This is a genomic window from Roseateles sp., assembly GCF_965262435.1.
Lineage (GTDB): Bacteria > Pseudomonadota > Gammaproteobacteria > Burkholderiales > Burkholderiaceae_C > Paucibacter_A.
On sequence record NZ_OZ253537.1, the window covers coordinates 5,009,028 to 5,066,698 of the forward strand.

41 protein-coding genes and 1 pseudogene (2 of these 42 cut by a window edge) are annotated in these 57,671 nt (G+C 65.7%); 17 read left to right on the forward strand and 25 right to left on the reverse strand.

The genetic code is table 11. The features are described from left to right. Positions 1–984, reverse strand: the beginning of a protein-coding gene (locus ACQY39_RS21565; protein ID WP_428509742.1) for a prolyl oligopeptidase family serine peptidase. 1,062 nt of this gene lie to the left of the window's left edge; the window shows 984 of its 2,046 coding nt (coding positions 1–984); its start codon is at positions 982–984; the stop codon falls past the left edge of the window. A 100-nt stretch (positions 985–1,084) separates the two neighbouring features. Here ACQY39_RS21565 and ACQY39_RS21570 point away from each other — a divergent pair, with 100 nt between their 5' ends. Next, a complete protein-coding gene (locus ACQY39_RS21570; protein ID WP_428509744.1) occupies positions 1,085–1,993 on the forward strand; it encodes a class I SAM-dependent methyltransferase in 909 nt (302 codons plus the stop codon). 39 nt (positions 1,994–2,032) lie between these two features. Here ACQY39_RS21570 and ACQY39_RS21575 read toward each other — a convergent pair whose 3' ends face one another. Beyond that, positions 2,033–3,094: a M35 family metallo-endopeptidase gene (locus ACQY39_RS21575; RefSeq protein ID WP_428509746.1), complete on the reverse strand. Its 1,062-nt coding sequence runs from the start codon at positions 3,092–3,094 to the stop codon at positions 2,033–2,035. Between the two features lie 233 nt (positions 3,095–3,327). On the opposite strand from ACQY39_RS21575, the gene ACQY39_RS21580 reads away from it, so the two are divergent. Continuing rightward, on the forward strand, positions 3,328–4,236 hold the full coding sequence (locus ACQY39_RS21580) for an alpha/beta fold hydrolase (RefSeq protein ID WP_428509748.1): 909 nt from the start codon (positions 3,328–3,330) through the stop codon (positions 4,234–4,236). Here the strand turns inward: ACQY39_RS21580 and chrA are convergent. The 3 genes from chrA to ACQY39_RS21595 all read right to left on the reverse strand — a co-directional run bounded on the left by chrA (position 4,229) and on the right by ACQY39_RS21595 (position 7,032). Beyond that, a complete protein-coding gene (gene chrA, locus ACQY39_RS21585; protein ID WP_428509750.1) occupies positions 4,229–5,575 on the reverse strand; it encodes a chromate efflux transporter in 1,347 nt (448 codons plus the stop codon). The two genes, ACQY39_RS21580 and chrA, sit on opposite strands and share 8 nt — an antisense overlap. Then, positions 5,572–6,102: a GNAT family N-acetyltransferase gene (locus tag ACQY39_RS21590; protein WP_428509752.1), complete on the reverse strand. Its 531-nt coding sequence runs from the start codon at positions 6,100–6,102 to the stop codon at positions 5,572–5,574. The genes chrA and ACQY39_RS21590 overlap by 4 nt, the downstream gene beginning before the upstream one ends. 84 nt (positions 6,103–6,186) lie before the next feature. Then, on the reverse strand, positions 6,187–7,032 hold the full coding sequence (locus tag ACQY39_RS21595; RefSeq protein WP_428509754.1) for an isocitrate lyase/PEP mutase family protein: 846 nt from the start codon (positions 7,030–7,032) through the stop codon (positions 6,187–6,189). A gap of 152 nt (positions 7,033–7,184) precedes the next feature. Here ACQY39_RS21595 and ACQY39_RS21600 point away from each other — a divergent pair, with 152 nt between their 5' ends. Then, entirely contained in the window at positions 7,185–8,696 is a 1,512-nt protein-coding gene (locus ACQY39_RS21600; protein ID WP_428509756.1) for an AlkA N-terminal domain-containing protein, read from the forward strand. A 191-nt stretch (positions 8,697–8,887) separates the two neighbouring features. Next, complete coding sequence (locus ACQY39_RS21605; protein ID WP_428509758.1) at positions 8,888–10,441, forward strand: FAD-binding oxidoreductase; 1,554 nt, start codon at positions 8,888–8,890, stop codon at positions 10,439–10,441. A gap of 163 nt (positions 10,442–10,604) precedes the next feature. Here the strand turns inward: ACQY39_RS21605 and ACQY39_RS21610 are convergent, their stop codons facing one another. The 5 genes from ACQY39_RS21610 to ACQY39_RS21630 all read right to left on the reverse strand — a co-directional run bounded on the left by ACQY39_RS21610 (position 10,605) and on the right by ACQY39_RS21630 (position 16,212). Beyond that, positions 10,605–11,159: a PEP-CTERM sorting domain-containing protein gene (locus ACQY39_RS21610; RefSeq protein WP_428509760.1), complete on the reverse strand. Its 555-nt coding sequence runs from the start codon at positions 11,157–11,159 to the stop codon at positions 10,605–10,607. A 322-nt stretch (positions 11,160–11,481) separates the two neighbouring features. Further along, positions 11,482–12,693 (reverse strand): toxic anion resistance protein, encoded by a 1,212-nt coding sequence (locus ACQY39_RS21615; protein ID WP_428509762.1) that lies wholly within the window; start codon positions 12,691–12,693, stop codon positions 11,482–11,484. Then, positions 12,690–13,373, reverse strand: a complete 684-nt coding sequence (locus ACQY39_RS21620; RefSeq protein WP_428509764.1) for a hypothetical protein — start codon at positions 13,371–13,373, stop codon at positions 12,690–12,692. Before ACQY39_RS21620 ends, ACQY39_RS21615 begins: the two co-directional genes overlap by 4 nt. 11 nt (positions 13,374–13,384) lie before the next feature. Further along, positions 13,385–15,070 carry a VWA domain-containing protein gene (locus tag ACQY39_RS21625; protein WP_428509766.1) on the reverse strand — a complete coding sequence of 562 codons (1,686 nt, stop codon included), beginning with the start codon at positions 15,068–15,070 and terminating at the stop codon, positions 13,385–13,387. Further along, complete coding sequence (locus tag ACQY39_RS21630) at positions 15,067–16,212, reverse strand: hypothetical protein (RefSeq protein ID WP_428509768.1); 1,146 nt, start codon at positions 16,210–16,212, stop codon at positions 15,067–15,069. The genes ACQY39_RS21625 and ACQY39_RS21630 overlap by 4 nt, the downstream gene beginning before the upstream one ends. 126 nt (positions 16,213–16,338) lie before the next feature. Here ACQY39_RS21630 and ACQY39_RS21635 point away from each other — a divergent pair, with 126 nt between their 5' ends. Beyond that, entirely contained in the window at positions 16,339–16,980 is a 642-nt protein-coding gene (locus ACQY39_RS21635; protein WP_428509770.1) for a hypothetical protein, read from the forward strand. A gap of 280 nt (positions 16,981–17,260) precedes the next feature. Here the strand turns inward: ACQY39_RS21635 and ACQY39_RS21640 are convergent, their stop codons facing one another. Beyond that, positions 17,261–21,109: a kelch repeat-containing protein gene (locus ACQY39_RS21640; RefSeq protein ID WP_428509772.1), complete on the reverse strand. Its 3,849-nt coding sequence runs from the start codon at positions 21,107–21,109 to the stop codon at positions 17,261–17,263. A gap of 968 nt (positions 21,110–22,077) precedes the next feature. Between ACQY39_RS21640 and ACQY39_RS21645 the strand changes: the two genes are divergently transcribed. Continuing rightward, the gene (locus ACQY39_RS21645) at positions 22,078–22,605 is read left to right on the forward strand and encodes a YidB family protein (protein WP_428510903.1); all 528 of its coding nucleotides are present in this window, start codon (positions 22,078–22,080) and stop codon (positions 22,603–22,605) included. Between the two features lie 39 nt (positions 22,606–22,644). Beyond that, positions 22,645–23,043, forward strand: a complete 399-nt coding sequence (locus tag ACQY39_RS21650; RefSeq protein WP_428509774.1) for a DUF3597 domain-containing protein — start codon at positions 22,645–22,647, stop codon at positions 23,041–23,043. 58 nt (positions 23,044–23,101) lie between these two features. Here ACQY39_RS21650 and ACQY39_RS21655 read toward each other — a convergent pair. Next, a pseudogene (locus ACQY39_RS21655) lies at positions 23,102–23,422 on the reverse strand (hypothetical protein); the annotation flags it as partial. A 580-nt stretch (positions 23,423–24,002) separates the two neighbouring features. On the opposite strand from ACQY39_RS21655, the gene ACQY39_RS21660 reads away from it, so the two are divergent. The 5 genes from ACQY39_RS21660 to ACQY39_RS21680 all read left to right on the forward strand — a co-directional run bounded on the left by ACQY39_RS21660 (position 24,003) and on the right by ACQY39_RS21680 (position 31,774). Then, positions 24,003–25,439, forward strand: coding sequence for a bifunctional enoyl-CoA hydratase/phosphate acetyltransferase (locus ACQY39_RS21660; RefSeq protein ID WP_428509776.1), 1,437 nt, complete (start codon positions 24,003–24,005; stop codon positions 25,437–25,439). 168 nt (positions 25,440–25,607) lie between these two features. After that, the gene (gene gpmI, locus ACQY39_RS21665) at positions 25,608–27,257 is read left to right on the forward strand and encodes a 2,3-bisphosphoglycerate-independent phosphoglycerate mutase (RefSeq protein ID WP_428509778.1); all 1,650 of its coding nucleotides are present in this window, start codon (positions 25,608–25,610) and stop codon (positions 27,255–27,257) included. Between the two features lie 120 nt (positions 27,258–27,377). Beyond that, entirely contained in the window at positions 27,378–27,851 is a 474-nt protein-coding gene (locus tag ACQY39_RS21670; protein WP_428509780.1) for a c-type cytochrome, read from the forward strand. Between the two features lie 315 nt (positions 27,852–28,166). Further along, the gene (locus ACQY39_RS21675; RefSeq protein WP_428509782.1) at positions 28,167–30,122 is read left to right on the forward strand and encodes a DUF47 domain-containing protein; all 1,956 of its coding nucleotides are present in this window, start codon (positions 28,167–28,169) and stop codon (positions 30,120–30,122) included. Next, positions 30,119–31,774 carry a PEP/pyruvate-binding domain-containing protein gene (locus tag ACQY39_RS21680; protein WP_428509784.1) on the forward strand — a complete coding sequence of 552 codons (1,656 nt, stop codon included), beginning with the start codon at positions 30,119–30,121 and terminating at the stop codon, positions 31,772–31,774. The genes ACQY39_RS21675 and ACQY39_RS21680 overlap by 4 nt, the downstream gene beginning before the upstream one ends. A gap of 262 nt (positions 31,775–32,036) precedes the next feature. Here ACQY39_RS21680 and ACQY39_RS21685 read toward each other — a convergent pair whose 3' ends face one another. Beyond that, positions 32,037–33,218: a PQQ-dependent sugar dehydrogenase gene (locus tag ACQY39_RS21685; RefSeq protein WP_428509786.1), complete on the reverse strand. Its 1,182-nt coding sequence runs from the start codon at positions 33,216–33,218 to the stop codon at positions 32,037–32,039. A gap of 229 nt (positions 33,219–33,447) precedes the next feature. Between ACQY39_RS21685 and ACQY39_RS21690 the strand changes: the two genes are divergently transcribed. The 3 genes from ACQY39_RS21690 to ACQY39_RS21700 all read left to right on the forward strand — a co-directional run bounded on the left by ACQY39_RS21690 (position 33,448) and on the right by ACQY39_RS21700 (position 36,133). Beyond that, positions 33,448–33,801 (forward strand): PadR family transcriptional regulator, encoded by a 354-nt coding sequence (locus ACQY39_RS21690; protein WP_428509788.1) that lies wholly within the window; start codon positions 33,448–33,450, stop codon positions 33,799–33,801. Beyond that, the gene (locus tag ACQY39_RS21695; RefSeq protein WP_428509790.1) at positions 33,798–35,030 is read left to right on the forward strand and encodes a hypothetical protein; all 1,233 of its coding nucleotides are present in this window, start codon (positions 33,798–33,800) and stop codon (positions 35,028–35,030) included. The genes ACQY39_RS21690 and ACQY39_RS21695 overlap by 4 nt, the downstream gene beginning before the upstream one ends. A 194-nt stretch (positions 35,031–35,224) precedes the next feature. Continuing rightward, a complete protein-coding gene (locus ACQY39_RS21700) occupies positions 35,225–36,133 on the forward strand; it encodes an alpha/beta hydrolase-fold protein (protein ID WP_428509792.1) in 909 nt (302 codons plus the stop codon). A 184-nt stretch (positions 36,134–36,317) separates the two neighbouring features. Here ACQY39_RS21700 and ACQY39_RS21705 read toward each other — a convergent pair whose 3' ends face one another. The 12 genes from ACQY39_RS21705 to aceE form a co-directional block, all read right to left on the reverse strand. Beyond that, positions 36,318–37,535 carry an RNA polymerase sigma factor gene (locus ACQY39_RS21705; protein ID WP_428509794.1) on the reverse strand — a complete coding sequence of 406 codons (1,218 nt, stop codon included), beginning with the start codon at positions 37,533–37,535 and terminating at the stop codon, positions 36,318–36,320. Between the two features lie 14 nt (positions 37,536–37,549). After that, entirely contained in the window at positions 37,550–37,912 is a 363-nt protein-coding gene (locus ACQY39_RS21710; protein WP_428509796.1) for a YciI family protein, read from the reverse strand. A 545-nt stretch (positions 37,913–38,457) separates the two neighbouring features. Next, entirely contained in the window at positions 38,458–40,425 is a 1,968-nt protein-coding gene (locus tag ACQY39_RS21715) for an alpha/beta hydrolase family protein (protein ID WP_428509798.1), read from the reverse strand. Positions 40,426–40,550: 125 nt separating this feature from the next. Continuing rightward, positions 40,551–42,431, reverse strand: coding sequence for a hypothetical protein (locus ACQY39_RS21720; protein ID WP_428509800.1), 1,881 nt, complete (start codon positions 42,429–42,431; stop codon positions 40,551–40,553). Next, entirely contained in the window at positions 42,412–43,425 is a 1,014-nt protein-coding gene (locus ACQY39_RS21725) for an ABC transporter ATP-binding protein (protein ID WP_428509802.1), read from the reverse strand. The genes ACQY39_RS21720 and ACQY39_RS21725 overlap by 20 nt, the downstream gene beginning before the upstream one ends. An 85-nt stretch (positions 43,426–43,510) precedes the next feature. Beyond that, positions 43,511–43,921 (reverse strand): GntR family transcriptional regulator, encoded by a 411-nt coding sequence (locus ACQY39_RS21730; RefSeq protein ID WP_102766371.1) that lies wholly within the window; start codon positions 43,919–43,921, stop codon positions 43,511–43,513. 431 nt (positions 43,922–44,352) lie between these two features. Beyond that, entirely contained in the window at positions 44,353–46,815 is a 2,463-nt protein-coding gene (locus ACQY39_RS21735) for an ABC transporter permease (protein ID WP_428509805.1), read from the reverse strand. 11 nt (positions 46,816–46,826) lie between these two features. Beyond that, complete coding sequence (locus ACQY39_RS21740) at positions 46,827–47,486, reverse strand: ABC transporter ATP-binding protein (RefSeq protein ID WP_428509807.1); 660 nt, start codon at positions 47,484–47,486, stop codon at positions 46,827–46,829. Further along, positions 47,483–48,256, reverse strand: a complete 774-nt coding sequence (locus ACQY39_RS21745; protein WP_428509809.1) for a serine hydrolase domain-containing protein — start codon at positions 48,254–48,256, stop codon at positions 47,483–47,485. The genes ACQY39_RS21740 and ACQY39_RS21745 overlap by 4 nt, the downstream gene beginning before the upstream one ends. Positions 48,257–48,525: 269 nt before the next feature. After that, entirely contained in the window at positions 48,526–50,343 is a 1,818-nt protein-coding gene (gene lpdA / locus ACQY39_RS21750) for a dihydrolipoyl dehydrogenase (protein ID WP_428509811.1), read from the reverse strand. 15 nt (positions 50,344–50,358) lie between these two features. Beyond that, positions 50,359–52,053: a dihydrolipoyllysine-residue acetyltransferase gene (aceF, locus tag ACQY39_RS21755; protein WP_428509813.1), complete on the reverse strand. Its 1,695-nt coding sequence runs from the start codon at positions 52,051–52,053 to the stop codon at positions 50,359–50,361. A 20-nt stretch (positions 52,054–52,073) separates the two neighbouring features. Then, on the reverse strand, positions 52,074–54,797 hold the full coding sequence (gene aceE, locus ACQY39_RS21760) for a pyruvate dehydrogenase (acetyl-transferring), homodimeric type (protein WP_428509815.1): 2,724 nt from the start codon (positions 54,795–54,797) through the stop codon (positions 52,074–52,076). 259 nt (positions 54,798–55,056) lie between these two features. On the opposite strand from aceE, the gene ACQY39_RS21765 reads away from it, so the two are divergent. Together ACQY39_RS21765 and ACQY39_RS21770 are read left to right on the forward strand one after the other, a co-directional pair. Further along, on the forward strand, positions 55,057–57,645 hold the full coding sequence (locus ACQY39_RS21765) for a PAS domain S-box protein (protein ID WP_428509817.1): 2,589 nt from the start codon (positions 55,057–55,059) through the stop codon (positions 57,643–57,645). After that, a protein-coding gene (locus ACQY39_RS21770) for a response regulator transcription factor (RefSeq protein ID WP_263518486.1) crosses the window boundary here: on the forward strand, positions 57,642–57,671 show its beginning. It continues 594 nt past the right edge of the window; 30 of the gene's 624 nt are visible here — the first part of the coding sequence; the start codon lies at positions 57,642–57,644; the stop codon falls past the right edge of the window. Before ACQY39_RS21765 ends, ACQY39_RS21770 begins: the two co-directional genes overlap by 4 nt.

The following is a 57,671-nucleotide window of genomic DNA, read 5'->3' on the forward strand; positions in this document are numbered from 1 at the left end:
GCCATCGGGCGCCCAGCGCAGCGGCGCGCTGGGCTCGATATCGCAGTCCGGCGCCTGCTCGGCTGGCAGCAGCTGCCAGGCCGGAGCGGCGCTGTCCATGGCATCGGCGGCAATCAGGGCCAGGCGAGCGAGTTCGGTGTGTGTGGGTTGGCGCGGGGTCGCCAGCAAGGCCAGACCGCCGCCCTGCGGGGCAAAGCGCGGCGCGCGAAAGCTCCAGGCCGGGTCGTCGAGCAAGGGGCGAATGCGTCGCTCGGCCAGATTCAGCTCGGCCAGGGCATGGCGCTGGCCTGCCTGCTGGACCGCGGCCGGGTCATGTTCGAAGACGATGCGGCGGCCGTCCGGGCTGATGTCGAAACTGTCGGCGTCGCTGCCAGCGCGCGGCAGCTCCAGGCCGCTGCCCTCCATCAGCAGGCGGATCCGGCCGCTGGCCACGTTCAGGCGCAGCAGCTGCAGCACCCGCCCAACCGGCAGGTTTTCATCGAAATGGCGGTACTGGGCCTCACTGGTGGCCAGGCCGCTTTCCAAGCGCGAGGCGAACTCGCGCTGGCGCCGGTTCTGTGCCGCCAAGCCGCGCAGCTCGGGCCAGACCCAGGCCATGAAGACGATGTGGCGGCCGTCAGGCATCCACTTGAAGGCCTCGATGCCGGCAGCGACTTCGCTGATGCGGCGGGCCTCGCCGCCGTCGGCAGCGATCAGATACAGCTGCCGGCTTTCGTCGCGCCGGCCTTGCTGCTCGCGCCGGGCCAGAAAGGCAATCTGGCGGCCATCGGGCGACCAGGCGGGCTGGCTGTCCTTGTCGCCGCACTGCGTCAGCGCGCGTGCGGCCGCAGGGCCCGCGGTGGGCAGCAGCCACAGCTGGCTGAGCCGGCCCCGTCCATCCGGTGAAGGGTCCGGGCGACTCAGGCTGCAGACCACCTGGCTGCCATCGGGTGAAAGGGCCAAGCCGGCCAGCCTGTGCAGCTGGTTCAGCGTTTCGAAATCCATGGGGCGAGCAGAAACCATGGCCTGCAGTCTAGCGAGCAAGCCGGGCTGCTACCCTGCCGCACCAAAGAACTCGCGCCGAGCTGCCGCACGACCGCCCTCCATGCCCAACTCATCTGCCTCCACCGGCTCCGGCGCTGCACGGCTGAGCGCGCCGCTGACCAGCCCGGCCGCCGCACGCCTGCACGACCAGGTGGCCGCCGGCTATCGCTCGGACAGCGGCATCATCGCGCGCAAGAACCGCCAGGTGCTGGAATCGCTGGCCGGGCGATGGCCTGCACAGGCCGCAGCTTCTGATGACCGGCCGCTGCGCATCGCCGACCTCGGCGTCGGCGACGGCGCCTTGCTGGGCCTGTTGCATGAGGGTTTGCGGCGGCCGCTGCAGCTGAGCGGCCTGGACATATCGCCGGCGATGTTGCGCCTGGCCGGCGCACGCGTGCCGATGACGACCGTGCTGGGCCCCGCCGAACAGGCCGCTGCGCTGCTGCCCCAGCACAGCTTCGACCTGCTGCTGAGCCACTACATCCTGGCCTATGTGCCCTTGCCTGCCTTGCTCGAACAGGCCAAGCAGCTGCTGGCACCAGGCGGTGTGCTGTCCCTGGTGAGCTCCACCCATGAGGGTGCCGAGCCCTTGCGCGAACAATACGAGCAGCGCCTGCGAGGCAGCTGGCATCCGCTGAGGCGCTGGCTGGCGCGCGCCATCGAGCAAGCCTTGGCCAGCTCCAGCGTGCCCGAGCGCTTCGAGCTGCTGCAGGCCGAGCTGGAGGCCGCCGGCCTGTGCTTGCTCGAACGCCAGACCTTGCGCGACCCTCTGGTCTTCCGCAGCCGCCAGGAGGCCTTCGACTTCATCGTCACCGAGGGCTGGGGCGCCTCGGTGCTCGGGCATTTCCCGCGCCTGCCCCTGCGCTGCAACCGCGCCTTGGTGGCCGCGGCCCTGGCGCAATGCCAGTACCCCATGAGCTGGGTGCACAGCACCGAGCTGCTGCTGATCGGCCGGGCCCCGGCCGCCTAAGGCGACACCGGGGCCCCTACTTCAACTCAAGCCCCCTGCTCAGGGCAGCGGCGGGCTGTTTTCCACGAAGTACTCGTGGCTGTCGGCGTTGTCCAGGGCCTTGGTCGGGTTGGAAATGGCCAAAGACTTGGCCGCGCTCTGGCCGTAAGCCCAGTCATCGGTGCCCGCCACCACATTGAAGTGCGTCATCTCGTGCACCAGGGTGCCGGCCTTGGAATCGGTGCCGGTCAGTGGCGCGCCCCAGAAGGCATTGCAGACGTAGATCTTGTAGGGCTGGGTCGGGTAGACGTAGGCGTAGTAACTCTGCTTGCAGCTGCAATCCAGGGTCACGGCCTTGTTCTTGAAGGCATCGTTGGTCGCCACGAAGTGCGCCTTGGCGGTGTTCCAGCGCGCCGCGGTGTAGGAACCGAACCAGGTCTTGTAGCGCTGCGTGCCCGAGCCGGCGCCACTTAGATAAGTCTGGGCGGCCTGGGAATAGTTGCTCGCTGCGGCAAATGCGCTGGCCAGGGTGGTCTTTTGCGATGCCGTGCAGTTGCCGGTGTAGCTGATGCTGCTGGCTAGGGACGGGCTCTGCTCCTGCACCGCCTGCGGCGCTTGCGGGCTGCGGCCTTCCAGCCAGAAGTAGCTGGGCGCCGCTTCGCCCAGAGCCGTCAGGCCGCCGGTCTGCTTGCCCAGGCCGATGTACTCGATCGCGTAGCGGCCGTTCTGGCTCAGGTCATAGGTACCGGTCAGCTCGACCTCGAAGTTCTGGGTCTCGCCGGCGGCGATCAAGACATAGTCGGCCTCGGTCAGCGGGCCACGCTTGACGAGGGGGCCGGTGTAGTCGACCGGCACGCCGTCGCGGGTGATGCGAAACAATGCGGCCAGCGGCAGCGGGCCGGGCAGCTGCGAACGCAGGATCTGGCGCGCCTGACGCGAGTTGTTGGTGATGCTGACGGTGACATGCACATCGACATCGCCCTTGAGCACGGGCTGGGCAAAGGACAGGCGCACGTCCAGGCCGCTGCTGGCAGGGGCGGCTTGCGCGCCGCTGGCGACGCTGCAGACCAGGGCGGCCACAGCCCAGGCACTCAAACTCGGGCTGACATTGATTCGCTTCATGTGTTGGTACTCCATGGGGTGGAAAGCTCGCCGCGCCACAGGCGGCAAGGCGTGGGCCACTCTAGGCAGAGCCGGGCTCGGCTCCCAGCTGTCAGCTCTTACAGCTGGGAGCCCTTCATCCGGGAGGCTAGCCATTCGTCGCGTGTCAGCGCCAGTCGTCGCAGGGCCACCGACCCGGCGCGGCAGATTCGACAAGATCCGCCCATCGACACCGCAAACCCAGGGAGACCCCCATGTTCAGAACCGCCAAGACCGCCCTCGCCACCATCACAGCCCTGCTGGCCATGCAGGTCCACGCCGCCGCAACTCCGGCAACTGCGGCCACGCAACAGCGGCAGGACCTGCAGCTGAGCGTACGCGGCGAGGGCCGGCCGGTGCTGATGATCCCGGGCCTGAACAGCGCCGCCAGCGTCTGGGATGAAACCTGCACCCGGCTGCAACCCGGGGTTCGCTGCCTGATGGTGCAGCTGCCCGGCTTTGCCGGCCAGGCGCCGCTGGCCACGCCCGAGGGCTTTCTGGAGCAGATCAAGGGCCAGCTGCAAGCTTTGCTCAAGCAAGAAGCGCCGCAGGGCGCGACCGTGGTCGGCCACAGCCTGGGCGGCGTGCTCGGCCTGATGTTGGCGGCCGACAACGCCGGCGCATCGGTTCGGCAGCTGGTGGTGGTGGACTCCCTGCCTTTTCTGCCCGGCATCCAAAACCCCGCGGCCACGGTCGAGCAGGTCAAGCCCATGGCCGAAGGCATGCGCACCGGCATGCGCAATGCGCCCGCCGAGGGCTTGCGCGCCCAGCTGACGCCCATGATGGCCGGCATGACGCGCGCACCCGAACGCGTCGAAACCCTGGTCCAGTGGGGCCTGGCCAGCGACCGCCCCACCACCGCCCAAGCCATGTACGAGCTCTGGACCACCGACCTGCGCCCGCTCTTGCCACGCATCCAGGTGCCGACCACCGTGCTCGGCTCCTGGGCAGCCTACGAGCGCATGGGCAGCACCCAAGCCAGCACGCGTGCCATCTTCGAGCGCCAGTACGCCGGTCTGCCTGGTCTGGACCTGCAGATGAGCGCGCAGGGCTACCACTTTCTGATGTGGGACGACGCGAGCCTGGTGCTCGGCGCCGTCAAGAAAGCCCTGGCCGCTAACTGAGTGCCTGCGCGGCCAGGCCCAAGAGGGCGCTGGCCGCCAGCACCCGGGGCACACTCCAGCGCCAGCGGAACAAGGCCCAGGCCGCGGCCAGCATCAGCGCCGCCGACAGCGCATCGAAGCGCCCTCCCCAGCCCTGGGGCCAGAGCAGATGCAGGGCAAAGAACAGGGCCAGATTGAGGATGACGCCGACCACGGCCGCCGAGATGGCCGTCAGCGGCGCGGTGAAGCCAAGCCGCCCATGGCTGGCTTCGACCAGGGGGCCGCCCGCCAGGATGAAAACAAAAGAGGGCATAAAGGTGAACCAGGTCACCACGCCGGCCGCCAGGGCAGCGCCGGCGAACAAGGCATCGGGCCCCAGCACCTGGGCACCCCAGCCGCCGACAAAGCCGACAAAAGCCACCACCATGATCAGCGGCCCCGGCGTGGTTTCACCCAGGGCCAGGCCGTCCATCATCTGGGCCGCACTGAGCCATTGCTGCTGCTCGACCGCCCCCTGGTAGACGTAAGGCAGCACCGCATAGGCGCCACCAAACGTCAGCAGCGCTGCCTTGCTGAAGAACCAGCCCATCTGGGTCAGCACCCCCTGTGTGCCGCCCCAGAGCCAGAGCGCCGCCATGCTGAGCAACCACAGGCCCATGCCCAGGCCCAGCACCCGGGCCAGGCCGGCGCGCGAAAAGCGCGCATGGGCCGGCGTGGGCGTGTGGTCGTCAATCACCGCCGGCCCGGCCTGTGCCAGCTGCGCGCCGCCATGGCTGCCGCCCGTGGCAAAAGCCTGCGGCTGCCAACGTCCGCCCAGCCAGCCGGCCAGGGCCGCCGCGGCGATGATCAAGGGGAACGGCAGCTTCAGCGCAAAGATGGCCACAAAGGCCGCCACCGCAATCGCCCACAGCCAGCGATTGCGCAGCACCCGCCCGCCGATGCGATGGGCCGCATGCAGCACCAGGGCGGTGACGGCCGGCTTGATGCCGAAGAACAGCCCGGCCACCAAAGGCTGCTGGCCGTGCACCAGATACAGCCAGGACAAGCCGATCAGCAGCAGCAACGACGGCAGCACGAACAGCGCCCCGGCCATCAAGCCGCCCCAGCTGCGGTGCATCAACCAGCCGATGTAGGTGGCCAGCTGCTGGGCCTCGGGCCCGGGCAGCAGCATGCAGTAGTTGAGCGCATGCAGAAAGCGCCGCTCGCTGATCCAACGCCGGCGCTCGACCAGCTCCTGGTGCATCAGCGCGATCTGGCCGGCCGGCCCGCCAAAGCTCAGGCAGCCCAGCCAGAGCCAGAACTTGAAAGCCGTCCAGCGGCTCGGAGCTGCCGGTGCCGGTGGCAGCGCTTCGCCGCTCATGGCGCCGAGCGCGCCAGCCAGGCCGCCCGGTCCATGTCGTAGACCGAGGTGTCCATGTCGTACCAATGTTCCAGGCCGCGGTAGCTCATGCCCAGCTTTTTCATCACGTGGGCCGAGGCCTGGTTGTCGGGGTGGCAGACGGCGCACAGCAGCGGCGTCTGCAGCTCGTCAAAAGCAAAGCTGGCCATGCGCTGCGCAGCCTCGGAACCCAGGCCCTGGCCCCAACGGTCCTGGCGCAGGCGCCAGCCGATCTCCAGAGGCTGGGCCCGGTCGCGGCCTAGATGCTGGATGCAGCCCGCGCCCACGACCTGACCTGTCGCCAGGTCCAGAAAGCTCCACCAGGAATAGCCCAGCTCGGCCCAGCGCGCCTGCACCCGCTCGATCATGTCCTCGGTCTCTTGGAGAGTCTCGCCGCGCCCGGTGATGTAGCGCATCACCGCCGGGTCGCGGTTCATGTCATGCAAGCCCTCCAGGTGTTCGGGGCTGCAGGGTTCCAGGCGCAGGCGGGCGGTATGAAGAACAGTCATGGTGCGGACAGGAAGCGATGAAGAACGTGGTCCGCAGTCTAGCCAGCCGGGCATGACAGTCCGAGGACACGAGGCTCGATGGGCTCAGGCCGCACTGAACAAGGCCTCGGCCTCGCCGAAACCATAGAAGCGCTCGCCCATGGCCTGCCAACTGCCCGTCTGCAAAGCCTCACGGCCCATATCGCGCAGCAAGCCCATGACGCTGAGCATGGGGCAGACGCCCAGACTGACGCGCTGCGCGCCGGCCGCAAACAAGTCAGCCGCGCCAGGCGCCCCGGGCATGGCCATCAGGCTGAGCGGACCGCCGAGCGCACCGGCGAGTTGGCGAACCAGCTCCAAGTCCAGCAGACCGGGCACGAACACCATGTCCGCGCCGGCCGCCAGATAGGCGCGGCCGCGCGCCAAAGTCAGTGCCAGGCGCTGCTCGATGTCCGCGCCTTCGGCCAGCAAAAAGCTGTCGCAGCGCGCATTGATCCACAGCGGCAAGCCGCTGCGATCGGCCGCCGCCCTGGCGGCCGCCAGGCGCTGGCCTTGCTCGGATGGCGAGTACAGGCCGCTGCCGGCCGGTCCGTGCCGGCGGTCCTCCAAATTGACACCGACCGCACCGGCGGCAATGGCCGCCTCGACCGACAAGGCCACCGCCTCTGGGGCGGCACCGTAGCCGGCCTCGATATCGGCCGTCAGCGGCAGGTGCACGGCGGCGGCGATGGCGCCGACCTGGGCCAGCATGGCTTCGCGGCCCATCAGCTCGGCATCGCCGAGGCCATGGGCATAGGCGATGGCGCCGCTGCTCGTGCCCAGCGCAGCAAAGCCTTCCTGCTCGAACACGCGGGCGCTGGCAATGTCCCAGGCATTGGCGAGCAGCAGGCCGCCCTGGCGGTTCAAGGCGGCAAAGCGCTGGGCGCGTTGAGTTTGTTCTTGGTGATTCATGGCAACTCGATTCATCAGAGCGAAGACAAAGAAGTCGCCATGGTGTCGAGATCAGCGGAGTCCGGCTCGCGCTTTTCGGCCATGAACGTCGGCCGACGTTGTTGTCCGAAAACCGCCAGCCGCGGGCACTGCCCACGCCCGAGAATGGCCCAATGGACCTGCCCCTGGACCCCGACAGCTGCTACCGCGCACTCGCCAGCCGTGATGCGCGCTTTGACGGCCGCTTCTTCATCGCGGTGCGCAGCACCCGCATTTATTGCCGGCCGATCTGCCCGGCGCCCACGGCCAAGCGCGAGAACGTCAGCTTCTACGCCACGGCGGCTGCCGCTCAGGAAACCGGCTACCGCCCTTGCCTGCGCTGCCGGCCCGAGGCCGCGCCCGACTCCGGCGCCTGGCTGGGCGTGGCCAACAGCGGACATTCCCATGCGGTGAGCCGCGCCCTGGGCCTGATCGAGATGGGCGCGCTCGATGAGGCCGGCGTCGAGGCGTTGGCTGGGCGCCTGGGCCTGGGCGAGCGCCAACTGCGCCGCCTGTTCGCCGAGCATGTCGGCGCCTCGCCGCTGGCCGTGGCGCAGACGCGGCGCGTGCTGCTGGCCCAGCAGCTGCTGCGCGAAAGCGCCCTGCCCTTGACCGAGATCGCCTTCGCCTCCGGCTTCGGCAGCATCCGCCGCTTCAACGAGGTTTTCCAGACCCTGTTCAAACGCCCGCCCAGCGAGCTGCGCCACGGGCCCGGTGCCCGGCTGGCGCCGAGCCGCGCCGGCGAGGTCAGCCTGCTGCTGCGCTACCGGCCGCCCTTCGACTGGCCGGCCATGCTGGGCTTTCTGCGGGCGCGCGCCATCCCGGGCATGGAGCAGGTCGATGACGAAGAGGGTGGTCGTTATGCACGCAGCTTTTCCCTGGCTGGCCGGCAGGGGACTTTGAGCGTCAGCCATGCGCCGCAGCAGCAAGCGCTGCAGGTCAGCGTGCGCTGCGAACACCTGGCCGTGCTGCCCCTGGTGATCGCGCGCCTGCGCCGTCAATTCGATCTGGCCGCCGACCCCGAGCTGATCGCCGCCCAGCTGGGCGCCCACGATGGGCTGATGGCGAGCCTGGTGCAGCGCCGCCCGGGTCTGCGCGTGCCCGGCTGCTGGGACGGCTTCGAGCTGGCCCTGCGCGCCGTGCTGGGCCAGCAGATCACGGTCGGCGCCGCCATCCAGCTGGCGACCAAACTGCTGGCCCGCTACGGCGAGCCCCTGCAGAACGTAGCCCCCGAACAGCCGTCTTTGCAGCGCCTGTTCCCTCGGGCTGAGGCCCTGGCCGGCCAGGACCTCAGCCATCTGGGCATGCCACGCAGCCGCGCCGCCACCTTGTCCGGCGTGGCCGCCGCCAGCCTGGCCGACCCGGGCCTGTTCGAACGCCAGGCCAGCCTGGAAGACGCCTTGGCTCGCTGGCGCGCCCTGCCCGGCATCGGCGATTGGACGGCCCAGTACATCGCCCTGCGCCAGCTGCGCGAGCCCGATGCCTTTCCGGCGGCCGATGTCGGCTTGATGCAGGCGATTGAACGGCTGGAGGGGATCCGCCCAGATGGCAAGCAACTGGCCAGCCGGGCGCAGGCCTGGCGACCCTGGCGTGCCTATGCGGCCCAGCATCTGTGGACCGAGCTGGCCGAGCAAATGCCGCGCTGAAAAGCGATTGAATCCTTCGTCAGGCCGGTTCGGACCACCCGAGCTAACCCGCTGTCAAGATTGACAGCTACAAGTCGTTTCCAAGCCATTCAAGAATGCGCCCAGCCACCGGAACCTGGGTGGCGCTCACACCCCGGCAGCCACAAGCCCGACCGGGGCTGGATCGCGATTCGAACAAGGCAAGGGACACGATGCTGTTGCGACAGGGATGGAAGGCCAGGCCGCTGGCCCGACGTTGGCGGGCGCCCATGGCGCAGGCGGCCGGGCAGGACGCCGGCCGGGCCGCCGCGCTGGACTGGGGCCCGCTGCGGCAACGTTGGCAGGGGCGCATCTTCACGGCCGAAGAGATGGCCGAGGCCGGCCTGGGCAAGGCGCTGGCGGCTGGAGGGCGGCCGTTGCCCCTGCCCGCGGTCTGCCTGCGCGCACGCAGCGAATGCGATGTACGGCGCGCGCTTGAGTTCCTGCAGCGCCACGAGCTGCCCTTCGCCCTGCGCAGCGGCGGCCACTGTCTGGCCGACCTGTCCAGCCACGCGGAGCTGGTGCTGGACTTGAGCGAGCTGCGCCGTCTGGCCTGGGACGCACGCGGCCTGCAGGCGGGGCCGGGCGTCAGCACCGCCGAACTGAGTGGCTTCCTGACCTCACGCGGCCAGCTCTTGCCCAGCGGCAACTGCCCCGCCGTCAGCCTCGGCGGCCAGGCGCTGAGTGGCGGGTTCGGCCTGCTCGGGCGCCGCGACGGCTTGGTCTGCGACCAGGTCCAGGCCATGCGCATGGTCACGGCCGGCGGCGAGCTGCTGGAGGTGAATGCCGAGCAGAACCGCGACCTGTTCTGGGCCCTGCGCGGCGCGGGCGCGGGCCAGTTCGGGGTCGTCACCGAGCTGCATTTGCGAACGCAGGCGGCCCAGGCCATGAATGTGGTTCACGGCTGCTGGCCCTTGGCCGAGGCGGCCGCGCTGATCGCCCTGTGGCAGGAGCTGGCACCGGGCGCCGACCCGCGCGTCAATCTGCAACTGGCCCTTCTTGCCGGCCGAGCTGCTGGGCATGGCAGCGACCAGCCCCAGATTGAGCTCTTCGGTGCGGTGCTGGCCGAGGCGGCCGAGGTGCCCGCCTTGCTGGCCCCTTGGCAGCGCGCCCTGGGCCGGCTGGCCGAGACGCTGTGCGAATGGCGCCTGCCTGCCGCAGCGGCGGCCAGTTATCTTTGCGGCCGCCTGGACCGGCGCTGTGAACCGGCCTGGCAAGCGGACCCGCCCTTCCCGGCCCATGGCTACCAGTTCACCCGTTCAGGCTTTTTCGAACAGGCCTTGTCGCGCGCCGCCATCGCCGGCTTGATCGAGCAATTCGCCGCCGGGCGCCCGGCGGCACAACAAAGCGAGTTGTCTTTCATCCCCTGGGCCGGCGCCTATGCCCAGGACCTGGGCACTCCGGGCAGCTCCTTTGCTCACCGGCAGGCTCACTTCATGGTCCGCCACACCGCGGTGCTGGGCCCGAGCGCACAGGCCGCCGACTGCGAGCGGGCCAGGGCCTGGGCCGACGAATCTCGGGCCTGTCTCGCACCGTTCGGCAACGGCCATGTCTACCAGGGCTTCGCCGAAGCCGACTTGGAGGACTGGGGCCGTGCCTATTACGGAGCCGCCCTGCCCCGGCTGCGCGCTATCAAGGCCCGCCACGATCCGGGCCTCTTATTCCGGCACGCGCAAAGCATCGAGCCCGCTGCGGGGCCAAACGAAGTGGTGGCTCAGCCTTGGTGAGCGGGGGCTGAGGCCGATCGGCTTCAGCGGCCCGTCGGCCGGGAAGAAGTGCCAGGAGCGCAAGGACGAGTAGCCGCACTACAGCCCCGCCCGAGTGCCTCGCACCTGAAAAAAAGGGCAGCCCGCAGGCTGCCCATGGCCAAAAAGTCCCGGAAGGGCTGGCTCAGCCCATGCGGCGACGGCGTGCGGCCGCGCCCACGGCCAGCAGGCCCAGGGCCATCAAGGCATAGCTGGCGGGTTCGGGCACTGCTGCGGTGATGACACTGCCCGGGCCGCTGATGCTGAGGCTGTAGGCGCCGAACTCGCTCGGGTCGAAGCCGGTGGCGACATAGAAGTAGCTGGTGCCTGCGGTCAGGCTGCTGGTGAAGCCCGACAGGCCGATGCTGGGGTTGTCATCATTGCCGATCACACCGTTCACCAGCGGAGTGGCGGGGTTGAAGGCGTTCTTGTAGAGAAAGCTGAAGTTGTCCCATGTGCCGACCGCGGTGTTCTGAAACACATAGGAGCCCGAGGCCGACACCGTGAAGGGCAGCACTTCATACTTCACGCCAGCGCCGGCCACCGACAGGCCGGAGAAGCTGGCGAAGGGGCGGTTCCAGGTGGCGCCGGCCGTGGTGTCGCCGGCAAAGACTTCCGCCTGGGCGGACGCTGCAAACAGCAAAGCCGCAGCCAGCGCGAGCGGGCGGAACACGGAAAAACTAGAAACGTTCGCTTGCATGAGGGAACTCCTGGTCAGTCTTGCATGAGGGCAACCGGCCACGCCGGCAGCACAAGGACAGCCATCCCGGGGTTTCAGGATGCTGACTTCATGCTAAAGCGGCATGCCAGCAGCACGCGCCCGCACAAAACCTCAGCTCCGGCGCCGGCGTCACACGAAACAGGGACTGGCAAACCCTAGGCTCAGACGCCGCGGTGGGCGCGCAGCCTGGGGTTGACCTCGTGAGTCGTGAGGCGCGTAAAGCGCTCTGCCGCTCCGCCGTCAACCCGCTTCACCATTCACCATTCACCATTCACCATTCACCATTCACCTGCTCACCCGTTCACCCATTCACTTCCCCACCGCCCCCCGCCGCCTCCCGCGCCCTTTGCTGCCGCACCCGGTCCACATAGGTCTCGGCACGCGCCAGCTCGGCTTTCAAGATGGCGTTGTTCTGGCCCATGACGTCGATGGCCTTGGCGCGGAAGTTGTCCATCGCGTCCATGGCCTGGAAGGTCTGGCTGAACATCTCTTTCATCTTGTCGATGCCGAGCATGGGGTTCTGCGCGAACTGGGTGGTTTGCTCGACATGCTGGTTCAGCGCGCGGCCGGTCTCGCTGATCAGATTGCCGATGGTGGCGTTCACACCTTGCAGCATCTCCATCACCTGAATCTGATTGCCGGTGGCGCGCGCCACGGTCTGAGCCACGGCCAGGGCGCTCATGCCGGTGGTGGCGACACGGGTGCAGCCGTTGATCATTTCCCGGCCGGTCTTCTTCAGCACATCGAGGGCCAGATAACCGTTCACGCAGACGGCTTGCTGGGTCTGGATGTCCTGCAGGTTCTGGCGCGCATAGAACAGCACCTCCTGGCGCAAAGCATGGGCACGGGTCGGGTCGCTGAGCTCCAGGGCCTGGACCTTGTCGGCCAGCTGGCTGTCCAGGGCGCCGGCGAAACGGGCGGCGGCGGCGAGCTTTTGCATCGCGTCCCAGAGCTTGGCGCGGGTGGCCTCGATGTCGACCACATCTTTTTGCATGTCGTCGCGGGCCGCGTAAAGCTGGCCCATCGAGGTCTTGAGCTGCTCGGCCGCGCTCTGGTACTTGCGGAAGTAAGCCTCCAGCTTGTTGCCGAAGGGAATGATGCCGAGCAGCTTGCGCGGCTGCAGCAAGTCGCCGTCGGCGCCGGGATTCAGTTCATCGAGCTGGGCGCGGATGTCGGCAATCGCCTTGTAGGCCGGCGTATCCTCGATGCCGGCGAAATTGCGATTCATGAAGCGGCCCTGCATCAGCGAGGACGCATTGGAGATTTCCTCCTTGCCCAGGGCGAAAGCGCTGTCCAGGCGCTGCTTGAAGGCGTCGGAATGCAGGTCTTCGCTGGCCAGGGCGTCGATGAAGCGCAGCACCTGGGCGTCGACCTGCTGGGCCAGCTCGGGCTTCAAGGGGACGGCCTCGCGCGTAGCCTCGGCGGCCACCGGGTGGATGACCTCGGGCGGCTGCAGCTGGAAGGCCGGAGTGGCTGTTGTGGTGCTGGTGCTCGTGTTGGACGGCATGTTCATGGCTTGCGCTCCTCGGCGGCGATATTGAGTGCGGGGGCGTCCAGCCCTTGCGGGCCGAACTTCTGGCTCAGGAATTTGGAATGGACGAGAAAGGCGTGCGCGTCCTGCGCCGCCAGGTCCTCGCCGAGCTGGCCGACCTTGGTCTCGAGTTCAGCCAGGGTGTCGGCAAAAGTGGCCTGGGCGGTCTTGCCGTTGTCCAGGATCTTGCCGCTGGCGAAGGCCGCCGGAATGGACAGGTAGGTGTTGAGCGCCTCGGGCAGATAGCTGATGGCGATGTGGCGGGCATGGAAGCTGTCCTGCAGCGAGAGGCTGCCCTTGCTGCGCTCCCACTGCTGCAGCAGGCCATCGAGCGCGACGCACAGGGCCAGCACACGCGCCTGCAAGGCCGGCGGAATGCGGCGCTCGGGGTTGTGCTCGGTCAGCTGGCGCACGCCGTGCAGGGCGCGCTCCATGGCCTCGCGGGCATCGCCCTCGTCGCTGAACTGCAAGGCCTCCCAGGCCGGCTCCTGCGTCGAGGGGAAACCCAACCAGAGCCCGCCGATGACGAAACCGGCGGCGTAGCCAAGCGCGGCCACACCCAGACCCAGGCCGCCCAGCAGGCCCGCGGCCTTGAGCAGCAGCACCGCACTGGCCAGCCCGAGGCCGCACCAGTTGGCCGGCGAAGCCAGCAGTCGAAACACTCGGCCCATCATCACTGGTAGGCCCGGATGTCCTTGAACACGCTGTACAGCGGCGTGCGGCGGGCATCGAAGACGCGGCCGCCGGTGGTCTTGACCAGCTCTTTCAGTTCCGCCTCATTGGCCTCGCCGAAGACGACCACAAACACCGGAATCGCGCGCACATCCTCGGGCAGGGCCTGGTAGTCGCGCTGGAACTGCGCCAGCGAGCGGCCCTTGTTGACCTCGCCATCGGTGAAGGCCACGACCGAGTACTGGTAGTTGGGGCTCTTGCCGCGCTGCTCCAGCATGTGGGCGAGTGCTTCATAGACCGCGTCGTAGAGGGCAGTGCCGCCCTTCATGCGCAGTTCGTCGGCGGTCTGGCGCACCTGGGCCAGCACCTGCTGCTTGGCCTCGCTGTCGGCCAGCTCGGCCACGCCCCGCTGCGCCTTCACGGCGGCCGGCACTTCGAAAGCCTGCAAGCCATAGGGCTGGTCAGAGAATGGCTGCAACCACAGCCGCTCGCGGTTGCTCAGGCGGGCGATGCGGCCGGTCAGCGAGGCGTCGGCACCGGCGATGTAATGCATCGCGTCGATCAGCTGCTGGCGCCGGCCACCACCGGCCATGCTGCCGCTGGTGTCGAGTACAAAGGTCGAGGCGATCGGCGTGCGGAACTCGTTGAGGTAGGCGGCGATCAGGCCATCGGCCAGGGCCCGGTCGGGCGAGAAAGGCAGTTCCACCTGCAGGCCCTGGCGTGGCAGCACATCGGCCACGCGCTCGTTCAGCTCGGGCTTGATGGGGCGGCGCAGGGTCTGGCGCGCCAGCCAGAGCTGGGCCGGCTCGCTCTTCAGGTACTCGGCCACCTTGAGGTAATCGGCCCGCTTGGCCTCGTTGAGCAGCATGAAGGGATAGTCGGCCGTACTGACGCCCTCATGCGGGTAGATCAGCGTCAGCTTCTCGCGCAACTTGCCCGAGGCATTGAGGCTCAGCAGCCAACTCTCGTAATTGATGAAGGCATTGACCTTGGGGCCGTGCTGCAGGATGAACTGCTCAGACAGATAACTCGAGTTGTCACCGGGCAGCTTGTAACCCTTGAGGAAATCAGCAATCGCGCCGCGGTCGACATCGGCCGCGCTGAGGGCTTCGGACTTCTGACTGGCCGCGGCCACCACCCCCATCAAGGCCATGAAGCCCTGGTTGGAGGTGGCCGGGTTGGACAGCGCGTACTTCAGCTGACCGGCCTTGGCTGCGTTGGCGATGTCCTTCCAGGTCAATTTGAGATCGGGCCGATCCCAGCCGTATTTGCGGGCCTCGGATTCGCTGACGCCGATGGAGATCGGCGAGAGCATGATTTTTTCCTGCAGCTTGACCCGGCCCTGGCCCTGCGGGCTGGACAGCAGGTATTTGGCATTGGCGAACCAGGCGGCGTCACTCTTGGCCTCGCCGCTGAGCACGGCCTCGGTGCTCTCCATGGTGCCGCCGAACTTGAGCTTCAGGCGCACGCCGGTGGCCTTGCGCACCATTTCCTGCAAGGGCTCCACGTCCTTGAGGTCGCTGGTGGCGAGCACGGTGAAGTCCTCCTGTGCGGACTCCAGCTTGGGCGTGTCGGCGGCCGGCGCTTGCTCGGCCTTGCGTCCACAGCCGGCCGTGGCCATCAAGAGCGCGCTCAAGGACGCCAGGCCCAGCCCTCGAAGCAAACGGATCTTGTTCAAGCGAATCATTGCGCCATCTCCTGGGCCACGACATCGATCATCTCGGCCATCAGCTCGAACGAGGGCGGGTCCACCACCTGGGTCAGGCGCGGCTCCACGCCCAAGCCGGTGGCCTGCACGGTCTTGACGAAGCGGGCCGTGTCGGCGATGCGGAAGCCGTACTCGACCGCAATGCCCTGCAGCTCTGCATCACTGGCCAGCAGCTCGCCCAGGGCCTTGGCCCGCTCATTCAGCGACACAAACACCACCTTGTTGACGATGGTGGGCTGCGGGTAGAGCAGCACCATGTCAGCGCTGACGCCTTTTTTGGCCAAGGCATGGCTGACGAGTTGGTTCTCGTAGATGAAGGCCAGCGGCGTCTTGCCCATGCCGATGGCCACGTAGTCGTCGAAGTTGCCGTTGACGTAGTTTTCCTGGTAGCCCTGGCGCTTGAACAGCTCGGCCAGCTTGAGGGCGGTGGCGCGGGCGGTTGGCCGATCCGTCACCACATCGCCGTTCAAGGCCTGGCTGGTCAGGGCCAGATACATGGCGCCCGAGTTGCTGCGCCGCAGATCGGTGGTGGAGACCAGCACGCTGCGGCTGACCTCGTAGGCGCCGGCGTCCTTGAGCTCTTTCCACTTCTTCTTGGCCAGCATCAGCTGGGTCAGCGCCGCCATGTCCAGGCCGTAGACCTTGGGCGAAAGCGGTTTGGCCAGGCCGTTGGCGACCAGGATGCGCGCCACCGGCTCCCATGAGGCGATCACCATCGGCGTGTGGAAAGGTGCGACCTGGGCCACCGGCAGATTGGCCTTGCGGGCGGCGTCGACCACCTGGTTGGCGGCCACCACGCCGGAGGGGAAGAAGAAATCGGGCGCACTGTCACGGCTCGCGCCGTCGAGTTTGGCCGCCATGTCACGGCTGCCGACCCGGGAGACGCTGACCGGCAGGCGCGCAGCGGCCAGACGCTGGATCACGCGCGGGTCCTTGAAGAAGGTCTCCACATCGAGCGCGATCAGGCCCTTGAGCTGCACCACGGCGGCCTGCTCGGCGGCCTCCAGCTGGGCTTGCGCCTCCTGCTTCTGCCCTCGCAGCGCCACGAACAGGCTGCCGCCAAAGGCTGCCGCCACCGCCACCGTGATCAATGCGCGCTTGCTCTTTGAGATCGCAGCCACAGGCCTCCTTCGCTGTTTGGATTGCGCGCAAATATAGACGCAAAGCAGGCGAGTGGACTGCAGTCATGCCGGCCGCTTGAGCCGCCGACACCACAGCGGGCTTCCGGCCTGGCCGACAATCTGGCCATGAGCGACACCGGCACCGCCCCCAACTCAGTCCGCAGCCCGGCACAGCAGCGCGCCAGGAAGCACTGGCTGGCCGCCGCTCTCGCTTCGGGCCCGGTGCTGGCCCTGGCCGTCTGGGTGTTCGGGCCCCATGGATTGAAGGTGGAACAGGTCGCCAAGACCTGGCGGCTCGAGATCGAGGTGGAGCGCCGGGTCTTGGAGACCGGCAGCGGCTGGTGCGATGAATTGCCGGAGGGTGCGCTGGTGCTGAGCCGCCGCACCCTGGACAAGGACCCCAGCGGCCAACGCCAGGGCCCGGCCGAACATTGCCACTACCGGTCCCCGCAGTGGCGCACCAGCTATGTGGCACAGAGCCAGGGCCAAGCACCCGACCTGCCGCAATGGCCACGACCGGTCTTGCGGCTTGCCGAGGGCGACCATCAGGGTCTGGGCGCGGAGCGCTTGGGCAAGCGTCAGGCCTTCTACGAACTCCAGCTGGAAGCCAGCGATGGCCGCCAATGGCGCTGCCGACAGAGTCGGGCAGATTGGCAGGCCAGACCGGCCCGCACCCGCTGGCGCGTGCAGGTGGACCGTTACGGTGTGGCCGATTGCGGAAGCTTACCGGCGCTGGCCTCACCTCGAGGCGAGAACAGCGGCGATTGAGTCGCCAGGGATGCAAAGAAGATCGACCTGCCTCATTTCAAGGCAGGGCAAGATTTCTGCTTTGACATCAAGCACTTGAACGGCCAGCCCGCAGCTTGCCCACGCACTTGTCCACAGGACGCGGGGACAAAGTCTGGGTGCGGCCGCCGGAGGCCGGCCAAGATACGCATGGCCAAACGCGGCCCTGGTCAGCTCAGTTTCAAACACGCATGAAAAAGGCCCGGTTCCTTTCAGAACCGAGCCCGATGAAAACCGCTGAACCTCAGCGGAGCCGCGCAACTCAGGGTGCGCGCGTGGTCGCCTTGAAAGGCACCAGATAGCCACCGATGTTCAGCGTGGCCGTGGTCGTGGTCAGCGGCGAGGCGCTGCTGCGCACGCGCACGCGAATCGACTGACCCTTGGTCACCGTGCCGGGCGCGCTGGTGAAGGCCGCGCCAGCAATGCTGTATTCGCCGTTTTCAACGCTGACCGGGGCGGCGGTGTTGATGCCCCAGACCCCAGCGGAAGACGAACTCACCAAGGTATTCAGGGTGACATTGGTCGCTTCCGTGAAGGCAAACGCATCAGGCACTGCGTCTTCCGCGACGGTGGTGACATCGAAATTGCCACTGACGCCACCGACGGTGACCACAGCGCGCTTGCTGGTCAAGAAACCTGTGCTGCTGATGACCCGGACACGAATGCCCTGGCCGTTCAGCACCGTTCCAGGGGCGCTGGTGAAGGCCGCACCGCTGATGCTGTACTCACCACCTTCAATGCTGATCGGGGTGGGTGCATTGATGCCATTGACCGTGCGGGTCGACGAAGTCACGGCGGTGTTGACCAAGGCGCCCGAGATTGGGTCAAAGACGAACGCCGAGGGCACGCGGTCGGCCACGGCCGTGGTGACATCGAAGCGGGCACTGAAGGAACCCACGGTCAGGGTCGCGCTCTGGCTGGCCTGGTAGTCCGGGCCTGTGCTCAGGCGCACGCGCACGGACTGACCGTTGGTGATGGTGCCCGGGACCGAGGTAAAGGCAGCGCCTGCAATGCTGTATTCACCACCCACGACACTGATCGGCGTGGCCGTGTTGATACCACCGACGACCTTGCTCTCAGACACCACCACCGTGTTCGGCAAGGCCGTGGTGTTGGCCAGGAAGGCGAAAGCGGTCGGCGTGGTGTCCGGCGCGGCCGTGACAGCGGTGAAGCTGCCTGTGACACCGCCCACATTCAGGGTGACGCTGCTGGACGTGGAGTGTTGGCTGCTGCTGCTCACCCGCACACGCACCGACTGGGCGTTGTTGACCGTGCCCGGAGCGCTGGTGAACGCAGCGCCGTTGATGCTGTATTCACCGCCGACCACAGAGATTGGGGTCGGTGCATTGACGCCCGAGACCACGACCACCGGCGAGGTGATCCAGACCCCCAGGTCCACATTGCTGAGTCCTGCGAAGCTGAAGGCCGCCGGCGTGGTGTCCACACCGGAGGTGGTGACAGCAAAACCGGCCGTCACGCCACCAATGTTCAACACGGTCGTGTTGGTGGCGCCGTAGCTGGCACTGCTGAGTTGACGCACACGCACAGTCTGGCCCGACAGGACGGTGCCCGCCGCGCTGGTGAACGCGCCACCGTTGATGTTGTACTCGCCGCCGGTGACGTTGATCGGCGCTGCGCCATTGATACCGCGGACGATCACTCCGGCCGAAGCCGTCTGGGTCGACAAAGCTGCACCGCTGACCGCAGGGAATGCGAAGGCATCCGGGGTGGTGTCCAGATTGGCCGTGGTGACGTTGAACACGGCGTTGACCGTACCGATGGTCAGCGTGGCGCTGGTCGTTTCACCATAGCCCGCCGCGCTGTTGACACGCACGCGCAGGGTCTGACCCTTGGCAACCGTTCCGGGAGCCGAGGTGTAAGGCGCGCCCGCGATGCTGTACTCACCACCCACGATGCTGATCGGCGTTGCGGTATTGACACCCCAGACACCGATGCTGTTCGAGATGATTTGCGTGTTCAGCGCCGCGCTGGCCACCGGCGTGAAGGCGAAGGCGTCAGGGGTGACGTCTTCGGCCATGGTGGTCACGTTGAAGGGGACGCTGAGCGTGCCCACCGTTACCACGGCCGTCTTGGTGCTGCCGAAGCTGGTGCTGGACAGCAGGCGCACACGCACACCCTGACCGTTGGTCACAGTGCCGGCTGCGCTGGTGAAGGCGCCACCGCTGATGCTGTACTCACCGCCCACCACCGAGATCGGCGTCGGGCCGGTGACGGTGATGGTGGCCGTGCCCGATGACACCAGGGTGTTCAGGGCTGCATTCGCCTCCGGATTGAAGACGAAAGGCTTGACATCGCCGCTGGCGGCCACGGTCGTGGTGTTGAAGCTGGCCGAGAAGCCGCCCACCACCACGGTGACACCGCGGGTGGTCGAGTTGGCATTGGCGCTCATGACCCGAACGCGCAGCACCTGACCGGCCAGCACCGTGCCGGGGGCATTGGTGAAAGCGCCGCCGTCGAGGCTGTACTCGCCGCCAGTGACCTGGATCGGGGCTGCGCCATCGATACCGGCAATCGTCACCGGGGTGGAAACCACCCAGGTATTCAGAGCCACGTTGGCGGCGCTGGCGAAGCTGAAAGCATCCGGCGTGACATCCTTGTCGGTCACCACCACATTGATCGACTTCTGCGCGCTTTCGCCGCGGTCATCGGTCACGGTCAGGACCACGGTGTAGGTGCCGGCCGCGGCATAGCGGTGACTGGCCGTGGCGCCCTCGGCGCCGGTGCCATCTCCGAAACTCCAGGCGTAGGAGGCGATCGACCCATCGGTGTCACGACTGGCCGAAGCATCGAAGCCAAAGGTCGTGCTCAGGGAACCGGTCGCCGGCGACACCGTGAAGGCTGCCAAAGGGGGCTGGTTGACCGTGCTGTCGGAATCCGCCAGGCTCAGGTGCCAGACGCTGCCCTGGATGGACTGACCTGGTTCGCGCCCGCCGTACAACACCGACACTTTGGCGATCGGGTCATAGGCCATCATCGCGATATAGCGTGCCGGTGGCGAAGCGACCGGGGTCACCTCCGTCCATACGTTCTTGGCGAAGTCGTAAACCCAGGTGTCGCTGAGCAGCTCGGCGGTGGTCGGCACGGTCGCGTAGAAATCGCGCACCGAGGTGCCGCCGTGCATCACCACCACACCGCGTTCCTGGTCGAAGGACATCTGGTGTCCCATGCGAGCAGGCGGGCTGACCGGGGTGATCATTTGCGTCCAGGTATTGGTGGACAGCTTGTAGGCCCAGGTATCACCCAGCGGACCCTTGCCACCAGGGCAGCGGGTGTCGGAACCGTCGCAGCGGCCACCATAGATGATGAACACATCATTGACCGAGTCGTAGACCATGCCTGCGCTGATCTCGTTGCGCTTGAAAGGCCCGACTTCGGCGTTGGGTTTCTTCAGGGTCCAGGTCTTGGTGCGGGCATCCAGAACCCAGGTTTCGTTCAGTGAGACACCGTTGATCGAGCCACCGAACATGACAATGGCCTTGTCCGCAGTCGAATAGGCAGCGGCCGGCGTGTTCGAGCCATAGCCCACGTGAGGCGTCGGGCCGTTGTAACCGTAATGCGCCTTCTGCAAGGCGGCCCACTGACGGCTGACCGGCGAGTAATACCAGGAGCCACCGTCCGTCCAGACCTTGACCTGGTAGGTCGACCCAGGCCCCAGACCGTACACCGGGCTGGCGAGCGTCAAGGTCTTGGTGATGGAGTCGTAGGACGAGACATAGGCCTTGCCATAACCGGTCGCGACCGTCCAATCCTTGAAGTAATCGGAGGTCACGTCGCTGGGCAAAGACGGATCCACAACCGTCGTGGTGTTGGATCCGGCTTGAGCGGTGCGTACCGTCGCGCGAACACCCGTGCATTTGTAGCCCCCGCCTGACAGGGACCAATACAAATGGTTGTAATCGTCATAGATCACGGTCTGCGTGTCACGGCCATCCGGGCCGGAGAAACCGACCGTACCCGGGCAGTGATCGGCCGGGTACTCGATGGCAGTCCATTGATCGGCCACGGTGTCGTAATGCCAGATGTCGGCCACAAAACCCGAGGCGCTGCCGCCGAACAACATCAGCTTGCCATTCAGGGAATCGAATGACATGGTGGTCCATGCGCGCGGGCCGGGACTGGTCGCCGAGCGGAAGGGCTCCAACGGCGCCTTCTTCGTCCAAGTGGCAACCAAATTGCCGGCCCAGCTGCCGCTGGCGGCCAGTCCAAGCGCCAACAGCGTGATCGTGGACCTTGATCGTGTGTACATGTGCAGTCCCTTGAGATGTAGCAAAGCCCGGAAAACCGGGCAACTTGAGAAGCGTACGTCATCCGCCATTTCTTGAACGCCCCCTTAATCAGGGGGAACCCGTGAGAAAAGCCACTCCTGACACCAGCCGCCCCCTGCTTGGATGGCCCGCAATGCGGGATGGCATCAACTTGAGGGCCATTGCTGCGGAGCCACGCGGTCTTTGGGGATCTGCATGACCTGGTCGGACGCGGTGGTGCACGCTTTCTACTCATGGGGAGAGACTTCCAAGCGGCACGACGGGGTATTCGGGTCCGTAAGATCAGTGGATTCACAAGTGCGGACCGGGAGCATGAACGGCTCAAAGTCCAACGCATGGGCATCCCATGTCTGCTACTTCCCTGCATCTGCGACGTATCTCAACCCCTCGCACGGACAGATCTCGAAGGCGCCAGGGCCCTTCCTGGGCGCCTGAGGCTTCCAGGGCAGATTCCTCCCTGCTGTCTGGAGGGCGCGCCAAGCAGGCCGCCATGCAAGACCCTGGAATACAGCCAGGGCAGGACGCGGAGCGGCCGATTCATCCCATAGGCACGCTGTCAACACCCCGAACCGGGCGGACTGCCTGTTTTCGCAGCAGACCAAGTTTTCGCCTTTTCAATCAAGCACTTGGCAGGCTCGCTCGCAGCTTGCTCACGGACTTGCCCACAGGCGCTGGGGATAGAAACAAACGCCCTCGCTGCGCCATCGGGTAGATTCATGAAAGTGGTTCGATCCCCTTTTACAAACGGCCCCTCGATGAAGCTTCGGAACGTGAACCGAGCGGACCTTGCAGGCTGTCACACAAACGCGCCACACTCGGCGCGACTTCGCACTGCCAACTTGGCACTTCTCAACTGAAGGGAAATTTCATGAGCTTGCTGGATTCACTGCTGGGCGCCGTCAGCAACAACGGGGCGCAAGACGGCGGCGGACTTGCCGCGCTGATCGGCATGGTCAGCGCCAGACCCGAGCTGCTGCAGATGGCGGCCAGCCTGCTGGGCAATGACGGCAGCGCGGGCGGGCTCGACGGCCTGTCGGACAAGTTCCGCGCGGCGGGCCTGGGCGATGTCATTGCCTCCTGGATAGGCAGCGGCCAGAACCAGCCCATCAGCGCCGATCAACTGAAGCAAGTACTGGGCAGCGATGCAATCGCCGGCATGGCGGGCAAGCTGGGGCTGGAACCGGCGGACATGGCCGGCCAGTTGTCCAGCATCCTGCCGGGCCTGGTGGACCGGCTCACTCCGGGCGGCCAACAGCCCTCGGGCGGCCTCGGCAATGCCGGCGATCTGATGGGCGCATTCGGGTCACTGCTGCAACGCTAAGCAAGCAGTCAATCAACCACCAAACAAGAAAGAAACACCATGGGCATGTTCAGCACGATTCTGGCCAAACTCGGTTTTGGCAGCGACAAGGTAGAAGCTGCAAAACCCGCGGCGGAGGCAGTAGCACAAGCAGCCGCGCCGGCGCAGGAAGCCGCGGCCCCGGCCGTGCAAGCCATCAGCGAGGTCGATGTGGTGGCCAAGCTGGCGGCCCTGGCCTCGGCCCATGCCGAGAAGCTCAACTGGAAAGTGTCCATCGTGGACCTGATGAAGCTTCTCGGTCTGGACAGCAGCCTTGCCGCTCGCAAGGAACTGGCCAAGGAGCTGGGCTGCCCGGCGGAGAAGATGGAGGAGTCGGCGCAGATGAATATGTGGCTGCACAAGACCGTGCTGCAAAAGCTGGCCCAGAACGGTGGCAACATCCCGGCCGAGCTGCTCTGAGTTCGGCACAAGGCGCCGCCTTGTAAGCGCCAACGCAAGCCAGCCAAAAGCCCGAGCCTCACGGCCCGGGCTTTTTGCCTTTCAGGCTCTGCCCTCTTGCACGAGCCCGGGCGCCTGACTTGCTCGCCGGCGGCAAAACCGTGCAAGGGCCATGCGCCACTTCAGCGGCCAATCCGATGCCATCAATCAGCGTCGGGCGCGGGTGAATCGTCCTGCCGATGTCGCCCGCGTCCGCGCCCATCTCGATGGCCAGGGCGATCTCGCGGATCATGTCGCCGGTATGGATGCCGACGATGCGGTGGGTTACCTCATCGAGGAGCAGCTTGATGAAGCCTCCGTCGCGGCCATTGGCAATCGCCCGACCCGAGGCGGACCAGGCGACCCCGCCCGCCCGTCCCGCAGCGACCCTTGCTCGACGGTGTCACGCGCTCTGCCCTGTTTGAACTACCCACAGCTGAACTTCAAGCTCAGCTTCCTCGACCACCCATCCACTGTGGATGCAAGGCCTGAGCGGACAAGGCCATTTCCGGAACGCCAAGGCCGTTCGTTCATCTCGCGCACATGCTTCGGGGCCACCGGGATTTGATCCAGCGCAAGCTCGCATCGCGGCACGCCGCAGCTTCACGCCACTGTCATCCGTAGCGACGAAGGTCTAGCCCGGATGTTTCACGAGGGACGAGGGAGTTGCGGGAATCCAGGCCGCAGCCAAGGGCGCTGAGACGGCCGCAGCCGATGCCCTGAGGCATCGACGAGGAGTTGAAGCCAGGGGCAAGGTCTGGGCCGCGCAAGCCCGCGTAGGCCCTGTATCCAAAATGGATAGGACGTCGAAGCGAGAGAACGTCGTGCTCATCGCTGCTGCGGACCAGCCGGGGCCGACCTCGTGAAATATCCGGGCTAGGGCTACGCCTTGCGCTGAACGGCCCGGCCGCGCAGCACTTCAAAGCAATACAGGAGTCTCCATGAGCACCCCAGGTGAATTGATCACAAACCGCGTCTTCGACGAACTCCAGCCCGGGCTGCGCGCCAGCTTGCGGCGCGTCATCCGCATGGAAGACATCCAGGCCTTCGCGCTGGTGTCTGGCGACGTCAACCCCGCGCATGTGGACACGGCCTACGCGGACGCCAGCCGTTTCCGCGGTGTGATCGCCCACGGCATGTTCGCCGGCGCGCTGATTTCCAGCTTGCTGGGCACCGAGTTTCCCGGCCCCGGCACCATCTACATCGGCCAGAGCCTGCACTTCCACCGGCCGGTTCGGCTTGGCGATGCGCTGGACGTGGAAGTCGTGGTGATGGACTGCGACGCCGAGACCCACAACGTTCGCCTGGACTGCACGGTCAAGAACCAGCATGGCGAGCTGGTGGTCAGCGGCGAGGCCCTGGTGCGCGCGCCCACCAGCAAGCTGGCCCTGCCCCGCGTGAGCTTGCCGGAACTGCACCTGTTCGACCCCCAGGCCCGCCTGCTGCACTGGCTGGCCAGTCTGCAGTTGCGCCAAGCCCTGCGCTGCGCCGTCGTTCACCCCTGCGATGAAGAGTCGCTGAAAGGCGCTCTCGATGCCGGCAAGCACGGTCTGATCGTCCCGGTGCTGGTCGGCCCGGCCGGGCGCATTCGCGCCACGGCAGCGCAGGCAGGCCTGTCGCTGGAGGGCCTGGAGCTGCACGACTGCGCCCACAGCCATGCGGCTGCAGAAGTCGCCACCGCCATGGCTGCGGCGGGGGACGTCGCCATGCTGATGAAGGGCAGCCTGCACACCGACGAGCTGATCTCTGCCGTGCTGGCCGAGCCGCGCTTGCGCACCGGCCGGCGGCTCTCCCATGTCTTCCGCTTCGAGGTGCCCAGCTATGCCAAGCCCTTGCTGGTGACCGATGCGGCCATCAACATCCGCCCCAGCCTGGAAGACAAGGCCGACATCGCCCGCAATGCCATTGAGCTGGCCCATGCACTGGGCGTGGCCCAGCCGCGCGTGGCCTTGCTCGCCGCCGTCGAAACGGTCACGCCTCGGCTCAGTTCCACCCTGGACGCGGCCGCCTTGTGCAAGATGGCCGACCGCGGCCAGATCCGGGGCGCCGTGCTCGACGGCCCATTGGCCTTCGACAACGCCATCTCCAGCGAAGCGGCCGAGATCAAGGGCATCCAATCGAAGGTCGCCGGCCAGGCCGACATCCTGCTCGTGCCCGACCTGGAGTCCGGCAATATGCTGGCCAAGCAGCTGGAATATCTGGCCGGCGCATCGAGCTGCGGCGTGGTCCTCGGCGCCAAGGTGCCGATCGCGCTGACCAGCAGGGCGGACAAGGCCTTGTCACGCGTCGCCTCGGCCGCCCTCGCTTGGCTGATGGCCGAGGCAGGGTCTCAGCCAGCAGCCGGCAGCGAGGCCGGCCGACAAGCGCAGCATCGGTGAGTTGCAGGCTCCGTCCTCGCGGGCGCCGCTGGGCAAGACAAGCACCCAGGCACTGTCTGCTGCGATGCAGATGATCAGCACGCACAATACCGCCCAAGCCAGGCATCGCTGCCGCGGTGTGAACGCGTCAACCGGGTGCTCAACCCACTTTCTCTTGAGATCATCGACATGCTGCAGAAGAACCAAGCTCTCTCCCAAGCTGCCGCCGCCATCGGCCCGGTGGTGGTGGTCGTGATGGACGGCTACGGCCTCTCGAAAACGGACGCCGGCAGTGCCATCGCCGCCGCCAAGAAACCGACCTTGGACACGCTGTTCGCGCAGCACCCGAACATCCGCTTGCGCGCCCATGGCACGGCCGTGGGCATGCCGTCTGACGAAGACATGGGCAACTCCGAGGTCGGCCACAACGCACTGGGCGCCGGCCAGGTCTATGCCCAGGGCGCAGCCCTGGTGGCCGACTCGATCGCCTCGGGCGAGATCTGGAAGGGCCAGGCATGGAAGGACATCGTCGCGGCCGGCAAGAGCGGCCGCCTGCACTGCGTCGGCCTGCTGTCCGACGGCAATGTGCACAGCCATATCGACCACCTCAAGGCCCTGGTGCAACAAGCCAAGGCTGAGGGCATTGCCACCGTGCGCATCCACGCCTTGATCGACGGCCGCGACGTGCCCGAGACCAGCGCGCTGGACTACGTCGTGCCCTTCGAGGCCTTTCTGGCCGAGCTGAGCCACGACGGTTTCGACGCTCGCATCGCCTCCGGCGGCGGCCGCCAGTCCATCACCATGGACCGTTATGACGCCAACTGGCCCATGGTCGAACGCGGTTGGAAGACCCATGTACTGGGCCAGGGCCCGCAGTTTGCCAATGCCACCGCCGCCATCGAAGGACTGCGCCAGCTGCACCCCGGCGTGATCGACCAAGACCTGCCCGAGTTCGTCATCGCCGAGAACGGCCAGGCCATCGGCAGCATCGAAGACGGCGATGCGGTCGTGCTCTTCAATTTCCGCGGCGACCGCGCCATCGAGATCACCCGCGCATTTGAAGAGGGCGCGGCCTTCGACAAATTCGACCGCGTGCGTGCGCCCAAAGTCACCTACGCCGGCATGCTGCAGTACGACGGCGACCTGAAGCTGCCGGCGCGCTTTCTGGTCGCGCCACCGGCCATCCGCAACACCTCGGGCGAATGGTTCAGCAAGCTCGGTGTGACGCAGTTCGCCTGCTCGGAAACCCAGAAGTTCGGCCATGTGACCTACTTCTGGAACGGCAACCGCTCCAGCAAATTCGACGGTGAAACTTATCTCGAAGTGCCCAGCGATGTCGTGCCCTTCGAGCAGCGCCCTTGGATGAAATCCGCGGAGATCACCGACGCGATGATCGCCGCGCTGCAAAGCGGCCAGCACAAGATCCTGCGCTGCAATTTCGCCAACGGCGATATGGTGGGCCACACCGGCAACTTCCGTGCGGCGACCATGTCCATCGAAGCGGTCGATCTGGCGCTGAGCCGCCTGCTCAAGGCTGTGGACGCTGCTGGCGGCGTGGCCCTGATCACCGCCGACCATGGCAATGCGGATGAGATGTACGAGTTGGACAAAAAGAGCGGCCAGCCTTCGCTGAACAAGGACGGCAGCTTCAAGGCCAAGACCGCCCACACGCTGAACCCCGTGCCGCTGATCCTGTACCACCGTATCCCTGGCCTGACCCTGGGCCTGAAGCAAACCGCCACCGCCGGCTTGGCCAATATCGCCGCCACCACGGCCGCGCTGCTGGGCTATGACAAGCACACCGATTGGGATGAGAGCTTGTTGACCGTGGGCGGCTGAGGCTGGACGACTGAGGGGAGCCGCCATGCGGGTTGGGTGATTGACATGATCTTGATCAAGGGCGAGCCGGGGCGCAGCGCCACAATGGAACGAACCCAAGCCATTGAGGAGGAACGCAAGATGCAAGCAAATCAACTTCGACCCAGTGGGCGTGGAAGGTCGGCAGTGCTGGCACTGCTGACCTTGTCGTTGGCGGCTTGTGCGATCGAGCTTCAGAACAAGCAGGGCGCCAAAGAGATTGCCGAGGCCGCCAAATTGCCCGGTTCGGTGGCCGTCGGCTGGCGCGTGTTCCAAGAGAATTGCGCCGCCTGCCATGGCGTTGCCGCGACCGGCACGGGCAAGGCTCCGGACCTCTTGCCCCGAGTGCGGGAGATGGGCTCCGAGCGCTTTTCCAATCTGGTGCTGAAACGCTATGACTGGGCGGCCACACCCAGCGCCGGCAATGCGGCCGGCTTGATCCCCCGCCAGCCGGGTCAGGCGCAGATGCCGGCCTGGCAGAGCGACCCCGTGGTGAACGCGCATATCGCCGATCTGTACGCTTACCTGAGCGCACGCTCGGAGGGCACACAAGGGTCGGGGCAGCCGGCGCGCTAGTTCGAGTTGCCGCCCGCTGCGGGGCGGCCAACAGCCGCGGGCCGCTCAATCACATGCGGCTTGTCGCAGGGTTCGACCGACTGGGGCGACCCGAGCTGTCATGAGGGATGGTGTGGAAGGGGCTCTGCCAAGCGGCTGAGCCCAAGCCCGGCTTTCAGGGTGTGCACTGAGCCCTTCGATTTGCGCCAAGTCAAAGCCTTTGCAGGCAGACGGGGCGCCGACGCGGTACTCAAGCGCCTGTAACGGCCTTGTCACGCGCGCCTGAACATACTGGCCGAGTCCTTCATCTCGAGCCGTTTTGTTCCGGCCACCATCATGCAAAAGTCCGATGCCGTCGCGTCCCTGGGTCAGCACAGCTTGCTCTTGCCCGCCTGGGTCAAAACCGCCTTGCTGGCCAATGATCGATTGAAGTTGTGCCTGACGGTCTTGCAAGCCGCCGCCAGCCATGCCATGGCCCCCAAACAGGCCTTGCCGGATTTGCGTCACGAGATGGCCGCTGCCTGCCTGGACGCCGCCTGGCTGCGCGAGATGCCGGCCCAGGCCAGCCGCGAGGGCGAGGATGTGCTGCTGCCCGAGCTGCCCCGCCTGGCCGCCCAGTTGGCCGAGGACCTGGCCTCGATGGCGCGGCCCTTGCTGCAAACCGAAACAGACAAAACCACGCGTGAGCGGGTGGCGCGATGGGCTGCGAACTTGGAAGCCGTGCAAGACGAGGTGCTCAGCCCCGCCCTGCTGCGCAGCCTGAGCCACGGCCACCGTGCCAAGCTTGGCGAGGCCGACGACGACAGCTTGCACCTCTTGGTGATGGACCTGCACAAGCAGCTCAATCAGCTGGCAGCCAGCCTGGCCAGCGAGTTGATCGAGGGCGCCCATGTCTGGGCCTTGGAAGACGGCGACCGGCCCCGTGTGGCCGCCTTTATGCGCGGCCTTCAGCGCACCGCACCCTTGAAGTTCGACCACCCCGGTTTGGATACGGCAGCCACGCGCGACGGCGAACGATTGCTGATCCAAAACGATATCGGCACCAATGATGCCCATGTGCTGGTGCTGCAGGTTCAAGGCTTGGCCATCAGCCTGACCTATTCGGACCTGCACAAAACTCGCTTCGAGTTTTTCCAGGCGCAACTGGCCGCCTATGGCGCGCAATGGTCCGTGCCCGAAGCGCGTGTCTCGGCGGGGCTGAATCAGGGCGAGGCCTATCAGCTGGGCACCGCGCGCTTTGAGGCCGAGGACGAGGCCCAGCTCTTGTGGATGCTGGAGGGCGTGGCTTCGCGCATCGTCTTCTTGATCGATTGGAACCGGGCCCGCAAGCGGCTGCTGAACTTTGTCGGCAAGCGCGAGGCGATTGCGGTGCTGGCCGAGGCGGCCCGGCAGGACGTGGGCCATATGGCCTGGTTGAAGACCGGCGGCGAGCGCATGTTGTTCGAAGCCATGCAGGCGCTGGGGGCCGATGCCTTTCGCATTGGTGATCGCTTGGACGAGGTTTTGGGCCAGAGCGGCGCCCAGGCCTTTCTGAGCGAAGTGCTGCGCATGGCCTCAAAAGCCTTGCTGCAAAAACAGCCCAACGCCCTGGTGGCCGATGAAACCCGTTTGCTGCTGGCGCGGCAGTTGCAACAGCGTGCGCCCGAGTTTGACCTCTTGGCCGAACACGCGGCCTATTGCCAGACCCTGGCCGAGGGCATCAGTCAGGCCTTGGCCCATGGCTGGGAGCAGGACAAAGAAGCCGCCGCCAAGCTGGCTCAGCGCGCCAAGACCTGGGAGCGCCAGGCCGACCATCTGGTCATGCAAGCCCGCGAGCGCGCGCGCCGCCAGCCACGCTGGGCACCGTTCGCGGGCCTCTTGCAAACGGCGGACGATGCGGCCGATGCGCTGGAGGAATGCGCGTTCTTGCTGAGCTTGATCGCCGACCACCATCACCAGGGCTGGAACCGCGAACTGCGCGAGCTGCTGTCGCAGCTGGCGCAAGCGGTGCTGCATGCGACGCAAGAGCAGGTCAAGGCGGTGGCCGTGGCGCGTGGGCTGAATGCGGCCAGCGAAGCCGCCGAACATGATGAGTTTGTGGCCGCCACTTGGCAGGTCTTGCGCGCCGAGCGCCAATGCGACGAATTGCTGCGGGCGGCCAAGCGCTGCATGGCCGCCGAGCTGTCGAACGCGGCTGCGCTGATGCTGGTCAACGACCTGGCCAATCAGCTGGAGTTGGCTTCGGACCGCTTGCTCAACGCGGCCTATGCCCTGCGTGAGCTGGTGTTCAGCAAGACCGAGGTGGGCGCATGAAAGCGATCAGCACAGCGGCCTTGCCGTCCGAACTCTTCCTCCTGGGCTGCGCCGGCCAAACACCTTTGGCTCTGGCCAGCCCGCAAGGCATGGGATTCAAGGCCTTCAATCTGCTGCGCATGGCACAAATGGGCTTGCCGGTGCCGCCGGCCTTTGTTTTGGGCACGAAGTTCTGTGCCGACGCAGCATCGCAGGACCAAGCGGCGAGCCCTGAACTCTGGGCGCCAGCGCTGCAGGCTTTGGAGTCGGCCAGTGCAGCGCTGCGCTTCGGCCATGCGGCCCGGCCCTTGCTGCTGTCGGTGCGTTCCGGTGCACCGGTGTCCATGCCAGGCATGATGGAAACCCTGCTCAATATTGGCCTGAACGACGAGACGGTGCAGGGCCTGATTCGCCAGACCGGCAACCCGCGCCTGGCCTGGGATGCCTACCGCCGTCTGATTGCCAGCTTTGCAGAAGTGGTGGTCGGCCTGCCTGCCGCCTTGTTTGAGGACGAATTGAAGCGGCTCTGCGCCGGCCGTGATGAACGCCTACTCGACTTTGCCGAGTTGCGGGGCCTCACTCAGCGCTTTCTCCAGCTGTACAACCAAGCCGCCGGGAAGCCGTTTCCGCAGTCACCGCAGCTGCAGCTGCAGCAGGCGATTGCCGCGGTGTTTGCTTCCTGGCAATCCGACAAGGCACGCAGTTACCGTGCTGCCCATGGCATTGCCGATGCCATCGGCACGGCTGTCACCGTGCAGGCCATGGTGTTCGGCAACGCGGGCGTGCGCTCTGGCGCCGGTGTGGGCTTCACCCGCGACCCGCGCAGCGGCGTGCCCGGCTTGTGGGTCGATTTCCTGTTCAACGCCCAGGGCGAAGACGTGGTCTCGGGGCGCCGAAGCGCCCAGGGGCATGAGCAGTTGCAGCAGGTCTTGCCCCAGGTGTGGGAGGAACTGCAGCAGGCTTGTGCGCTTCTGGAACGGCAAATGGCCGAGATGCAGGACTTTGAGTTCACCGTACAGGATGGACGTTTGTATTTGCTGCAGACGCGGGACGGCAAACGCAGCCCGCAGGCCCAGGCTCGAATTGCGCTGGATCTATGCCGCGAGGGCGTGATCGATCAGACGACCGCCAGGCAACGCTGTGCAGGCCTGGACGAGGCAGCCTTGCGCCTCAGCCGTGTGCTCGCTGCCGATGGAGAAGCAGCACAAGCGCTGGCACGGGCGCAGGCGGCCAGCACTGGCGTGGTGACGGGCCGCATCGTCCTGGACGAAGCCGGCGCGCGGGCAGCCCAGGCAGCCGGTCAGCCGGCTGTGCTGCTGCGGCGTGACGCCGAGACCGCCGACAGCGCCGCGCTGGCGCTCACCCTTGGGCTCTTGACGCAAAACGGCGCGCGCACCTCGCATGCCGCCGTGGTGGCGCGGCAGATGGGCAAGGTCTGCCTGGTCGCCTGCGAAGGCATGTGGCTGGACGAAGCCGCGCGTGAGGTCCACTTCGGCGACCGCTGCTTGCGCGAGGGAGACTGGATCAGCCTGGACGGCAACGAGGCCTGTATCTATGCCGGGCAGGTGCAGACCGAGTGGTGGTGCCCGCCTGGGCTGCTGGCGGAGTTGAAACAGCTGAGGCAAGACCTGCCGCCCGCTCACACCCAGGCAGAGCAGCTTGTGGGTGCTTGAAACCGCTGTGTCGTGGCGATGAAGCAGTCTCATATCGCTTTGAATGTGTCATCGCTTGCTACCAGCCTGTTCATGAGCCTGTTGGGCCTAGCGGCGAATCCAGCAGGCGATCAGTTCCAGCGGCAAGAAAAGTCGGCGAAGCCCCCAACACGAGAGACGCCCGGTTCGGCAAGGACCCGGGCCTTTTCTGTCCGTCTGAACCGGGCGACGTGCTTACGCGCCGGCGATAAAAAAATTTGTGATGCGGCGACCTTGGCCTCGTTCACCGCGCCAAGCGCAAGAGCTTGCCACTGTCAGTCAAAAGCAGCAAAGCCCCGTCGGCGGCCTGACGCACATCTCGGATGCGCTCACCCTGATCCTTGAACATCTCGGTGCGCGATTGCACCGTGTTTCCGCTGAGCTGCAGGCGCCATAAAGCCTGGCCGGCCAGCGAGCCCGAGAAGAGCTGGCCCTGCCACTCCGGGAACATGCTGCCCGTGTAGAACACCAGGCCGGCCGGCGCCACCGACAGCGGCACCCAGTAGGTCAATGGTTCCACATAACTCGGCGCATGAACGCCACCGCCGAGGCGGCAGCCCTCGCTGATCGGATCCCCGTAGTGGCAGCCATAGCTCTTGATCGGCCAGCCGTAGTTGGCCCCGGCCCGGGCGATATTGATCTCATCGCCACCCTGCGGGCCGTGCTCGCTGACCCACAGCTCGCCAGTGCCCGGATGCAGGGCGGCACCCTGGGGGTTGCGGTGACCGATGCTCCACAGACCGGCACGGGCGCCTGAGCCGAAGCTGGGGTTGTCGCTGGGGATGCTGCCATCGCGCTGGATGCGCACCACCTTGCCCAGCGTCTGTGCCAGGTCTTGCGCCGGTGCACCGAGCTGGCGCTCGCCCAGGGTCACAAACAAACTCTTGTCACGCGCAAACACCAGGCGAGATCCGAAGTGGCCGCCGCCGCTGACTTTGGGCGCCTGCCGGAAGATCGTTGCCACATCGAGCAGTGCATTGCCGACCAGACGCCCGCGAGCCACGGCCGTGCCGGACTTGCCAGCCTCCGCCCCCTGCCCCGGTTCAGCGTAGCTGAGGTAGACCCAGGGCGTGCTCGCAAAGTCGGGATCAATCGCCACATCGAGCAAGCCGCCCTGCCCGGCTGACGCCACTGCGGGCACACCGCTGATCGCAACCATTGGGCCTTGGCCACTGGCCGGAAGCCTCAGCAGGCTGCCACCTTTTTGCGTCACCAGCCACTGGCCGTCGGGCAGTTGCACTATGCCCCAGGGGCTTTGCAGATCGCTACGCAAAGTGCTCAGCTGTGGCGCAGTCGGGGTGGGCGCAGGCGTTGGGGTGGGCGTGGGGCTGGGTTCAGCCGCGACGGAGCTGCCCCCTCCGCCACAAGCAACCAAGAACAAGGCGGTGATGCAAGCCAAGGTGCAAATCGAGGGTCGAGCGGACATGGCGGCGGTCTCCGGTGGCAAAGCTTGGCGGGAGTCTATGCCGGCCACCCGCTTGGGTCTCGCCAAAGATCTCGCCACTTCCGCTGACATGCCGACGTCTTCGCTCAGCACCGGCCGCGGGTGAACGGTCTTGCCCATGTCCACCACGTCCGCCGCGATCGCAAGGGCCAGGGCAATCTCGCTGCAGTCGGCACTTGACCCAATAACTCTACATATGTAGAGTTAAAAGATGACACGAACACGCGCACCTTCACAGCAGGCCCTGGCCGTGCTGCTGGTTTTGGCAGACGCCGGCGAAGAATGGCGTCATGGCTACGACATCGCGACGCAGGCCGACATCAAATCCGGCACCTTGTACCCCCTGCTCATGCGGCTTGAAGCGCAAGGCCAACTCGAGGCGGTGTGGCAGGAGTCGCCCACACCGGGCCGGCCGCCACGCCACGCCTACCGCTTGACGGAAGCTGGCCGTACCTGGCTGGCCGGCATGGGCGATGCACTCGACCAAGCGCGGGCTCGGCGCCGGGCCGCTGAGCTTCAAACCGGCTGGGCTGTCGCGCCGCGTTCATCGACCAAGCCATCATGAGCAAACCCGCACAAACCGCGTTGCGACTCGTCCTCGCGCGATGGCTGATGCGCGCATGCCTGGCCCTGATGCCCAAGGCACAGGCGCCCTGGGCGCAAGCCATGGCGGCCGAGCTCGACGAGATCCGCGCTGCCGGAGCGGCCTGCAGTTTTGCCTTCGGTTGCTTGGCACTGGCGCTGAAGCTGCGTCTCTTGTCGAACTGGCAATCGGCTGCAGCGAGCGCCAAGCGCATGACGGGTGCGTTTGTATACCGGGGCCTGAGCGGCCGCTTGCTCAAGCCCATGCACACGCACATGCATGAAGCAAGCGTGGCCCGCATCGGCGCCGCAAGTGCTTGCCTGGCGGTGCTTGTGGGTGGCGTGTTCATGGCCACGACGGGCGCACCCAAGGCCTGGCCCTGGATGAACGGCCTGTCCTTGGCCTTTGCCCTGGCCAGCCTGGCCCTGCTGCCCAAACAAGGGCTTCAAACAGACCAGCGCCTGCGCGATCGGCTCTGCCTCCTGCTGGGCAGCCTCTTGCTGGCGAGTTGCGCATTGGAAGCCCGCGAGGGTTTGAACGGGCGCTGGCTGCAGTTGGGCCCTGTGAGCGTGCAGCTGGTGTGGCTGCTCGTGCCCAGCCTGCTCTTGCTGTCGAATCGTCCGGCCGGACAGGCACAAGCCAGCCGTCACCTGGGCAGCGGCCTGGGCTTGCTGCTGGCCATCGCCGCGCTCTGGGCGCAAACGGAGCCGATGTGGCTGTTGCTGATGGGTCTCATGCTGCTGCTGCGCAGCGCGCGAAGAAGCGAGCCTCAAGCGGCTCATCAGGCCAACGCTTTGCTGGCCTGCCTGGCATTGCTGGCGGCGGGCTTGAGCAGCCAGCACTGGCAGATGCCAAGCAGCCAGGCCTTCGTCGATCAGGTCCTGCTGCAAGCCTGGTCGCACAGCCCTCAGCCTTTGCTGACGGGGCTGATGCTCGCCGCCCTGCTGCTCTTGGTCCTGCCAGGATGGCGCCACCGGCACGCACGCGAACACAGCCTGCTCTGGGCCGGCCTTCTGTTGATGAGCCTGCCGGGCCTCCTGCCCACGCCGCTGCTGGGCATGGGCGGCAGCGCCATCTTGGGCTATGTGCTCAGCCTTGCAGCTGTATCTGGGCCCGAGCCCGGCCCACAGGCGCCCAGCAAAGCAGCGCATACGCCCCGACACCGGCGAGAGCCGCACCAAGCCCCATGGCGACGGCTCAAGCCTCGCTAGACCCGGCTGAACCTCGCCTCGACCCAAGCCCAGCCGACTCGCATTCCCCTGCGGCCCGCATCTCTGACTGAGCTCACCCGAGCCAAGGTGAGGCTGCCGCATGGCCGCTTGTATTTCTCGTCTTATCCGCGGCCGCTCAGCCACTCCGCCTGCACAGCCAGGCACGCATCAGCCACATGAAACACCAAACCACCATGAAGCGTTCTCGCCGCACCTCTTTCTTTGTCGCCGCCGTCTTGCTGCTGGCCCTCATCAGCATCAGCGCGCTTCTCTGGCAACGCTGGAGCCAAGCCTGGGGGGATCAGGCCGTGAATTTCACGCCGGCACAGCAGGAATGCGGGCAAGAAGGGCAGATTCGCTACTGCATCAACCGGGATGTCGGCGGCGTGAACGGCGACTGGCTCTACCACCTGCATGGCCGCAAGCTCGACGAAACCATCTGGAACGACCCGTCCTACATGACCGCCATGGTCCAAGGCGCGTGGCAGCAGATGGGCCAACGCCCGCCCAGCGTGGTGACGCTGTCCTACGGTCCTGTGTGGCTGCTCACCCCCAAGGGCAAAGCCGAAGCCAGCGGCTTGCTGGAGCAGATCCACACCGACATGGCAGCCATCGAAGCGCGCCACGGACGCCCGGCGCGACGCTTGCTGCTGGGGGAATCCATGGGCGGCCTTAATGCCTTGATCCTGGGCCTGAACCGGCCTGAGCACTTTGCCAAGGTGGCCGCGCTGTGCCCCGGTGTCTATGTAGATTCGCCGTTCGCACCCCTGAGCCAACTGAAGGCCGCGCTGGAGCGCACGGGCGCCGATCCCAAGATCGGCTTCGGCGTCGTCCGTCTGGCGCGCCAGTATGTGACGGACGATGCGGAATGGCAGCGCGTTTCCCCGCTGGCCTTGATCGAACAAGAACTCCCCGCTTCAAGCCCGCGTCCGCAGCTCTACGTCTCCAACGGCCTGTACGACCGCTATGGCAATTTCGAGGGCAGCCAGCGCCTGATCGAACGCGCGCGTGCTCAGGGTTGGCAGACCGAATGGCACCCGATTTACGGCGGCCACTGCGCGAGCGACATCGACTCGCTTGCGCGATTCTTGCTTCCCGGCTGACGGCTTCCTGCACCCACAACAAGGGTACTCGCCGCTGCTTCTTGGCGGGCACAGCCCGCTTCAGGCGTTCACGCGCCTGATCTTGTTCGATCGAGTCGCCCCGGACAGTCTCCCGTCCGGGGCGATTATTCGCCATCCACCCAAGGACTTGCTTGCGCGCCGCCTGAGCGTCTATCTGAATCGTTCACAGCCGAGCAGCCCGTGCCGCCAGAAACCGCCGATCGCTTTCGAGGGTCGCCAGTTCGATGGCCCGGTCGTACGCCCGCCGGGCGGCGTCGGTCTGTCCCGCCATGGCGAGCACGGCGGCGCGCGCAGCATGCAAGGGCTGGAAGTCTGCCAGGTGCTCCTGCAGTTCGTTCAGTGTGGCCGCCGCCGCGGCCAGCATTCCGTTCTCGGCCATCGCGACGGCGTGATTGACGCGCACCACCGGTGTCGGCTCCAGAGGGAGCAGCGCCGTGTACAGATGAAGAATCTGAGGCCAGTCCGGCGCGGGTTCGGCCATCTGGCAGGCACTGATCGCCGCCTTGATCTGAAACGGCCCGGCCCGTTTGCGGCGCAAGGCCGTCTCCAGCCTGTGCCGACCTTCGGCCTCGAGCTCGCGTCGCCACAGCCGCCGGTCCTGTTCCGCAGGCGGCACGGTCTCGCCGCTGGCGTTGACCCGCGCCGCCCGTCGTGCTTCGGTCAGCAGCATCAGGGCGAGTGCGCCTTCGATCTCGGGCTGCTCTGGACACAAAGCATCCAGCAAGCGCGCCAGAAACAGCGCCTCGCCACAAAGATCGCGCGCCTCATCGGGTGCGGCGGTATAGCCGGTGGTGAAGATGAGGTAGACGGTGGTGAGAACCGCCTGCAAGCGCTCATCCCAATGCTCGGGCAGGGGCACGGCATAGGCGATACCCGAGCGGGCGATCTTGGTTTTGGCCCGGCTCAGCCGCTGGCCCATGGTGGCTTCTTGATCGAGGAACAAACGGGCGATCTCGCCGGTGGACAGGCCACACACGGAACGCAGCGTCAACGCCACCCGCGATTTGAGCTCCAGCGCGGGGTGGCAACAGGTGAAGATCAGGCGCAGGCGCTCGTCGGGAATGGGCTCGGGCTCGTCTTGACCGAGCAAGTCCTGGATCAGCTGTACCGCCGCCTCGCGCTCGCCGTCGCGGCCCTCGGCGCGCAGCTGGTCGAGCGCCTTGCGAAAGGCCACGCGGATCAGCCAGCCCTGGGGCGACTGGGGCAGGCCATCACGCGCCCAGTGGCTCAGCGCTGACAAGCAGGCTTCTTGCAAGGCATCTTCCGCGCGCTGGAAGGAACCGAGCCGGTACGTCAACGCCGCCATCAGCCGCCCCCGATCGTGGCGCAGCACATGCTCCAGCGCCTGGACAAGTGCGATGGCCTGGGCGGGGGCGCTCATTCGCTCGCCAGCGATCAGGCGTCGGCCGGGTCGTAGTTCAGCAAGGGCCGAACCTCGACGGTGCCGAATGCGGCCACCGGCATCTGCGCCGCGTAGCGCAGGGCGGTGTCGAGGTCGGGCACATCGAGCACGTAGTAGCCGCCCAGATGTTCGCGGGTTTCGGCAAAGGGGCCGTCCATGGTTTCGACCTTGCCACCGCGCACCTTGATGGAGGTGGCGGTCTCAATGCCTTGCAGGCCTTCGCCGCCGCGCAGAACGCCATCGGCCTGGGCCTTTTCGCTGAAGGCTGCGAAGTCGGCCATCATGGCCTGGAACTCGGGCGTGCCGTAGACGGGCTCGGCCTCGGGCGTGCTGTAGAGCAAGAACATGTATTGCATGGTGATTTCTCCAAACGATGCGAGGAACAATGATGAGATGGGGGCTGCCGGCCTCATAAACCTGGCGAGCATACGAGCAGGCCGCCCTTCACGATGAGCAGCGCGTGCAAGAACACGGCCGCCATATGAAGACGCCGCCGACGATCCGGATTTCGACATCGGCGCGCACTATTTCTTCTGCCGACCTGTTGGCCCCGGGGTTGGCCTTCGCGCACAAGGCCAGCAAATGCACCGATCGAGCTCGATGCCCGATGCCCGATGCAGTTTGTTCGATGATCGGCATGTTCTTGGGTGGGGCGCCTCGCTCCGGCATCGCGGGCAAGCTTTCGGGCATGAGGCGGGGTCGACTCAGCGATGACCGCTGCCCTGCCACTGCGCAGCCACCGGATCTGCACCCGACCAACACTCCACACCTTGATCCCGCACTGTGGCGGTGTTTGCTTCTCCGCACATCAGGATTTCTTCAGCCGCTTCTCAATCTGCATCTTCCGTCCGGGCGCCTGCACCAACGCTGCTCCAAAGCTGCATCAACAACCGTCCATTTCTCATGGCAAACCACCGATCCGCTGCGCCTTCTGCAGATAAGTCGCCAAGACCGCGGACGGCGGCTGCGGTGCCGGCCCGCCAAAGTGCGCATGCAGCGCGCGTTCGCTCAGATAGAACAGAGCTTCCCATTGCACCGGCTCGGTGGGGTTGTGGCTGGCTTTGTCATCCACCCACAAGCTCACCGGTTTGCCCAAGCTCTTGAGGGTCGCGGCGTAGTGCGCGATGCTTTTCAGTGGCACGCGGTCATCCTGCGCGCCCGCCCATAGATAGACCGGCACGCGCAGCTGGCTCGCGTTCGTTGCGGCGGATTGTTCGCGCATGCGGCGCATGAATGTCTCATCACCAATCGGCAGGCCCAGATACGGCGCACGCTGCGCCATCGGCAAGCTGTCGCCGCGCAATGGATCGCTTTCGTTGTCGACATACCATTTCATGGCCCAGCCAAAATCGCTGGGCGCGGCCAATGCCAATGCAAAGCGGAAACGCCCCGGGTGGTGCGTGACGCCCATCAGGGCGCCATAGCCGCCGAAAGAATGTCCAACCAAGGCCTGGCGGTCCGGATCGCCAATGCCCTGGGCAAGCAAGGCATCCATGCCTTCGAGCACATCGCGCAGTACCGCGCCTTTGCCGAAGTCGCCTTTGTGCGCAAGCAGGTACTGCTGGCCATAACCTTCCGAAGCGCGGAAGTTGGGGGTGAACACCGCAGCGCCGCGACTCACCATCAACTGCGTCCAGCGGTGGTATTCGCTGCGAGTTTGAGAGAACGGGCCGCCATGGATCAGCGCCACCAAAGGAAGCTCCCGCGCCTTCTTGCCCGGCGGCAAATACAGCTGTCCGTGCAGGCGCATGCCATCACTGGCTTGCCAGCTGAAAAACCGGGCCGCCGCCAGGGCGGATTCGCTCACGGGTTTGGTCTGCGCACGCAGGTCTTCAAGCACTGGGCGCAGCGCAGCGCTCCGCAAATCCATCACATGCGCGCGCGGCCACTGCAGGCGCGCATGTGTTTCCAGTACGAGCAGGCGGCTGCGCGTGCGGTCAATGCTGAGGTGGAGGTCCTGAAACGGAAAGCGCGTCTCCAGTTGTTTCAACACGGGTGCAAACGCCGGATCCAGCGCCTGCCAACGCTGGCGATCCGTGTACCAGGCGACAGCGAGAGGCGGCCCGCCCCGCCCGTCAAGCAGCGCCTCCTTCAGATCGGAGATCTTTTGAGGATCTTCACTGACCAAGGACAGCGATGAAGCCTTGGCCTGCCACCGCAGCAGGCTCGTGCGGTCCGTCAGCTTGGGGCTTTCAAACCAGACACCTTGCTCATCCGCAGCCGTCAGACTGCAAGCGTCCAAGGGCGGGCAGGCCCAGGCAAGCTGCCAGCGCGGCGGTTCACCGCGCGGCGCAGCGTTGTGCCAGAGCGCATCGCGGTATTGCGCATTGCGAAGCCGCAAACCGCGCAGCACGCCCTGCCCATCAAACACCGCGTTGCGGATGGCCTCTTCACGTTGCAACAGGGTCTCGACGCGGCCATCGCTGTACACGCGCAGCAAGCGGTGCGCACTGTTGTGCGCGGGCTGCAAACGTTCATCGATCAGCATCGCCTGCTGAACCGGGTCCACACTCAGCACGCGGCTGCGCAGCTCCTTCTTCAGCCCGTACACCGTGCGAACCTGTCCACTCAGCGACACCCAGGAGATCTGCGTGGGAGAGCTCAGCCACAGACCCGCACCGTCAGCGGCCCATTGCCAGCGCGCACCGTTCAGGTTCTTCAGCAGCACCCCACGCGTGCTTGTCGCGCTGCCGCCGTCGAGTGCCTCGATCGACAGCGCGATGTCACTCTCCAGCCGATGACTGACGCCCAACCATTTCCCGTCCGGCGAAAGGCTCACCTGCTCCCAGCCACGCGTGCCGAGAAACGCCGCACGTCCTGGCAACGCTGCCTGGGCCTGCTTGGCACTTTCGGCCGCGGCGCCTTGCAAGGCTTCTCGGTCGGCCGCTGCGAGGCCCACGCTGGCACCTGCATCGTAGGCAAACAGGAGCAGGGCCAGTGCCGGCAAGACGCGCAAGCGCATGCTCAGGCTGACGCTCAGGCTCAGGCTCAGACTCATGCGGGCACTCCCGCCACGGCGCCAGCTTGCGAGGGCTTCGGCAAACGCTTTTCAATCAACAGCAAGCTCAGCAGCGCTGGCAGTCCACCCAGGGCGGTCATCACCAGCCAAAGCAGCTTGCGGCGCGCCTGCAGCGCGGTCCGCCTCATCCACCACAAAGCCAGCAGCACGCTTGCAGCATTCAGGATGAGTGCACGCGTGAGCTGCGCCGCATCCGGGGTGCCCCACACCGAAGCCCCCTGCACGATGCCGTTGTCGAGCAGCACCACCGGCGCATGTCGAACGGCGTAGTGGACGGGCGACAACCACCAGGCAACAGTCTCGTACCAAGCCGGAAAGTCATTTTGCAAAGCGCGCTCAGCCAGCACCTGTACCGCGCCCTGCACATCGACGTGCAACAAGATCTGACGGATGGATTCGCCGTTGTAATAGCCACCAAAGGTCAGACCGATCAACCAGCCGTCCACCAGCTCAGCAGCATCCAGACGCGACAGCGAACCTGCGCCCTGGGTCTGCCCCATCGCTTGCACAAATGGGACACCCGGTATGCGCCAGACTTGGCGCTCACTGAGCTGACGTACGGTCCCGGCGGTTTGGTCGTAGGTGGCGCGGTCCGGGCCAAACAGGCGCATGCCCTGGCTGGTGATGGCCAGCACCTGCTCACCAAACGTCAGTGGTGCGGCGATGAACACCTCGTCGTCGGCCAAACGCACCTGTTCCAGCGTGCGTTGCTGTGCCAGGTCGATTTGGTAGATCACGCGTGGTGTCAGCAAATACTGGCCATCGAAGGGTGTGGGCACCTGCGCAAACGGTGTGGGGTCTGCAAATCCTTTCACGCCCCAAACGCCTTTGCTCGCGCCGCTGCGCACATCACGGCCATGGAACACCATGTCATCGTGGCTGAAGGTCCACTCGATGCGCTGCTTGCTGTCTTCCCATTGCACGATGCGCTCTTGGTAGGCCTGGTGCCGCACCGGATAGCTCCGCATCCGTGTGGAAATCGACTGCGGCGTCAGCAGCGGCATCTGCTCGGCCCAAACTGCAGCGCGCTCATCCTTCGAGACGGCCAGCAAGCCGGACAACAACTCTGCGGGCTCCTGCCGCACCGCTTCGGTGTAGCCGCCGCGCGGCGGCACGGGCATGTTCAGGGGATGCGTGCCCGCAAACATCATCAGGAACTCGTAGCCAATCGCGGCGATCACCAAGACAAAGTACAAGCCCATTTGCAAAGGCAGCGCCGTGAGCACCACCAAGGCGCTGCTGCGCACATGCTCGTCGCGATTCGGTTTGAACTGTGTTGAGGCAATCGCCAACAGCACCAGCATGCCGAGCACTTCGGTGAACAACACGGACGCGCTGTGGGCGAACGACCACATCAACCAGATCGGCACGATCAACACCACCGCCGCCGTCGGCCGCACACTCAAGACCGCGCAGACGCCCGCCAGCCACGCCGACAAGGCCAAGACCCAGCCATGCACCGGCATCCCATAGCGATGCGCATCGATCAGGCGATCGCTGCCGAAATCCAGTACCAGCAAGGTGGCCAGCATCGGTACGAAAACGCAGATCAGCAGATTGATCGCCGCAACGGCCACCATGGAGGCAAACATGGTGTGATGCGGCACCGGGCGGTGCAGCAGCCACAGCCATTTGGACGCTTTCCGGTAACTGCCGATCTGGAAAATGGCCCACAAGAAAGCCACAGCCATATAGGTCAGCATGAACAGCCGATCCACCGGATACGTTTGCTGTTGCATATCGGCAAGGCGGTTCAGAAAAACCAGGGTCATCACATGTGCAAGCGTCAGCAAGCCCGTGACCCATTTGAAGCGCAGCAACTCGCTGCGCATGACATCACCATTGAGTACGGACATGGCCGGCTCCTTCTTCAGCGGGGGCCGCGTGATCGCGGGTCAGGAATGCATTGACGGCACGGTCGAGGCTGACCGGCATGGTTTGGACATGGCGCGCACCGAAGCCGGTCAGAACCTCGCCGTATTGCGCGTCCCGATCGAGTATCAGCACATGCACGAGTCCGTCGAGCTTTTGCAGCAGCAGCACTTCAGGTCGCGCACGCAGCGCTGTCACGGCCGCAGCGGGCAGGTCCGCCACCCACAGCGACACACGCTCGCAAAATTCGTCCGGCGCGGACATGTGCTTCAGTTCGCCACGTTCCAGAATGATCAGGTTGTCGGCAACCCGTTCGATCTCTTCCATCTGGTGCGAGCAATAGATGATCGTGCAGGCCTCGACGCTGTTGCAGAACATCAGCGCCTCCAGAAACGCACGTTTGGCCACCACATCCAGACCCAGGGTCGGTTCGTCGAGGATCAGCAGCTCCGGGCTTTGCGCCAGCGCCATGGCCAAATTGATGCCAGCGCGTTCGCCACGCGAGAGTTGCGCGACTTTCTGTTCGGGCAAGACATTGAAGTGGCCGGCCGTTTCATCGAAACGCGCCTGATCCCATTGCGGGTATTGACGGCGCTGCATCGCGACGACATCACCGATGCGCATCCATTCCGGCATGGTGTGCTCATCGTTGACAAAACCGATGCGCCCGCGCACCTCCGGCGACAACTGCGCACAGGACTGATCGAGGATGCGTGCGGAGCCGGAACTCGGCGTCTGAAAGCCGAGCAGCACGCGAAACAGCGACGATTTGCCAGCGCCGTTGGCACCGACGATCGCGTGAATGCGACCGCGCGGCACCCGCAGGCTCAAATCCTTCAGCGCGAATTTGCGGCCGTATTGCAGCGTCAAGCCCTCGGTCTCGACCACGTATTCGCTGGCTGCGGTGCTGCGCATCCGCGCGTCGTTGGCCGGTGCGACGACGCGCAGCGCCGGCCAGTTCTCAAGTTGTGCGTTCATGGGGGATCCTTTTCAGGGAATTCAGGGGCCGGGTTTTCAGCGGCCGGGATTGGATTTGCGGGTGGCTCGGCGCCCGGCCGGACGCTCAGGCCCGCTTTTTTGGGCGCAGCGCGTCCAGCTCTTCGCTGACGCGCGCGACCAGCGTCTCTGCCGGGAAAGCCAGGCCAATCACGTCGCTGACAAAGCGCTGCACGGCGTCATCCAAGCGACGCTCACGCTCGCTGTCGGACAGGCGCTGGCGCGGTGTTGCCACGTAAAGGCCGAGGCCCGGTCGGGCATCCAACCAGCCTTCGCTGCTCAGCTCGCCGTAGGCTTTGGCAACCGTGTTGGGATTGACCATCAATTGCTGCGCGAGGCCACGCACGCTGGGCAACTGATCGCCGACCGCCAACTCGCCCGCGGCGATCTGGCGGCGCACGGCATCGACGATCTGCTGAGTGATGGAGCGCGGATCGCCGGTGGCGATCTGGATCATCAGGGGAATGGTTCGGGCCATGCTGCGCCTGTATTTGCTGTACTAGTTGCTATAGTACACACCAAACCACCGTCAGCCGTCAAGCCCCCTCCCGGCTCCAAACCACCTTGCCGTCCGGAGCGAAGCAGAGCCGCAGCAGCCGGAATCTGCACGTAACAAAGCCCCGAACAGTTTCCCGTCCGGGGCTTTGATGTGCAGTTCAGCGCAGCCGCAGATGACTTGCGTGCCGGTGGCAAATCCGTGCAAGACCCATGCGCCACTTCCGCCGCCATGCCGATGCGATCCATCAGCGTGGGATGCGGGGGGATGGTCTTGCCGATGTCCACCGTGTCGGCGCCCACCTCGATGGCCAGGGCGCTTGCATCGTCAGCATCGCCCCAATCATGCCTCCGCCGCCCATGTGCGCAGCCTACGGTGGCCGCCAGCCGGCCTTGCCGTATCGCTGCGCGGGTCTATGTCGAAAGCAGGTCCCGCACCGAAACCTTCAGGCTGCGACGACAGGCCGCATGGCCCACGAGGCACACGGACGCCACCATGACAAGGACCATCCCCGTCACCCACAGCGGGTCGGGGTTGTAACTCAGATTGAATTGGGTGCGGTAGATCAGCAGGCCGGCGCCCCACGTGCCCACGACGGCCCCCGTGGCCGCGATCAGGGCCGTGACACACCAGTCCTGGAAGTTCAGCCAGAGGCAATCGCTCCTCCTGAGCCCCATGCTCATCAGCAAGCCGTTCTTCTGGCGGTCATCGTCGCTGAAGCCGCTCACCGACGCCGCGAGGACAAGGAGCGACAGCAAAAGCACCATGGCCGCGTAGCCAAAGGTCACCTTCGTGAGGATGCCGATCGTCTGGTCGAATCGCTCGGTCAGCTCCCGCAGCGGCACCAGTGACAGCGTGGGGTGTTGCTGCCACAGGTCGGCCAGGGTGTTCCAGGCCGATGCCGGCAGTTCCATGCTGCCCATGTGCTGCGTTAGGGCCTGCATGTGCGAGCGGGCGGAAGACGGGACCTGGAACCAGAACGTGATGGACCCACCGCCCGGTTGCGGGGCGTGACTGGCCACGAGTTTGAACTCGTGAAATTCGCTGCCGATCCGGTACCTGAGCGTGTCGCCGTAGTCGAGCCCCAAGTCGCTCATGACGTCGGGTTCGGCGGAGATCTGCTGCCACCGGTCGGTACCTGCCGCCCACCACTGGCCGCCGACGAGACGGTTGTTGCCGGGCAATTCGTCCGTCCAGCTCAAGCGTATCGGGTCCTGGAGCTGTGCCAGGGAGTCGCTGGGCTTGCGGGCGGGATCGGCAAGCGGCTTGCCGTTCACGGCGACAAGCTGGGCAAAGACGAAGGGCCGCAGCGTGCGGACGCTGCTGCCGGTCTCCTGTGCCCAACGATGAATCGCATCGATCTGCTCGCCCTGCGCTTGCGCAATCAGGAGATTGCCATCATGGGTGCGTCGATGGCTTTCCATCGTCGCGCCCAGATCCCGCATCAGCATCAGCGTGAACAGAAGCAGCAGTCCGCACAAGCCCAGACCCAGCACCTGCGCCGATTTCGAGAACAGGCGCTGGCGCATCATGAAGAGCGCGAAGGGAAGCAGACCGGTGCGCCGACGCCCCCACAGATCACCCGCCCGGACCACCGCCCACGTCAGGACCGCCATCAGTGCCAGCGCCAAGGCCATGGCCGCCAGCGTCAGACCGGTCAGCAGCCCGTTGTCGGAGTACGCCCAGGCCAGGAAAGCGACGGACGCGGTGCTCCAGAACAGCCGATGTCCCAGCTCATGGCTTGGGGCCGGATTGCGAAGGAGCCCGGTCAAGGAGGCGCGGGCCAGCTGAAGAAAGCTGGGGACCTGGAGCGCCAGCAGCAGCAGGAAGACCAGGCCGACGGTCTTCATGCCAGGCCGCCAGGGGTGTGTCGCTCGAAGCCCGGGGAAGTGCTCCTGCAATTGGGCGACGATCACGCTGTGGGCCCATGTGGCCAGAATGCTGGCGACGAGGGCCGCCAGAATGAAGCCGACCAGCCACTCGCCCAGGGCCATCAGGATGCCGGTGCGGGTGCGTACGCCAAAGCTGGAATAGATCGCCAGCCGAAAGCGTGTCTTTGCGAGCCAGCGGCGATTGCTCATGTCCAGGGCCACGGCGCCCAGGAAGAACAGGATGACGGACGCGAGACCGAGGAAGTTCTCGGCCCGTTTCCAGAAGCCGGCGAGCGGGTGTTGGCCACCGACTCTCTGGATCAGCTGGGCACCCGGCAGCGCCTCGCGCACCCAGCCCTTGATCTCGGCTTGCTGCGCTTCGTCGGCTGCGATCAGGTGACGCGTGCGAGCCCTGCCGTCGCTGATCAAGGTGCCAGGCAGGCTCTGGGCATGCACCATCGCACGCAGGGCCGTGCTGTGGCCTTCCAGGATGCGGTCGGGTTCATGATGCAGCACACCAGTGAACCGCAAGTCGGCGCCACCGACGCGCAGGCTTTCACCGGCTTGCGCCCGAAGCTGCACGGCCAGCCTCGGGTCGAGCCAGATCTCTCCCACTCTCGGGCCTTCGCGAGTCGCGCGGGGTGGATCCAGCGGCGTGTCGCCGACCTGCAGACTGCCCTGCAAGGGGTAGGCCTCGTCAACGAGCTTCAAGCGCACACGGGCCCAGGCCTCCCGATGCGTGAGGGTGATGTCCGTCAACTGCGTGACCGACACGCGCTGTGCCAGCGACCGGATCCTCAGCTCATCGTCTGCCTTCCATGGCGTGTGCGTTTCAACGACCAGGTCCGAGCCCAGCATCTGATCGAGGTTGTCGGCCAGATAGCGCTGGATCGACGCGCTGGCGAGCGTCAGCGTCAAGAGAAAGAAGAGCAGGACCGTCTGCGTGGCAAAGCTGATGCGCCCGTCGGCATCCTGCAGGCTTCGCACGCTGTTCTCCAGGGTCAATTTGAGCCTGCTCACGCCGCCGCCTCCAGCCGCCCGGCCGCAAGCAGCCAGGTCTTGTCGGCCCGCATGGCCAGCGGCTTGCTGTGCGTCACGATCACGAGCCCGCAGCCTGTCTCTCGCGCACAGTCAAACATCAGGGCCGCCACGCTCTCGGCGGTCTGCACGTCCAGGTTGCCGGTGGGCTCATCGGCGAAGATGAAGCGCGGGGCCGTGACGAAGGCCCTCGCCACCGCGACGCGCTGCTGCTCGCCACCGCTCAGCTGGTGGGGCCGGTGCCGGGCCCGGTCCTTCAGTCCCACGCGTTCGAGCCACCGGGCAGCGACAGCGAAGGCGTCGAGGTGACCCTTCAGGCGAAGCGGCAAGGCCAGGTTGCCGATGGCATCGAGTTCCGGGAGCAGGTGAAACTGCTGGAAGATGAAGCCGGAGCGGGCGCGCAAGGCCCATGCGTCGGCCGACGCCCCGTCGAGGGTGCAGCACACCGTGCCGCCCGCCGGCCGCTCCAGGCCTGCGGCAATCGACAGAAGGCTGGACTTGCCCGCGCCGGATGGGCCGATGATCGCCACCGTCTCATGGCCGCGAACCGTAAAGGAGAGCCCGCGAAACAACTCGATGCGTTCGCGGCCCGCATCGAAGTGATGGCAGATGTCCCTCAACTCGATGGTGTCCGTCATAGGGCACTCCGGTCGTCCGAGGTGCGCAACTGGCTGGCGACAGCGCGAGACGACGCGCTGGCCTGGCGCTTCGGCAAGTCATGCACTTCGGTGCTCATCCACCGGTCCGAAGCCATCCAGCCGTCCTCGACCTGCATCATCCCAATCATTTGCAGGTAGGCGTCCAGGGGCATCCGGGTCACCGCTTCGATGAGGGCGACCTGGACGTCGCTGGCCATGCTGTATTCGATGCGCTGGCCCGGCCCGAACTTGAGCTCGATGCCGGAAAGATCGCCCACCATCTCGCGCAAGCTCTTGCGTCGACTCAGTGGATTCGCCAGCAGGTAGCGAATGTCGATCCAGTTTTGGATGCCGCCGCCGTAGCCGAAACCGGCGGTGTGCGAGAGCAGCTGACGGAGGGTGACGAGCTGGGGCTTGCCCTCGTGCTCGAACAGAGCGAAGTCGGGCAGGTGTTTTCGAATGTCATCGTCCAGCGACACCTTGCCCTGATCCACGAGTTGCAGCAGGGCGAACGCCGTGATCGGCTCGCTCACGGTGGGGATGCGGAAGATGGCGTCCTTCCACATCTCGCTGACGTGCTCGCAATTCACCGCACCGTAGGCCTGATGGTGAATGGTGGCGTCTCCGCGCTTGATCAAGACGACCGCGCCGGGCAGTTCGTGCTGCTTGATCAAGACCTCGAAATTCTGCGAGAACAGCGGGTCGGCGAAGCTGGCTGTGCTGAACAGGAACAGGCTCAGGGCCAGTTTGCACAGATTGGTTTTCTGCATGGATTCGGTCCGATAGGTGGAGACCGTCGCAGATTAGTGAGGCGGGTGTGAACGCGATGTGAAGAGGCGACGGCACGGCCCTTGTCGGCCCGTCAAGGATCGACAGGTCCCAGAGGGTCGAATCGGAAAGCCGGCTGGCGAAGTCGCGAGCGGCAAACGCCCATCCGGCTCGCCTGGCACACCATCATCCACAGGCGCGTCGCAGAACGCAAAAAGCCCGATCCATCGCCGGACCGGGCTTTTTCAGTAGCGCTTGAAGCGGGGCTTACTTACTTCCTCGCCGGCGGCAAATCCGTGCAAGACCCATGCGCCACTTCCGCCGCCATGCCAATGCTTTCGCCCAGCGTCGGGTGCGGGTGGATGGTCTTGCCGATGTCGACCGCGTCGGCACCCATCTCGATGGCCAGGGCGATCTCGCCGATCATGTCGCCGGCGTGGGTGCCGACAATGCCGCCGCCGACGATGCGGTGGGTCTCTTCATCGAAGAGCAGCTTGGTGAAGCCTTCGTCGCGGCCGTTGGCGATCGCGCGGCCCGAGGCGGTCCAGGGGAACAAGCCCTTCTTGACCTTGATGCCTTGGGCCTTGGCCTGGTCTTCGGTGAGACCCACCCACGCCACTTCCGGGTCGGTGTAGGCCACGCTCGGAATCACGCGAGCGTCGAACTGGCTCTTGGACAAATGCGCGTCGCCGAGGATGGCACCGGCTGCCACTTCGGCCGCCACATGGGCCTCGTGCACCGCCTTGTGCGCCAACATGGGCTGGCCGACCACATCGCCGATGGCGAAGATGTGCGGCACATTGGTGCGCATCTGCACGTCCACATTGATGAAGCCACGGTCGGTCACCGCCACGCCGGCCTTCTCAGCGGCGATCTTCTTGCCATTGGGCGTGCGGCCCACGGCTTGCAGCACGAAGTCGTAGACGCCTTCGCTCTTGGTACCGTCCAGGCCCTCGAACTGCACCTTGATGCCTTCAGGCGTGGCCTCGGCACCGACGGTCTTGGTCTTCAACATGATGTTGTCGAAGCGCTTGGCGTTCATCTTCTGCCAGACCTTGACCAGATCGCGGTCGGCGCCCTGCATCAGCCCGTCCAGCATCTCGACCACATCGAGGCGTGCACCCAGGGTCGAGTAGACCGTGCCCATTTCCAGGCCGATGATGCCGCCACCGATGATCAGCATCTTCTTGGGCGTGCCCTTGAGTTCCAGCGCGCCGGTCGAGTCGACGATGCGCGGATCTTGGGGCAAGAAGGGCAGGCGCACGGCTTGCGAGCCGGCCGCGATGATGGCTTGCTTGAAGCGAACCACCTTCTTGGCGCCGGTCTTGGCCTGGGCCTCGCCGGCGGTTTCTTCGACTTCCACATGGAAGGCGTCGATGAAGTTGCCATAGCCGCGCACGGTGGTGACCTTGCGCATCTTGGCCATGGCCGCCAGGCCGCCGGTCAGCTTGCCGATGACCTTTTCCTTGTGGCCGCGCAGCTTGTCGATGTTGACGGTCGGGGCGCCGAAGTCCACGCCCAGATCACCAAGGTGCGAGACCTCGTCCATCACCGCAGCCACATGGAGCAAGGCCTTGGACGGGATGCAGCCCACATTCAAGCAGACGCCGCCCAGGGTGGCATAACGCTCCACCAGCACGACCTTCAAACCGAGATCGGCCGCGCGGAAGGCGGCCGAGTAGCCGCCGGGGCCGGCGCCCAGCACCAACACATCGGCTTCCAGATCAACCGGGCCGCTGTAGCTGCCGGCGGCGGGGACGAAGGCGGGAGCTGGCGCGGCTACGGGGGCCGCCACGGGGGAAGCGGCTGGGGCAACAGGAGCAACAGCAGCAGGCGCCGGCGCCGCAGCCACTTCGGACTCCAGCACCAGCAACAGCGTGCCCTGGTTGATCTTGTCACCCAGCGCGACCTTGACTTCCTTGACCACGCCGGCATGCGAGGACGGGATCTCCATCGAGGCCTTGTCGGACTCCACGGTCACCAGGCTTTGCTCGACCTTGACCGTGTCACCGACCTTGACCAGCAGCTCGATGACGGCCACATCCTTGAAGTCGCCGATGTCGGGAACTTGTACTTGAACCAATGCCATGTCAGGGTTCTCCGGTCAGAGCACGATGCGGCGGAAGTCGGCCAGCAGCGAAGCGAAGTAGACATTGAAGCGCGCAGCGGCCGCGCCGTCGATGACGCGGTGGTCCCAGCTCAAGCTGAGCGGCAGCATCAGGCGCGGCTGGAAGGCCTTGCCATCCCACTTGGGCTCGATCTGGCTCTTGCACACGCCCATGATGGCCACTTCCGGCGCATTGATGATGGGGGTGAAGTAACGACCACCGATGCCGCCCAGGGACGAGATGGTGAAGCAGCCACCGCTCATCTCGGCCGGGCCCAGCTTGCCGTCGCGCGCCTTCTTGGCCAGCTCGCCCATTTCGGCGCTGATCTCGAAGATGCCCTTCTTGTCAGCGTCCTTGATCACCGGCACGACCAGGCCGTTGGGCGTGTCCGCCGCGAAGCCGATGTGGAAGTACTTCTTCAACACCAGCTTCTGGGCGTCGCCCTCGCCTTCCAGCGAGGCATTGAACTCGGGGAACTTCTTGAGAGCCGCCACGGCCGCCTTGATCATGAAGGCCAGCATGGTGACCTTGACCGCCGCCGGGTTCTTCTCGTTTTCCTTGTTCGTTTGAACACGGAAGGCTTCGAGCTCGGTGATGTCGGCATCGTCATGGTTGGTCACATGCGGGATGACCACCCAGTTGCGGTGCAGATTGGCACCGCTGATCTTCTTGATGCGGCTGAGGTCCTTACGCTCGATCGCGCCGAACTTTTCGAAGTCCACCTTGGGCCAGGGCAGCAGGCCAGCCAGTCCGCTACCAGCCGAAGCCGGTGCGGCAGCAGGTGCCGTAGCCTTCTGCGCCACGGTCTGCAGCGCGCCAGCCATCACGGCCTTGACGAAGGCCTGCAGGTCTTGCTCCTGGATGCGGCCATTCGGGCCCGTGCCCTTGACCTCATCCAAAGGAACACCCAGCTCGCGCGCCATGCGGCGGATGCTGGGCGAGGCGTGCGGCAGCTTGCCCTTGAGCACGCTCGGGTCGTGAGCGGGAACGGCAACAGCAGCAGCCGGCGCGGCCACCACGGCGGCGGCAGCCGGAGCGGCCACGGGCGCAGCAGCAGGCGCAGGTACAGCTGCGGCAGGCGCAGCGGCCACAGGTGCCGCAGCAGCAGCGCCCTGCACTTCCACCAGCGCCAGCAGCGAGCCCTTGGCCACCTTGTCGCCGAGCTTGACCTTGAATTCCTTGATCACACCGGCGTGCGAAGACGGGATCTCCATCGAGGCCTTGTCGCTCTCGACCGTGATCAGGCTTTGCTCGACCTTGATGCTGTCACCGACCTTGACGAAGACCTCGATCACCGCCACCGACTCAAAATCGCCGATATCGGGCACGAACACTTCGACCAGGCTGCTCGCTGCCGCCGGGGCGGCGGCCACAGGGGCTGCAGCGACCGGAGCCGGTGCAGCAGCAGCTGCCGCAGCAGGAGCGGCAGCCGGCACAGCAACAGCGGCCGAGCCCGCAGCCTCGACCAGCAGCACCAGGCTGCCTTCATTGACCTTGTCGCCCAGGGCCACTTTGATCTCCCGCACCACGCCGGCGTGGGTGCTGGGGATCTCCATCGAGGCCTTGTCACTCTCGACGGTGATCAGGCTTTGCTCCACGGACACCGTGTCGCCCACCTTGACCAGCAGCTCGATCACCGCCACGTCCTTGACGTCCCCGATGTCGGGAACTTTCACTTCTACCAATGCCATGTCTGTCTCCGCGAGCGCGATCAAGCGTACAGGGGGTTGATCTTGTTGACGTTGAGGCCGTACTTGGCAATCGCCTCGGCCACCTTGGCGGCCGGGATCTTGCCTTCATCGGCCAGGCTCTTGAGCGCGGCGACGACGATGTAGTGGCGGTTGATTTCGAAGTGCTCGCGCAGCTTGGAGCGGAAGTCCGAACGGCCGAAACCATCGGTACCCAGCACCTTGAAGCTGCGGCCGGCCGGGATGAAGGCGCGGATCTGTTCCGCGTAGTTCTTCATGTAGTCGGTCGAGGCCACGACCGGGCCGCTGGTGCGGCTCAGCTGTTGGGTCACGAAGGGCACGCAGGACAGCTCGGTCGGGTGCAAGAGGTTCCAGCGCTCGGCGTTCTGGCCATCGCGGGCCAGCTCGTTGAAGCTCGGGCAGCTCCAGACATGGGCGCCCACGCCCCACTCCTGCTCCAGCAAGACCTTGGCCGCCTGGCTTTCGCGCAGGATGCTGCCGGAGCCGAGCAGATTGACCGTCAGGGCCGTGCCAGCCTGGGCTTCTTCCAGCAGATACATGCCCTTGAGGATCTGCGCCTCGGTGCCGACCTTGAGGCCCGGCATGGCGTAGTTTTCGTTCAGCAGGGTGATGTAGAAGTAGACGTTCTCCTGGTCTTCCACCATGCGCTTGAGGCCGTGCTGCATGATCACCGCCACTTCGTGCGCGAAGCTCGGGTCATAGCTGATGCAGTTCGGAATCGTGCCGGCCAGGATGTGGCTGTGGCCGTCTTCGTGCTGCAGGCCTTCGCCGTTCAGGGTGGTGCGGCCCGAAGTGCCGCCCAGCAGGAAGCCGCGCGCCTGCATATCGCCGGCCGCCCAGGCCAGGTCACCGATGCGCTGGAAGCCGAACATCGAGTAGTAGACGTAGAACGGGATCATGACCCGGTTGTTCGTCGAGTAGCTGGTGGCCGCAGCGATCCAGCTGGCCATGCCGCCGGCTTCGTTGATGCCTTCTTGCAGGATCTGGCCGTCCTTGGCCTCGCGGTAGTACATCACCTGGTCCTTGTCGACCGGGGTGTAGTTCTGACCTGCGGGGTTGTAGATGCCGATCTGGCGGAACAGGCCTTCCATGCCGAAGGTGCGGGCCTCGTCAACCAGGATGGGCACGACGCGCGGGCCCAGGTCCTTGTCACGCAGCAACTGGGTCAGGAAGCGCACGTAGGCCTGAGTGGTCGAGATCTCGCGGCCTTCGGCGGTCGGCTCGAGCACGGCCTTGAAGGTGTCCAGCGGCGGTGCGCTGAAGCTCTCGTCGGCCTTGACGCGGCGCTGCGGCAGGTAGCCGCCCAGGGCCTTGCGGCGCTCGTGCAGATAGCGCATCTCGGGCGTGTCGTCGGCCGGCTTGTAGTAAGGCAGCTTGGGCAGCTCGCTGTCGGGAATCGGGATGCCGAAGCGGTCGCGGATGTACTTGATGTCCTCGTCGGTCAGCTTCTTGGTCTGGTGGACGGTGTTCTTGCCTTCACCGGCCTTGCCCATGCCGTAGCCCTTGACGGTCTTGACCAGCAGCAGGGTCGGCTGCTTGGAGTCGTTGTTGTGGGCGGCATGGAAAGCGGCGAAGACCTTCTCGGGCTGGTGGCCACCACGGCGCAGCTCGAAGATCTCCTCGTCGCTCATGTGCTCGACCAGCTTGGCGGTCTCGGGGTACTTGCCGAAGAAGTGCTTGCGGACGTAGGCACCGTCATTGGCCTTCATGGCCTGGTAGTCGCCGTCCACGGTTTCCATCATCAGCTGCTTGAGCTTGCCGCTCTTGTCGCGCGCCAGCAGCTCGTCCCAGCCCTTGCCCCAGATCAGTTTGATGACCTTCCAGCCGCTGCCGCGGAACTCGCCTTCGAGTTCCTGGATGATCTTGCCGTTGCCGCGCACCGGACCGTCCAGGCGCTGCAGATTGCAGTTGATGACGAAGACCAGATTGTTCAGGCCTTCGCGTGCGGCCAGGCCGATGGCACCCAAGGACTCCGGCTCGTCCATCTCGCCGTCGCCCATGAAGGCCCAGACCTTGCGGTTCTCGGTGTTCGCAATGCCGCGTGCATGCAGGTACTTCAGGAAGCGCGCCTGGTAGATGGCCATCAAGGGGCCCAGGCCCATGGACACGGTCGGGAACTGCCAGAACTCGGGCATCAGCTTCGGATGCGGGTAGCTGGACAGGCCCTTGCCGTCGACTTCCTGGCGGAAGTTGTCCAGCTGCGCCTCGTTCAGGCGGCCTTCCAGGAAGGCGCGTGCATAGACGCCGGGGGCGCTGTGGCCTTGGATGTAGAGCAGGTCGCCGCCGTGCTCTTTGCCTGGTTCGGCGCTCTCGGCATGCCAGAAATGGTTGAAGCCGGCGCCCAACATGGAGGCCAGCGAAGCGAAGGAGCCGATGTGGCCGCCCAGATCGCCGCCGTCGGCAGGGTTCAGGCGGTTGGCGCGCACGACCATGGCCATGGCGTTCCAGCGCATATAGGCGCGCAGGCGCTTCTCGATCTCGATATTGCCGGGGCAACGCGCTTCCTGCTCGGCAGGAATGGTGTTCACATAGGCCGTGGTGGCCGAGAAGGGCACGTCGATGCCGGACTGGCGGGCATGCTCGATCAGGGTGTTCAGCAGGAAATGGGCACGTTCACCACCTTCTTCACCAATGACGGCGGACAGAGCGTCCAGCCATTCCTTGGTTTCCAGCGAATCGGTGTCATTGGCGGCTGCGCCTAGAAAGGACTGGGGCTGCGCGGACATGGCTTGTCTCCGAAGATTTGACTCGAGGGGCATGCAGCGGCTGGTTTTGCGCCAGCTTCACTGCCCGTCCCCAGGCTAAAAAACCTTGCCCGGACAAAGCTCCGGACAAAGCAACGGCTTGAACGTCGTGTGCGTTTGCGGCGAGTGTCTCACAAGATTTGCCCACTCTCAAATGGTGCGAATGCATTTCATATTGCGAAACAAGTTACAAACCGGTGTCAGCCGAAAAGCGCATGCCGCACCCGGATAATCGCCCGCTATGTCTTTTCTTACCGATCTCCAAGGCGCTGCGCGCCAGATGGTTCAGCCCCTGCGCCGGGTGCTGGTGCGCTGGTGGCTCAGCCAGTCGCCTTCGCGGCAGGACCGCTTCGCCACCCTGGGCCCGCTGATCTCCGTCCTGCTCTTCCTGACCGCCATCATCCTGGCCTTCTGGTACCTGCGAAACGAGGAAATCGAGCGCGAGTCGGAGGCCGTCAAGCGCGACAGCGAGATCGCCCAGCAGCAGATCCGCGTGCGCCTCAATGACAACCAGGAACAGCTGCTGCGCATCGCCCGCGAGATCGTCACCCGCGCGGTCGACACCCAGGAGTTCAGCGCCCAGGCCAAGGCTTTCGCCCGCGACCGGCCCGAGATCACCCACATCACCTGGCTGAGCAATCGCCGAGAGGCACGCGCCAGCGTCAGCGGCGCTGGCTTCCAAGACGACTCCCTGATGTCGGCCGAAGGCCATGACCCCTCCATGCCCCTGGCCAACCAGAGCAACCCGGCCGAGCTGGCCTTCCAGGCGGCGCGCGAACGTCGCCAGCCCAGTTACTCACCGCCCTTTGCCGACAACATCGGCACCCGGGTGTTCCAGATCCACGTGCCCCTGATCGATCGCAGCGGCTTTGCCGGCGTGCTGATCGCCGAATACTCGATCGAAGCCCTGCTGCGCTACTACGTGCCCAGCGAGGTGGCGACCCGCCATGTGGTGGCCATCCTCGACGCCGGCGAGCAGGTCGTCGCCAGCACCGTCACACAGATGCCGGGCAAGCGCCCCAAGCGCGCCCTGATCCAGCATGAGGTGCCGCTGGCCCCAGCCATGAATGGCCTGGTGCTGCGCGGCGAGGGCTACCGCACCTCGATCGGCCTGATCAGCAACACCTTGTTCTGGATGGTGGTGGCGCTCTCGGTGCTGACCGTCTGGATGCTTCTGGGTACCTGGAAGCACATGCGCCGGCGCCTGCATATCCAGAACGCCTTGTCCAGCGAAACCAATTTCCGCCGCGCCATGGAGAACTCCATGCTGACCGGGATGCGCGCCATGGACATGGAGTCGCGCATCTCCTATGTGAACCCGGCCTTCTGCGCCATGACCGGCTTCTCGGAAGCCGAGCTGATCGGCCGCAAGCCGCCCTTCCCCTTCTGGCCGCCCGACCGCCTGGAGGAAAACGCCCGCCTGCTGCAGCAAGAGCTGCAAGGGCGCAGCCCGGCTGGTGGCGTCGAGGTGAAGATCCTGCGCAAGGACCACACCATCTTCGACGGCCGCGTCTACATCTCACCCCTGGTGGACAGCAAGGGCAAGCAGACCGGCTGGATGACCTCGATGACCAACATCACCGAGGCCAAGCGCGTGCGCGACCAGCTGTCCGCCTCGCACGAGCGCTTCACCACCGTGCTGGAAGGCCTGGACGCGGCCGTGTCGGTGCTCTCGGTGCAACAAGGTGAGCTGCTGTTCGCCAACCGCAGCTACCGGCTCTGGTTCGGCGCCGACCCGGCCGGCCATGCCCTGCTTTCGGGCAGCCAGCTGGGCCGCAGCAGCGGCCCGGATGCTGACGAAGATGTGGACGACTACAGCGGCCTGCCCGCCCAGGCCCTGACCGAAATGGGCTCGGACCCGCGCGAGGTGTTTGTCGAGTCGCTGGAGATGTGGTTCGACGTGCGCTCGCGCTATCTGCAATGGACCGACGGCCGCCTGGCGCAGATGTTGATCGCCACCGACATCACCACCCGCCGCCATGCCGAAGCCCAGGCCGCCAGCCAGGCCGAGAAGGCGCAGATGACCAGCCGCCTGATGACCATGGGCGAAATGGCCTCCAGCGTGGCCCATGAGCTGAACCAACCACTGACCGCCATCACCAACTACTGCAACGGCATGGTCTCGCGGGTGCGCAATGACAGCATCCAGAAGGACGACCTGCTGGCCGCGCTGGAAAAAACCGCCAAGCAAGCACAGCGCGCCGGCCAGATCATCCACCGCATTCGCAACTTCGTGAAACGCAGCGAGCCCAAGCGAGAAGCGGCCCAGGCCTTTGACATCGTCGAGGATGCGGTCGAGCTGGCCGGCATCGAACTGCGCCGCCGCAATGTGGCCATCCACACCTACATCGCGCAGCGACTGCCGACCCTGATGGTGGACCCCATCCTGATCGAACAGGTCTTGATGAACCTGCTCAAGAACGCGGCCGAGGCGATCGACAACGCCGGCCTGCCGGTGTCGCGCCGCCACATCGAACTGCGCGTGGTGCCCAAGCACACCCCCGAACTCGGGGGCCATATCGACTTCAGCGTCACCGACATGGGCCCGGGCATGCCCGAGGAGGTGATCTCCCGGATGTACGAGGCTTTCTTCTCGACCAAGGCCGATGGATTGGGCATCGGCCTAGGGTTATGCCGGTCTATCGTGGAGTCTCACCAGGGTCGGATCCGTGCTGAGAACTTATACAATGGCGAGGCTGTTGTAGGCTGCAGGTTCGCCTTCAGCATCCCGGTAGACATCTCCCGAGTTGACCCGCCTCTGGCGAATGGGCCGCTCGGGCCGACGACAGGATCCGAAGGATCCGCAGTAAACAAACAAGCGACACCATGAGTCTGATTCCGAAGAAGGGCAATGTC

Excerpts from the sequence above, each read along its gene's own strand:
- ACQY39_RS21640 (WP_428509772.1), bottom strand. The coding sequence starts at position 21,109 with ATGTCATTCGATTCCCTGAATGGCAAGCTGATGTTGTTCGGCGGCAGC.
- ACQY39_RS21670 (WP_428509780.1), top strand. The coding sequence starts at position 27,378 with ATGCAAGCAAATCAACTTCGACCCAGTGGGCGTGGAAGGTCGGCAGTG.
- ACQY39_RS21600 (WP_428509756.1), top strand. The coding sequence starts at position 7,185 with ATGGACCTGCCCCTGGACCCCGACAGCTGCTACCGCGCACTCGCCAGC.
- ACQY39_RS21580 (WP_428509748.1), top strand. The coding sequence starts at position 3,328 with ATGTTCAGAACCGCCAAGACCGCCCTCGCCACCATCACAGCCCTGCTG.
- ACQY39_RS21635 (WP_428509770.1), top strand. The coding sequence starts at position 16,339 with ATGAGCGACACCGGCACCGCCCCCAACTCAGTCCGCAGCCCGGCACAG.
- ACQY39_RS21690 (WP_428509788.1), top strand. The coding sequence starts at position 33,448 with ATGACACGAACACGCGCACCTTCACAGCAGGCCCTGGCCGTGCTGCTG.
- ACQY39_RS21660 (WP_428509776.1), top strand. The coding sequence starts at position 24,003 with ATGAGCACCCCAGGTGAATTGATCACAAACCGCGTCTTCGACGAACTC.
- ACQY39_RS21705 (WP_428509794.1), bottom strand. The coding sequence starts at position 37,535 with ATGAGCGCCCCCGCCCAGGCCATCGCACTTGTCCAGGCGCTGGAGCAT.
- ACQY39_RS21575 (WP_428509746.1), bottom strand. The coding sequence starts at position 3,094 with ATGAAGCGAATCAATGTCAGCCCGAGTTTGAGTGCCTGGGCTGTGGCC.
- ACQY39_RS21595 (WP_428509754.1), bottom strand. The coding sequence starts at position 7,032 with ATGAATCACCAAGAACAAACTCAACGCGCCCAGCGCTTTGCCGCCTTG.
- ACQY39_RS21605 (WP_428509758.1), top strand. The coding sequence starts at position 8,888 with ATGCTGTTGCGACAGGGATGGAAGGCCAGGCCGCTGGCCCGACGTTGG.
- ACQY39_RS21740 (WP_428509807.1), bottom strand. The coding sequence starts at position 47,486 with ATGACGGACACCATCGAGTTGAGGGACATCTGCCATCACTTCGATGCG.
- ACQY39_RS21730 (WP_102766371.1), bottom strand. The coding sequence starts at position 43,921 with ATGGCCCGAACCATTCCCCTGATGATCCAGATCGCCACCGGCGATCCG.
- ACQY39_RS21745 (WP_428509809.1), bottom strand. The coding sequence starts at position 48,256 with ATGCAGAAAACCAATCTGTGCAAACTGGCCCTGAGCCTGTTCCTGTTC.
- ACQY39_RS21610 (WP_428509760.1), bottom strand. The coding sequence starts at position 11,159 with ATGCAAGCGAACGTTTCTAGTTTTTCCGTGTTCCGCCCGCTCGCGCTG.
- ACQY39_RS21720 (WP_428509800.1), bottom strand. The coding sequence starts at position 42,431 with ATGTCCGTACTCAATGGTGATGTCATGCGCAGCGAGTTGCTGCGCTTC.
- ACQY39_RS21710 (WP_428509796.1), bottom strand. The coding sequence starts at position 37,912 with ATGCAATACATGTTCTTGCTCTACAGCACGCCCGAGGCCGAGCCCGTC.
- chrA (WP_428509750.1), bottom strand. The coding sequence starts at position 5,575 with ATGAGCGGCGAAGCGCTGCCACCGGCACCGGCAGCTCCGAGCCGCTGG.
- ACQY39_RS21700 (WP_428509792.1), top strand. The coding sequence starts at position 35,225 with ATGAAGCGTTCTCGCCGCACCTCTTTCTTTGTCGCCGCCGTCTTGCTG.
- ACQY39_RS21725 (WP_428509802.1), bottom strand. The coding sequence starts at position 43,425 with ATGAACGCACAACTTGAGAACTGGCCGGCGCTGCGCGTCGTCGCACCG.
- ACQY39_RS21695 (WP_428509790.1), top strand. The coding sequence starts at position 33,798 with ATGAGCAAACCCGCACAAACCGCGTTGCGACTCGTCCTCGCGCGATGG.
- aceE (WP_428509815.1), bottom strand. The coding sequence starts at position 54,797 with ATGTCCGCGCAGCCCCAGTCCTTTCTAGGCGCAGCCGCCAATGACACC.
- ACQY39_RS21615 (WP_428509762.1), bottom strand. The coding sequence starts at position 12,693 with ATGAACATGCCGTCCAACACGAGCACCAGCACCACAACAGCCACTCCG.
- ACQY39_RS21590 (WP_428509752.1), bottom strand. The coding sequence starts at position 6,102 with ATGACTGTTCTTCATACCGCCCGCCTGCGCCTGGAACCCTGCAGCCCC.
- ACQY39_RS21765 (WP_428509817.1), top strand. The coding sequence starts at position 55,057 with ATGTCTTTTCTTACCGATCTCCAAGGCGCTGCGCGCCAGATGGTTCAG.
- ACQY39_RS21680 (WP_428509784.1), top strand. The coding sequence starts at position 30,119 with ATGAAAGCGATCAGCACAGCGGCCTTGCCGTCCGAACTCTTCCTCCTG.
- lpdA (WP_428509811.1), bottom strand. The coding sequence starts at position 50,343 with ATGGCATTGGTTCAAGTACAAGTTCCCGACATCGGCGACTTCAAGGAT.
- ACQY39_RS21570 (WP_428509744.1), top strand. The coding sequence starts at position 1,085 with ATGCCCAACTCATCTGCCTCCACCGGCTCCGGCGCTGCACGGCTGAGC.
- gpmI (WP_428509778.1), top strand. The coding sequence starts at position 25,608 with ATGCTGCAGAAGAACCAAGCTCTCTCCCAAGCTGCCGCCGCCATCGGC.
- aceF (WP_428509813.1), bottom strand. The coding sequence starts at position 52,053 with ATGGCATTGGTAGAAGTGAAAGTTCCCGACATCGGGGACGTCAAGGAC.
- ACQY39_RS21625 (WP_428509766.1), bottom strand. The coding sequence starts at position 15,070 with ATGATTCGCTTGAACAAGATCCGTTTGCTTCGAGGGCTGGGCCTGGCG.
- ACQY39_RS21685 (WP_428509786.1), bottom strand. The coding sequence starts at position 33,218 with ATGTCCGCTCGACCCTCGATTTGCACCTTGGCTTGCATCACCGCCTTG.
- ACQY39_RS21650 (WP_428509774.1), top strand. The coding sequence starts at position 22,645 with ATGGGCATGTTCAGCACGATTCTGGCCAAACTCGGTTTTGGCAGCGAC.
- ACQY39_RS21675 (WP_428509782.1), top strand. The coding sequence starts at position 28,167 with ATGCAAAAGTCCGATGCCGTCGCGTCCCTGGGTCAGCACAGCTTGCTC.